This is a genomic window from Raineya orbicola, assembly GCF_002843425.1.
Lineage (GTDB): Bacteria > Bacteroidota > Bacteroidia > Cytophagales > Thermonemataceae > Raineya > Raineya orbicola.
The window spans coordinates 57,672-105,231 of record NZ_NKXO01000005.1; the positions used below are offsets into that span (position 1 = coordinate 57,672).

Genomic DNA, 47,560 nt, shown 5'->3' on the forward strand with positions numbered 1-47,560 from the left:
GCTATTTGAGCATTACGGATAGCGATTTGTCGGGCTAAATTTTCGGCAAGAGCTTTGAAGGCTTGGTAAGTAGGTGTTTCTTCTTCACCTTGTGCTATGATAGGTCTGCCGATGTCGCCTGCTTCTCTGATTCCTTGCACCAAAGGAATTTCGCCTAAAAAAGGCACATTATAGCGTTCGGCAAGTACTTTGCCTCCATCTCTGCCAAAGATGTAGTATTTGTTTTGAGGGAGTTCGGCGGGGGTAAAATAAGCCATATTTTCCACAATACCCAAAATAGGAATATTGATAGTGCCTTGTCGGAACATCATTAGTCCTTTTTGAGCATCGGCAAGAGCAACTTTTTGCGGAGTTGTAACTATCACAACCCCTGTAAGAGGCATAGCTTGTGCCATTGTGAGATGAATATCGCTGGTACCAGGGGGTAAATCAAGGAGTAAGTAGTCTAATTCGCCCCAATGTACATCGTTGAGAAATTGAAGCAGAGCTTTACTTGCCATAGGTCCTCGCCACACTACGGCACTTTCAGCAGGCGAAAGGAAACCCATAGAAATCAATTTTACTCCGTATTGTTCCACAGGCAAAATATATTGCTTACCTTCAATTTCTTGTAGCATTGGTTTTTCGTATTCTACCCCAAACATCACAGGCATTGAAGGACCAAAAATATCAGCATCAATAACACCCACTTTCGCCCCTGTTTGAGCAAGTGCTACCGCCAAATTGGCTGTAACCGTAGATTTACCCACGCCCCCCTTACCCGAAGCAATGGCTACAATATTTTTAATATTGGGCAAAAAGTTAGCTTTGAGTACCGAAGTTACTTCGGCTTGCATATCAATAATGATTTGGGCTTGCGGAAAGACGTTCAGGATAGCTTCCTCGCAATCTTGACGTATTTTTTCTTTCAATGGACAAGCAGGAGTAGTGAGTATCACTTTGAAACTCACCTTATTGCCATTTACTTCTAAATCTCGTATCATATTCAAGGAAACCAAATCCTTTTTAAGGTCTGGTTCCTGCACTTGCGAAAGGGCTTGTAGAATACTATCTCTATTCATAGCGATTTTTTTTCAGTAACACGCAAAAAAGCGTTTAGGTTTTGGAGAGAATTTATTTTTTACTCGGATTTTTTAGGCTCAGTCTCTTTACTAAGTAGCGTACAAAAACTTTTTTCAATTTCTTGATAAGAAAGCGGTTCTTTGGCAATATAGATAATAGCAAGGTATTGCATCTGAAAAAGTTTTTCTGCAAAGCTCGCTTTGTTTTTCCGATACACTTCTTTGAGCCTACGACGAAGCAAGTTGCGAAGCACCGCCTTTTTGAACTTTTTTTTAGGTACAACAAACAAAACTTGTGGAAAAGTATTACTTTCAGAATTTCCTGCCTTGCCAGAAATCCAGCGAATTTGCAAAGGGTACAAATACAAAAAAGAACTACTCGCTTGGAATAGTTCTTGAATAATTTTTTTGCTTCGCAAAATTTCCGACTTAGGTAGTTTCTGACTCATCAGAATAACATTAGCTACTCCCCTACCGATGCGTTATTATCCTTTGTGCTTTCTCTCGTCAGAAACGGTAAGTTTCTTTCTGCCTCTGGCACGGCGAGCCGCAAGAACTCTTCTACCGCCGGGCGTACTCATTCTCTCACGAAACCCGTGTTTGTTGCGGCGTTTTCTGTTGGAAGGTTGATAGGTTCTTTTCATAAAATTTATGATTTGGTGATTCAATCTCTTTTTGAGCCTGCAAATATAGAGGAATACTTTTGAGTTTGCAAGTAAATATCTTGAAAAATTTCATAAAGCACCATAGATTTTTTGAAAACGTAACAAATTTTTAACATTAGTTATGAATAAGTTATCAAACAATGCCTTAATTTTGCACCGAAAAATTAAACTAAAACGTATGAAACAATTTAGTTACCTCAAATTCCTTTGTATCATAGGACTTTTGTTTTTTTCGTACAAAGGTTTCTCACAAGGAGTTACCACAGCCAGTATGAGTGGAAGAATCCTTGATGCTAAAAAGACAGGTGTGCCGGGTGCAACCGTGATAGTTATTCACACTCCTTCGGGAACAAGGTATGGCACTGCCACCCAAGATGATGGTAGCTTCAATTTGCCTAACTTGCGTATTGGTGGTCCTTACACCGTAGAAATCACAGCAGTTGGGTATGCTACTATCAAAGACGAAATACCCGCTTTGAGTCTCGGGCAAAATGCTGTCCTCAACTATACGATGAAAGAGGAAAGCGATGAAATCGCCGCTATTCAGGTAGTTGGGCAAAAAGACGCTATTTTCAATGCTGACCGCACAGGTGCCGCTACCAATATCAATAGCACTGCTCTCCAAACAATGCCGAGTATCAACCGTAGTTTCACAGATATGACTCGCATTGTGCCTCAAAGCTCAGGTACAAATTTCGGAGGTAGAAACAATCTTTTCAATAATCTTTCCATCGACGGCTCTATTTTCAACAACTCTTTTGGTTTGGCTTCTTTGCCCGGTGGGCAAACTAATTCCCAACCTATTAGTTTAGACGCTTTGGAAGAAATTCAAGTGAATATCGCTCCTTTTGATGTTCGTCAGGGTGGTTTTACAGGTGCGGGAATCAATGCCGTAACACGTAGCGGTACCAACAATGTGAAAGGTTCTGCTTATTACTTTTTCCGCAATAATAATATGGTAGGAACAAAAGTCGGTGAAACCGATTTAAGCAACCAACTGCTTAACTTCAATTACTATCAAGCAGGCTTGCGTGTAGGAGGTCCTATCATTAAAAACAAATTGTTCTTCTTTTTGAGTGGTGAGCTTGAAAAACGTACCGACCCCGTAGGACAATTCGTTGCCGACCGCGGACAAGGTGGAAACGTTTCTCGTATCACAGGACAGCAGGCTGATGAACTTCGCCAATTCCTTATCAGTACCTACAACTACGACCCAGGTCCTATTGATAGCTACGATATGCTCACCGAAAGCCAAAAAATCTTGGCTCGTTTGGATTGGAACGTAACCAACAACACCCGTGCCACACTCCGCTATACTTATCTCAAATCTTACAGAGACGTACAAATGAGTAACTCCGGTGCTCAAGGCGGCAGACAAAACGGACCCAATTCACTTCCTTTCCAAAATGGTAACTATAACATCAACAACAACTACAATTCTATAATCGCAGAAGTAAATAGCACCATTGGTAATAAATATGCTAATAACTTTATTGCAGGTTGGACAGGTTTCCGTGATTTCCGTGGCTCGCCCGGTCGTATTTTCCCTTTTGTGGATATTGAAAATGGTAGTAACCAAAACCTAACTTCTTTCGGCTATGAGCCTTTTTCTGCCAACAACCTGTTGGACTCAGACGTTTTCCAACTTTCTGATAATTTCAGCATTTACAAAGGAAAACACACTATCACCATTGGAACCGCGAATGAATACTACAAGTTCCGTAATGGTTTTATGGCAGATTTTTATAGCCGTTATCGTTTTGCTACACTTGCAGACTTCTACAATAGTGCTCCCGCAGGTACGCCTACGCCCATCGGACCCAGTACAGGTTTAGGCAGACCTACACTCTTTTCTTATCGTTATTCTGCTACTACTGATGAAGTTCCTTTTGCTTTCTTTGAAGCCGCCCAAGTTGGCTTCTACGTACAAGATGAATGGAAACCTAATGATAAAGTGAAAGTTACTTTGGGTGTAAGAGCTGATGTACCTTTCTTCCCTAAAAGCCCCATTGATAACCCTGCTGTAAGAGAATTGCGTTTTGCCAACCAAGAAGTGCTTGATGTAGGCAAATTCCCCGATGCTCATATCTTGTGGTCGCCAAGAATTGGCTTCAATTGGGACGTATATGGCGATAGAAGTTTGCAAGTACGTGGTGGTACAGGCGTATTTACAGGACGTATTCCTTTTGTATGGATGAGTAACCAAGCCAGCAATACGGGGGCATTATTTGGTTCTATTTTTGAAACAGGTTCTGCCGCCGCAGGTCGTCCTTTCAATCCTGACCCATTTGCTTACAGACCTGCTAACGCCGTAGGACAAATTCCTGCTTCTTATGAAATCAATGTTACTTCACCTAACTTCCGTTTCCCTCAGGTTTGGAGAAGCAATTTGGGTGGCGATATATTACTTGGCGAAGGACTTTCTGCTTCTTTGGATTTATCTTTCACCAAAGATATCAACGCTGTTTATGTTCGTAATGCCAATCTTTCTGCTCCTGTGGGTATCATTCCCGGTGATGGCAGATTGCGTTATGTAGGTGGTAATGCTACTCGTATCAACTCTAACATTACCAACGCTTTCGTATTGGATAACTCTAATCAGGGTTGGTCAGGAGCAGTTACCTTGCAATTACAAAAACAATTTGCAGGAGGTTTCTTTGCCTCACTTGCCTATAACTACGGACCTTCTTGGGATATCAATTCGGGTCTTGCCGCTACTGCAAGTAGTTTCTTCAACGGAAATCCTGTAGTGGGCGACCCCAATGCTCCTCAACTTTCTTTCTCTGCCAACCAACAACTACACCGCTTCATTGCTTCGGCTTCTTGGAAAAAAGAATACGCCAAATATTTTGCAACAGGTATTTCTTTATTTGCTGAAGCTCGTTCAGGCGGTAACTTCTCTTACACCGTAGGCGGTGATTTGAACGGCGATAACGTACAAGGTAACGATTTGATGTATATTCCTCGCTCCAAAGATGAGATTATCTTGGCTCCTGCTTTGAGTGTGGGTGATACCCGCAGCCCCGACCAAATTTGGGAAGAGTTAGACGCTTACATTCGTCAGGATAAATATTTGAGCAAAAATAGAGGACGCTATGCAGAACGCAACGGTGCCGAGGCTCCTTGGGTGTTTAAATCAGATGTACGCATTTGGCAAGATTTCAAATTTGGTAAAAATACCTTACAATTCACCGTGGATATTATCAACTTTACCAATATGATTTCACCAAATTGGGGCGTTGTGAAATCTCCTATTCGCTCTCAATTGTTGAACTTTGTAGGCTACGAATCTCCTAGTGGCAGACCAGTATTTGAATACAGAGAACTTGTAAATACCCAAACAGGTGAGCGAAACGTAAGTTTCCAAAACAACTTGAATAACTTTGCTTCACAATGGCAAATTCAACTTGGAGCTCGTTACATTTTTGAATAAAAAGGTATCAATGAGGGAGAACGAATCTCCCTCTTTACAAACCCATAAAATTGAAAAGATATGAAAAACTTCAAACTACTCGGATTGATGACTATGGCAGGTATAGGAATCTTTGCTTGCCGTCCGAATTATCCTGTACCACAGGTAAATCAGGCTACTGTTGCCCCTTTGGCTCGTACCAATGCTAATAATGCTCGTATTATGGTATTCAATGCTTTGGTAGATTTGAGCCCTGACCCTGATAATAGCCCTAATGCTTTTTTCACTATCAATGTAGACGGACAAGAAATCCCCAATCTTAACGGAACAAGAGGCTTGATTTACAGCCAGAATTTCCGTTTAGAAGGTTCTACCGTAGTACCTCTCAATCGTAAATACCCTGCTTCGGCAACTTTTGCAGGCATTCCAGGTGCTCCCGAACAATCCAGTTCTTATGCAGGCATTGCCTTCACGGGTACGCCTCCTACGGGGTTCTCTACTGCTACTCCTTTTACTAACTTTGCTCAAGCAGTACCTGCTAGTATACTCAACGGCGTAGAAGTTACTCCTGCTCAACAAGAAGTAGGTATTTTTATACCCGGCGGCAGAAGAGATATTACTTTCAATAATGCTTTCGCCGCTCCTGCCTCGCCCTCGTTGCGTGTAAATACCAATTTGAATGCAGGTTCTCTCACAACTATCATTTTGAGGGGAGTTTTGGGCACAACATCAGGGGCTACTGCCGAAGGAGCTACCGTAATTACAGAAACCTTACCCACGAACCCTGCAACAGGTAGTACAGCTATTCGTTTCCTAAACTTTGCCTCTGATTTGGGTGATGTACATTTGCTTACTGCTAGTAACTCAGGACCCGCTCCTATGAACGTAGATAGAAGACCTATGCTTGTGTTCCCTAACCCACCATCAGGTACTCGTTTTATCGCTGACCAAGGAGCTTCACCTGCTAAATTAGATACTTTAAGAGCAAGAAGAGATTCTTTGGCTTCACGTTCTCGCTATATTCCTGCTCCTACTACTACCAATCCCTATGGATTTTTTACTCGAAGCTACACTGCTAACAATACAAGTTTGAGCTTTATTGATATAGAAAGAAACACAGATGGTGAGGATATTCCTAACTACACTTTCTCTGCTCCTGTAACTAGTTATTCTACTCGCCCTGCGGGTACATATACTTTTAACTTTTATTTTCCTAATCGCAGACATACCACACCTGTTCTTGCCAAAAATGTTACTTTCAATTTTGTATCCGGTGGAATTTATACCATTATTCTACACGGCAACGCTACCAAAGGGTATAAATGCGATATCATTCGTATGAACTAATTACTATTCAACCTCTTACAACCTCATAGATTGTCATAATCTATGAGGTTTTTTCTTTATTTTTTGTATAATTCCAAAAAAAAAGCAAATTTGTGCAAAACAAATTAAGCACGTAAATATGGAACTCAATATCAAAAAAGAAGGCGATTTTACATATATTGACGAAGGACAAGGAGAAATTTTGCTCCTTTTACACGGACTTTTTGGGGCTTTGAGCAACTGGAAAGATGTGGTTGCCGAGTTTTCAAAAGACTATCGGGTAGTTATTCCTATGATGCCTATTTATGACTTACCTCTCACAAGCACTGGCATTGAGGGGCTTACCGATTTTATTGAAAAATTTGTCAATCAGAAAAAGCTTACTGACCTCACTTTGCTTGGAAACTCATTAGGAGGGCATATTGCCTTAACCTATACTTTGCGAAAGCAAGCGAATGTAAAGCGTCTGGTGCTTACAGGCAGTTCGGGGCTTTTTGAAAACACTATGGGCGGCTCTTATCCCAAACGAGGCAGTTACGAATACATTAAGGACCGCGTAGAATACACTTTCTATGACCCCAAAACAGCCACCGAAGAACTTGTTTTAGAAGTTTTTGAAATTACCAAGAGCATACCCAAGTGTATGAAAATTGTAGCCATTGCCAAATCGGCTCAAAGGCATAATATGGCAAAAGATATTCCTAATATTTACGTTCCTACGCTTTTGGTATGGGGCTTGAATGATACCATTACTCCGCCACTTGTTGCCTACGAATTTGATGCACTGATGCCTAATACAGAACTTCGTTTCATTGATAAGTGCGGACACGCCCCAATGATGGAACACCCCGATAAGTTTAATAAAATTCTTAGGAATTTCTTACAAAGAAATCCTATCGCAAGCAAACAAGTTGCATAGATTTTGTTGTTTTTTATACAGAATTTTTGCATATTAGCGTTGGTACTCTAAAACTCACGAAAACTATGGCAGTGCAAGATATCCTAAATCCTTATATCCGACCTATCAGGGAAGGGGAAAACACCGAAAAAGCCCTGCAAATGATGGAAAATTTGCACTGCCCATTTTTACCCTGTATTGATGAAGACGGCTTCTATAAAGGTCTGCTTTCTGAAAATACATTATTAGATATTTTTGATGAAAACATCAATCTTGAACAGCTCCCTTTACAATTTAGCAACACTTTTGTTTATGATAATCAACACTGGTTAGAAACTATTTCTTATTTTAATGAACAAAGCAATTTGGTAGTAGTAATTGATAGAGAAGGGAAGTATCAAGGAGTTATCACATCACAAGATGTTGTAAAACAAATTGGGCAAAGCTATGCTTTTCAAGAAATCGGCAGTATTCTAATTTTAGCAGTTAATCAGTGGGATTATTCACTTACCGAAATAGCCCGCTTGGTAGAATGTAACAACGCTAAAATTTTGTATCTCACCACTCAAACAATTTCTAATGAACCTCTGCGTTTGTACGTACTAATGAAAATCAATCAAACCGACCTTACACGTATTGTAGCTACTTTTGAACGTTTTGAATACGAAATAGTTGCCAAATTTCATCAAGAACCTATCTTTGCCGATACCGACCAAGAGCGTTTGGGCTTGCTTTGGAAATATTTAAGTTTTTAGCAAAAATAAAAATTATTTTTCCATAAGTAAGTTTTTTAATTAAATTGCAACAAAGCAATAACAAAAACTTTTCTACATTTGCGTTTGTTTCTTTTGCAAAAGTTTTGCATATTTGTAAATCTTGTAAAAAATGACTTCATCAAAGCCTTTTAGCGATATGTTAGACCTTGTAATGTTGGTAGATGATAACGATACCGACAATTTCATCAGCAAACGGATTATTGAGCTTTCCAAGTTTGCCAATCGTGTAGAAGTCAAAAATTCGGGTAAAAGTGCCTTGCAATATTTGGAGGAAAACCAAAATAATCCAGAAAATCTGCCTGATTTGATTTTTTTGGACATCAATATGCCTATTGTAGATGGCTTTGTATTTCTTTTTGAGTTTGAAATGTTCCCCGAAAGCGTAAAAAATAAGTGCAAAATAGCCATTCTATCTAGTTCAGATAACAAGCGAGATATTGAAAAAATTGTTGATAACGACTATGTTATTAAGTTCATCACCAAACCTCTTACCAACGAGGCTCTGACAGAAGTCAAAAATTTATTGCAGTCGCTTAATGCATAAAACCTTTCAGGTTTAGGGCTTAGCTATAAGTCTTAAGCCTTTTTTGCCAATTTTTTTTCTAAAAACTTATCGTTTTTTGTGTCAAGATTAGAGCTTTTGCACAAATTTGCCCAAGAAGAGCCTCAAAACCCTTTTAACTGGTATGCACTTGCTACCGAATATCGCAAATATAGCCTTTTGGAAGCTCTACCTTATTACGAAAAAGTATGGCAAGAATTCCCTGATTATGCCCCCAACTATTACCATTTAGCACACGCATATTGGGAACTACAAGCCATAGAAAAAGCCAAGAAAGTATTTGAGCAAGGTATTCAGATACTTGCCAAACAGAAAGAAAGCAAAATGCTCCAAGAATTGCAAAATGCCTACCAAAATTTTCTCTTTGAAAATGACTTGCTTTAATGCACTAAAAAACTTTACTTTGCTTTTCAATTTACATAGCCATTTATGACTGCCCAACTTGTAGGAGAGCGACTTTTGAATTACGAGATTAAATCCTTTTTGCGTAGCGAATCTTTTTATGATTTCTACCTTGCCGAGCATTTACTTTTTGATAGAAAAGTGCTTATCAAAACGCTCAATTCAGCTTTTCTACAAAATACCGAAGCAAAAGAAAATTTACGCAGGGAAGCCCAAAACCTGCGTTTTGCTCACCCACAAGGAACTTTGCTATATGATTTTATTGAAACGCCTGAAAACATCTATCTGATAAAGGAATACCTTGAAAATAAGCTCACTTTGGAGCAATACATTATCCAAAACGGCACACTGACCGAAGAGAAAATGCTTCGCATTTTTAGGCAAATTTTAGATATTTTGGCTTCGGCTCATCATATTGGCATTATTCACCCTGCTCTCAATCCCAAAAATATCATTTTGGAAGGAAACCAAGTGAAAATAATTGGTTTTGAAAGTTCTGCCTTGCAAGAGAAAAATTTTCAAAGCCCCGAAGAAATACAAAAAGGAAATTTAAGCGTAGAAAGCAATATTTTTTCTCTTGGGAAGATAGCCTGTTTTATGCTTTTTGGCACTACTGAACTACCCAAAAAACATACGAATAGTCTTAAAATTTACGAAGCCATTGCAATAGCTACTGAAAAAAATCCCAAAGAAAGATTTCATTCCTGTACAGAATTTGCCACTGCCCTCAGCGAAGAGGTTTCCATAGAAGAAGTAGAAGTAAAACACGCTTATAAGCACCTTCCTTTAATGGTTTTAGGCGTTTTACTCGCTCTGTTAGCTTTTATGCTTTACGATATCGCCGATGAAACTGATGAACAAAATCGCTTGGTCTATAATCTCTATGACAAAGCTCGCATCAAAAAAATACGTGACTCGGTGCGTAATGTGAGAAAACAAGAATTTATCCGTGATAGCATTCGTATAGCCCAGAATAAAGCAGAAAATTTGCAAAAAATTCATATCCACAAAGTGAAGCAGGGAGAAACTTTGAAAGAAATAGCAGAGAAATACAATATGTCTGTTTCTCACCTCAAACAATTGAATGGTTTTACAGATAAAACCACTCTGAAAGTTGATGCAGGTTTGCGTGTAGTAATACGTGATTATCATAAAGTTTTAGATAAAGAAGAACTTTGGCAAATTGCACAAAAATACGGCATCAGCAAGTTTGATATTATCCGTGCCAATGATATTGAAGATGAACTCAAAGACGTTTATCCAGGGGCAGATTTAATTATTCCTATCAAAAAATGACTTTACGCAAACGCATAGCTATTTTAGGCTCAACAGGCTCTATCGGTACGCAAGCCTTGGAGGTTATTCGGGCAAATACGCAATTTTTTGAAGTTGAAGTGCTAACGGCTCAAAATAATTCTGATTTGCTCATCAAGCAAGCTATTGAATTTCAGCCTAATGCAGTAGTAATTGCGAACGAAAACCATTATCATAAAGTTTCAGAAGCCTTGCAGAAGTACCCCATCAAGGTATATGCAGGAGCAAAGAGCTTGGCTTCGGTAGTACAAATGGAAGGCATTGATACAGTGCTAACGGCATTAGTAGGTTTCGCAGGACTTACCCCCACTATTGAGGCAATTAAAGCTCGCAAACCCATTGCCCTTGCGAATAAAGAAACTTTGGTAGTTGCAGGAGAACTTATTACTGAACTTGCTGAAAAATATCAAGTTCCTATTATTCCCGTAGATTCTGAACATTCTGCTATTTTTCAGTGCTTGGTGGGGGAATTTCACAATAAAATTGAAAAAATTATTCTCACGGCTTCGGGAGGACCTTTTCGAGGCAAAAAGCGTGAAGAGTTAAAAAATATCACCCCTGCACAGGCTCTCAAACACCCCAACTGGTCTATGGGAGCAAAAATTACCATAGATTCGGCAACGCTAATGAATAAAGGTTTAGAAGTAATTGAAGCAAAATGGCTTTTTGGCTTGGAAAGCCACCAAATTGAGGTTATTGTTCATCCGCAGTCTATTATACATTCTTTGGTGCAGTTTGAAGATGGCTCCATCAAAGCTCAAATGGGCTTGCCTGATATGAAATTGCCTATTCAGTATGCTTTGGCGTTTCCCAATCGTATTAGCTCTAATTTCCCACGTTTTGATTTTGCCAAATACCCTCATCTTACCTTTGAGCAACCCGATACACACACTTTTCGTAATCTTACACTTGCCTATGAGGCTTTGGCAATGGGCGGCAATGCTCCTTGCATACTCAACGCCGCTAACGAAATTGCCGTTGCCGATTTTTTAGCCGAAAAAATCAGTTTCTTAGAAATTACCGACTATATTGAAAAAAGCCTTCAAAACGTGGATTTTATCGCCAAACCCACACTTGAAGACCTTCTGGAAACTGACAAACTAACGCGAAAAAGGCTAGAAAGGTAATAAATTGGCTAAAAGAAAGATTTGTTAAAAAAGTAGGGAAGCCCGTTCCAAATTGATAGTATAATCGGGTTTGTTAGTTTCTTTTCTACGAATAAAGTGCTGTTTTTCCAATTTATTGATGATGTTACGAATTTTTCTTTTGAAATTTTCATATGCCTTAATATCAGGTTGATAAGAACTATGCTGTTTGTAAAACAAATATTCCCCAATAAAGCTTGCACTAATATTGTTGGCTCTTCCATAATGATTTTGATGATAAATCGCATCAAGTACCCATTTGGCATCATTAGAAAGATCATCGTAAGCCTTTCCGAAAATAGCTCGCAACTCATTAATGAAATTTTCTTTTTTCAGCGTTTCATCTAACCGATATAGTTTTATCTCCAACGAACTTTCAGGTATTTCCCAAAGTAAGCCCCATTTCAGCAAATCACTAATTACTTCAAAGTGGTTGTTATCAGGAGATAAATTGATAGTGTAGCGTTCCCTATCATTCAGTTTTTCAGATTTGAAAAAATAAGCCAATACTGTCTTATGAATAGAGCTTAATTCTAATCCGTTTGTTTTTTGTAGAATGTATTTATGAAAGCTATTGAGCCAGTGTATTGTTTTGCTATCCAAAACTTTTCCTGGTACTAAGAAAAGACTTAGTTGTCTATCTGGGTGTATCAGATAATAAGGAACATCTATTTGATTTTCAAGGGCATAATTACAAAGTGTAGCCATACCAATACCTCTACCTTCATAGCGATTGTAATCTTTGAGCACATCGGCAAGATTAGGGTTCTGACGATTAGGGAAAGGAATAATACGTCTTAGTTTAATAGGTTTTTCAAGAGTTACCAGTTGATTAGACTTAAAAGTACCCGGATTCTTTATTTCAAGAAACTCTTTATTCTTAACCCGAATAATACAAAAGTTATCAGATTTATAATCTCTGTGAGCCAAAGCATTATTGATAGTTTCACGAATAACATCTTCGGGATATTCATAAATAGGTTTCCCCCCTTGCTCTGTAGTTATGCCTACGGATATTTTACTAAAAACAAAGTTCCAAGCATTTTCCATTAGGTTGATGATATTGTTTTTGTAAATTTTTTTATCATCTGCTAAATGATTGCCCGTTTCGTAGTAAGCATCTATTTCACATTTTCCAGCAAGAAAATCCTCAATATGCTTTCCACATACCAACATACCCAAAAGAGTAGGTTTTTGGTCGCGTATAAACTTTTTACGCGTAAGAAAAGGTATAGCACTTTCTATATCTGCTTTCAGCGTTTCTACCTTTATAGTAGAGTTTAGTTTGAGAATATACTCATTGAGCTTATCTATATCTAAATCTTGCAGAGAAGTATTAGGTACAATATCTAACTCAATAGCATTTTTTAGAATAGTTTTTAGTTCGTTTTGTTTAAGTATTTTTTCTTTAGGTATTTTATGATCGCCTGTCCCTTGTCTTTCATAGGCATTTCCTTCCCAGAAAACAAATTTTTGCTCATCGGGCAGTTTTTCTATAAAAAGAAGCACGATTTGCCCATTTAAGAAGGGTTTAATTTCTATTAAATCGGGGCGTATGTAGTCGATAAGATTTAATTTTTCGTTATTTTCATTGGTAAAGACTTTGGGTAGCTCTTTTAGCTTGCTTTCATTGTTTGAATTGAACCCCGTGAATTTTAGTTTTTTTTCAGAAGCAATTTCTTTAATGCCTATTACAATAATACCTCCTTTTGTATTCAGAAAGGCACAAGTAGTTTTGTAGAGTTCTTTCCAATCATCTCCTTGCGATAAATCTTTGAGCTCAAGTTTATCTGTTTCAAAAGATTGAAACTGATTGTTTTCCAAGCAATTTTCAATTTGCAAAAGTATTCGGTCAATTTCTCGCATACATCAAATTAAGATTGATTTGCAAAATTATGAAAATTGCTCAATTCCAAAGAAAAAAGTAAAACCTATCACCTTTTCGTTACTTTTTTTCTGATAAGCCCTTGCGAGGTATGTATTTCAGCAACATACACACCCACAGGAAGGTGAGTAAGCGATAATTTATTTTCCTTTGTTTTCAGCACTACATTTTGACCCAAAGCATTAAAAACACTAATACTTTCAATTTGCAAGCTATTATCCAAACTACTTACAAATACTTCATCGCTTGTAGGATTGGGATAAAGCAGAATTTTTTTCTCAATATCACTATGCAATGCGTTGATATAACCAAAATTGTAAATACGCATTACTTGCACGGTATCGCTGGGAGGTATGGGATTTTGTCCTTCGCTAAACGCCAAAATATCGGTAAATTCATCGGCGTTGTTGTAGGTGATTACCAATTTATTTCCGTTGAGAATCTGAGCCACATTCGTATTGGTGGAAATAAATTTAGTAGGCAAATTGTAGTTGGTTTGAGCAGAAAGCAACATAGAACCATCAGGCAGAACGCTTTTTGTGAAACTGCTCAGTACAACCGTATGAGCAGCTGTCTGTCCGAAAATGGTATAGGTTTCTCCTGCTGCAAAATTTAAGGGTGTAGCAGTGTAAATGCCTGAGCTAAAAGTAGTAGTAATGCCTGTATCCTCCCAAGTAGAGCCATTCAATCTATACACTTTGGAAGCAAAACCTACTGCCCCTGAGTTTACAAAACTTACAGTTGCACCGTTCATTCCTTGCAGTAGCCACATACCTGCGGCTAAATCTGTATTGGAAGGTGGTGGCGTAGGAGTAATGCCAGATACAAAAACTGCTCTCGCCAAACCAGCTGCAATTGGGGTGATTGTAATATGCCTAATGACAGAAGCATCACCAATAGGAAATACATAGGCAGTACCTGCTACGAGATTTTGGCGGGTAAGGTTACCTGTGCCGTTGGTTTCTATGTAGGAAGTAGAAGTATTGGTAAAAGTTTGCGTAATTTGGTCGGTAGCGGGGGTGGCTCGCAGTGTAAATATAGAATTGCCTATTTGCAAGCGTCCTTGCGTGAGTGTAATACGATTAGCGGAATTATCAGCACCGCTCAAAGCTACGTGAGCAGGGTTAGCAATTTCTAAAATATCAAAATCTGTGCGTTGAAAGATAGTTTGTGGGGCAGTTCCGTCAAAAATCACTCTGCCATTGAGTACTTGCAGAAATCCTGATGTTTTACCTGTCCAGTTACCTCTTACTCTTAAAGTATTTCCTTGTAAATCAAGATTGCCTGTGGAGTTATCAGCTGTTAAATCGTTCATTACAATTGTATTGGGGTAAAATAATTTTGCAGGAGCACCTGTAAGAGTTAAATTGTGGTAAGTAGTTTCTTTTATGTGAGTAGTAGAAGCAACATTTTGATATGTTATAGTATTCCCTATGGCATCGGCGAGAAGTTGTCCTGTTACCATAGGCTTGGTACCATTATTATATGCAAGCAAAGTATTCGCATTTTGTTGCCAAGTACTGCTTGAGTTTGTGCCATTCAGAACACCGTGTATTAGTACTCCATTAGTGCTATTGTTGGTTACTGTTACGTTATTGATAGTTATATTACCCGTGGTATTGAAAGCAATAGAATTAGCACCACTCAGAATTGTATTTGTATTGAAATTAACAGGGGCGTTAGAGTTCGCCGCACCAAATCCCATCCAATTATTTGCAGTTATTTCAATGCTACCTGTGTTAAAAGAGAAACTACAATTACACTCCAAAAGAAAATTCCCATTGTTGATAATATTTCTCTCAAAAATAAAGGAAGAGTTATTACTCAATCCACCGCTGGCAGAAAAACCCCCTCCTGCATTGATAGTAATATTTCCTGAAAATGTTGAACTACCTGAATTACCCCCGTCAATAAAACTTCCACCATTTTCAATAACGGTATTACCTCCCACTGATAAATTAGCATCATTAACATTAAGTGTGGCATTGTTTTTTATAGTTAAGTTTTCCTGAATAGTTACAGCAGGCGTTGCCGAAAAACTCTTTGCTCCTGTTCCTGAAATGATAAGGTTTTTGTAGAGATTTCCACCAAAATTGTTGGGAATAGTACCTACACTATTACTTGCAAACTCTATGATAGTACCATTGGTAGTGGCAAAGGAATTTGTGCCTGATATAGTAGGCAAGCTATTGAGATTCATCTTTAAGGTAGCCCCTGATACACCATACAAATTCTGAGCTGTGAAAGGTATATCAGAAGTAAGTGTTACAGGTTGTTGAATATCTATGGTAGTAGTTGGGGTAACCACAGAAGTTGGGGCTCCTATGGGTATGGAGGCATTATGCCGAATACGTACATTGGCATTAGCTACTCCGTTAGGGCTGCAATTGCAAGGAGTGGTACCATCATTAGACCATAAGTTGCTATTGGTATTCCAAGCGGCACCATCGCCGAGTGTGTAGAAATCAGTGACAGGTGCAGAAGCAAAAACAGCATAATATCTTGTATCGTTAGTAAAACTGGTGGGGTTGAACTGCGTACTTAAAGCATCGGAAGTTCCTGTAGCTTCGAGTATCCAACTAGTGCCATTATGATAGTAGGCTTGTCCGCTTGTAAAACCTCCTACCGTAGAGCCTGCATAAAATACAGAAATACTAGAAGATGTATTAGGAGCTGTAAATACGGGCAATTGCACTCGCCAAACGGCATCTACTCTGCTAGGAGCAGTGATATTTGGATAAGGAGTTGCACCTGGTGCTTTTACCTGAATAGAAATTTCACTACCGTCATTAAGATTATTGAAAGGGAATGTTATACCTGCATACTTGTTAGGTTGTGTATATCCCATAGGAATAGGTAGAGAAGAACTTACCAAAGTAATTCCACTTTCGTTACGAATTTTTATTTCACCCGGTCCATCAGTTACGATATACTTATTTATTCCACCGTTGATAGAAGGCATAGAACTTGGTGTGTAAACGGCAAAAAGAGTACCTGCTCCTATAGATAAATACTTATCGTTATCAATGCTTAACTGCCCTATGAAACGTACTTGCGTTCCTGCATCAAAAAGAGAGGTATTGTTATTGATATTGAAATTGTAAAATTCTACAATCCCCCTTATAGTTTGGGGACTTGTACCTGCAAAGGTTACAGTATTGTTATTATGCTTAAATTTACCTGCTTCGTCCCAAAAAGTTCCTTTTAGCGTAAGATTCGCAAATAAATTTATATCGTGAGAAGTACTGTTGATACGAATGCTTCCATAAGTACCTGTGGTGGGAATAAAAATATTTTGCGGAATACTTGTATTAAACGTAACCGTTGAATTATCGGGTGCATTGAGATTTCCGCTGAAAGTGTTGTTGTAAGAGGGGTTCTTATTATCCAATAACAAGTTAGCATTAGCCCCCATTGTGAGTGTACCACTACCCTGTATAACGCTTGTATTTAGCGTAGTATTAGCAGGAATTTCTGCCGTGCCACTTTGTATATCCAGAATAGAAACGGGTGTGCCGCTGGCTGCTGGCCAGCTTACAAAATTGCTTGGATTTGTAAAAGTTACTTTTGCCCCTCCACTTTTATTTACTTCTACTTTCCATACAGCAATATTGTAAAAAGTGAATGAGGCATCAAAATCAAAGGTAGTATTAGTAGAGCCTTGCATAATAATACGACTGGTACCAATTCCACCCAAAACACCCGTGATATTACCACTTTTGATAGTAAGATCTCCTGTAACAGCCAAAGTTCCTGTGCGGTTAGTAACGCTACCTGCGTAAGGATAAAAAGCCGCCCTATTGGGGGTAAGATTATCCATTACGAAATGTTGGGTAGTAACAGTATAATCTTGCGTATTGCTATCAGAAATAGCTATTCCTAATGGCGAAGAACCATCATGGCTATTCAGTACTCTAAAAGTTCCTTGAATATTAAAATTTGCATTAAAAGCACAATAAATATTCTGGTTAGAGCAGTTCCAAATGAGGTTACCAAAATTTTGACTCTCAAAACCCGTGGGCATAGTAGTAGTTACCCCTGTTATTTCGCAAGTAGAATTAAGTTGCCACGTAGCCAATGGGATTGTGCCACCATCGCGGGCGTGTATGTAGGTAGAACCATTGTTGAAATTAAGATTACTTAATGGTGTTGTAACATTCAAATTGCCCCCTTCAAGACGGAGAGTACCATTAACCGTAAAGTTTGATATAATATTTGTTGGCGTATTACCATTTTGCAGTACAAGCGTACCACCGCTATTGATAGTTATGTTTAGATTTGCCGCTAAATCAAGGCTAGTGGTAGAAGTTACCGTGTGTCCATTACCTATGATAACATTTGCTAATGCAGCTGGGGCAGTTGGAGCAGGCGTACCTGTGTGGCTTATCAATGACCAAGTATTGTTATCATTCCAGTTACCGCTTTGGCGAGAGTAGTAGGTTTGAGAAAATGAATTACATAAAGAAACAATAAATAGCAAAAGTACAAGTAAAATTTTTGTTTTCATAGTTTTTTCAATTTTTATCATAAATACCTTACACAAGACAAAGGTAAATAAAAATTTTTAAAAAACCTATATTTAGATTAGAGAATTAGCAAAATAAAAAGGAAGTGCCACTAAATCCTAAAAATCTTGAAAATCAGGCACTAAATTCCGCAATCACTGCTCTATATGTTTGCTGCGTTTTCTGTTCTAAAATCAACTCAAATTTGGGTAAAATGCTTTGTAGCATTTTTTCGTTGTAGTACAATATAGTAAGCAATTGCACATTGCGAGTTTGCGAAATAGCAAATTCCTCGCTCAAAAAATCTATGATTTTAATAACTTTATGTTCCTGAAAATCGGTAGCTATCCATAGCGAAACCGCCGAACTTTGTAAAAGATGAATTTTTGCATTGGTTTGTGTAAAAGTATGCAAAATTTTACTCAAATTTTCCTCTGTAATAAAAGCCAAATCCTTAATAGCGAATTTGAGAAGTACTTGATTGGGCTTAAAAATAATGGTAGGTGTATTTTGTGGGCTTGTAATGCCATCTATGCACGTTCCTGCTTTATGAGGTTCTAGAAAAGAGCGAACGTACAAAGGAATATTCTTATTGGCAAGAGGCTTTATAGTTTTAGGGTGAATAACATTTGCTCCGTAAAAAGTCATTTCAGCGGCTTCGGTATAGGAAAGGGTTTCGTACAACTGGGTATTAGGAACTTTTTTGGGGTCAGCGTTCAAAATGCCGGGCACATCTTTCCAAATAGTAACTTTTTGAGCCTCTAACGAATACGCAAGAATAGACGCCGTATAGTCTGACCCTTCTCGCCCTAAGGTAGTGGTTTTATTTCCCAAAGTACCTCCCAAAAATCCCTGTGTAACCACAATTTTTTCTTGTAAAATAGGCAAAATTTCCCTTTTGAGCAGTTGCTCTGTCCAAGCAAAATCTACTTTGCCTTCTCGCCAAGTGGTATCGGTTTTGATAAAATTACGAATATCTATCCATTCGTTTTCTATGCCTTGTTCTTGCAAAAATTGGCTTACTATATGTGTAGCGATAATTTCTCCAAAACAAATCACTTGGTCGTAGCTTTCGTCATATTTCTCAGGCTGTGTTTTGTGCAAAAGCGTTTCTTTGAGCTGTAAAAAAAGATAGTCCAAAGCAGTGAAAATCAAATGCTTTTCGGGGAAAAGTTGCTCTGAAATTTCAAAATGATACTGCTGAATATTTTGCAATTCTGTTTGCCAATCAGCTTTGGCAAAATATGTATTGAGTAATTTTTCCAAAGCGTTGGTAGTTTTTCCCATTGCCGAAACTACCACTACCAAATGCGTAGGGGTACCGAAATTTTGAATGATATGAGCAACATTCCGAACGGCTTCGGCGTTTTTTACCGAAGCTCCACCAAATTTGAATACTTGCATAGCTGATTAGATTTTACGAAAATGTTTAGCGTCTTTGACAAGGTTTTCTACCGTCCATTCGGGGCTTTTTACATAGGCTAATTTTCTTACAGGACACCCCTGATAGCTACAAGCCTCGCAATTTTCAGGGGGCAGGCAGGGGTCTGCGTGAATAAAAATTTCTACTTCTTTGCCTGTATAAGCCACAATGAACTCACGAAAACGTTCGACTTCGTCGTGGGTCTGACGCAAATCCAAATAATAAGGCAGTGTAAGGTGGCAATCAATATGCCAATTTGCTCCATAATGTTGCACTCGCAAATTATGAACATCTATCCAGTTGGGTTGTCTGTTTTTTACAAGAATTTCCAGTACTTCCTGAATAGAATGCGGGTTTAGCTCGTCCATCAGCCCCGCTACTGACCTCCTGACCAAATGATACCCCTCTTTGAGCAAAAGAAAAGCAAAAACGAAAGAAATCACGCTATCCAGCCATAACTGCTTAGTAAAAATAATAACGCCCACCCCTACTATCAGAAGCAAACTGCTCACCGCATCACTGAAAAGATGCTTGCCGTCGGCTATCAGAGTAAGCGAGTCGTATTTCTTGCCATACTTTTGTAAAACTAAACCCACGGCACCGTTCACTATTGTACTAAAAGCCACCAAATACAGCCCTATATCCAATTTTTCAAGCGGTTTGGGATATAAAAAGCCCATAATAGCTTGCCAGACAATCACCAAACCTGCTGTGATAATGAGCGATCCTTCAAATCCTGCGGAAAAAAATTCTATTTTGCCGTGTCCGTAAGGGTGTTCAAAATCACGAGGCAAAGAAGCCAAATATACGCTGTAAAATGCAAAACCCGAAGCCACTACATTGATAATGCTTTCCAAAGCATCTGTGAGAATAGCGGTAGAATTCGTAAGAAAATAAGCCGTGAATTTGATAAACATCAGCAAGATGCTTACCACAAAAGAAAGCAAAATAAGACGCTGTTTCATTGATGGAAATTTGCGTAAAGATAATGCACCTATTGCGAATTGTCAAAAAATTTAGCCTTTCAAACCCTTCCGAGCTATTGGTTTTTCCAGATTTCTAACAATTCTTTACTTGCTTGAAAAGGCTCTTTTTGGTTGGCTAAAATGCTTTTTTCTAAGGCTTGCAACTTTGCTTTGAAAACAGAATTCTGATAAAACAGGTTCAAGATACCTTCCCGCAGATGTTCGTGAAACCATTGTAATTGCTGATTTTGGCGTTTTTGTTCAAAAGTATGATTTTGCTTTGCCTCTTGCAAAAACTTCTGAATATTTTGCCAAATTTCAACCAAACCCTCATTCTGCAAAGCAGAACAAGTAAGCACAGGTATTTCTTGGGAAGGGTTAAGCAAATGCAAGGCACTCTGATACTCTTTTTGTGCTACAAGAGCTTTGTGTTTGTTTTCTCCATCGGCTTTGGTAATTACGAGCATATCAGCCATTTCCATTATACCTCTTTTGATGCCCTGCAACTCATCGCCTGCCCCAGCGAGCATAAGCAAAAGGAAAAAATCGGTCATACTTTTTACGGCAGTTTCTGATTGCCCTACGCCTACGGTTTCAATAAAAATCACCTCAAAGCCTGCCGCCTCGCAAAGTAGCATCGCTTCACGAGTTTTGCGAGCTACTCCTCCCAGAGAATTGCCCGCAGGTGAAGGACGAATAAACACTTGCGGGTGCATAGCCAAATTTTCCATTCGGGTTTTATCGCCTAAAATGCTTCCCCCACTTTTCTGACTGCTCGGGTCTATGGCTAAAACGGCTAATTTTTTTTCTGTGTTTCTTACAATTTCTAATCCAAAACTTTCAATAAAAGTACTTTTGCCTACTCCGGGCACGCCTGTAATGCCAATGCGGATACTCCTGCCCGTATGGGGTAAAATAGCCTCTAAAACCTCACCTGAAAGGTTTTGGTCTTGTGGTAGGGTGCTTTCAATCAGTGTAATAGCTTGTGCCAAAATTATCCTATCGCCTGCTAATATGCCTTTGACGTAAGTTTCCGCTGAATATCTTTTTCGCATTGGCAAAAAAATATTTGATTTTTTTACAAAAATTACTTACCTTTGAATATTCAAAAGTATTAAACAAAAAATGGCTTCCCAAATTTATGAAAGGTTTTTTGAGATATTTTTTCAGTAAAGATGTTTTCTTGATACTATTGCTCACGGGGCTTATTTCTGTTTTGGTTGCCAACATTAATTTAAATTTAGATACTCTCAACCCTTTGGAAAAAATGTTTGGCGACTTTGATTTAACGGATATTTATTTCTCGCAAGTAAGAGGCAAGAAAAATAAAGAACAAAAAGCCTCTATCAGTGATGAAGAAAGCCAAACTTCCCAAAAGCTCAAAGAGATAGCTAATACAATCACCATTGTTAATATCGGAGGTGCCGAAGGAGGTAGAAAACGACTTACCGAACTGCTAAAAATCATCAACGAATTTAAGCCTCGCTGTGTAGGAATAGATGCCTTTTACAAAAGCTATAAAACCGATAGCATTATGAAGCCTATCAACGATGAACTGGCAGAAGTTCTTTCACAAACCAAAAATTTAGTAATGGCGGCTGAAATTTCCTTCAAAGCCGCTACCCGCGAAAAAATTATTAACACTAATGATGATGACTACAAGCCTGCTTTTGATACACTCATAACCTCGCACCCTAATTTTATGAAAAATGCTCAACCCGCTTTGGTGAATCTGATTACCGAAGCCACCCGCGATGCAATCCAAAGGCAGGATTTGGCAGGGGGGTTAGCTACTTGTAGAACCTTCCCCGCTCGCGAAGTGCTTAACGGAAAAGAGTATTTAGCTTTTGGGGTAAAGTTAGCTCAAATATATGCCCCCGAAAAAGCGTCAAAATTTTTAGAAAGAAAAAAAGAAGTAGAATATATCAATTATATCGGTAATTATGATAAATTTTCCTATGTAAATTTTGGAGAACTTTTTGAAATGTACGATGCCTACCAAAGTGGCGATAGCAGTCTTGCCTCAAATTTTAATCTCTTATTCAAAGATAAAATTGTACTTTTAGGATTTACAGGAATTGAGGACATCAATAAGGTTACCTCCGATGAAGACCGCTTTTACACGCCACTTAATCCGAATTATGTAGGAAAAGCCGAAAGAGATATGTATGGAATTATTATTCACGCCAATATTATTGCTATGATTTTATTAGAGGATTATATTGATGTAGCTCCTGACTGGTTAGATTATTTTATATCCGCCTTTATAGCTTATTTGGTTACGGCATTTTTTGTGTTTTTGCACGCAAAATTAGATTTTTGGTATGATGGAATTTCAATTTTGGTACAGTTTTTGTTAAGTTTTTTATTAGTTCTAATAATCATAGAAGTCTTCGATTTATTAAAGTTACGCGTAGATTGGAGTTTAGGATTTTTGGCGATAGTGTTTATACCCAACTTTGTAGAAGTGTATTATGGAGTAGTTGCAAAAATATACGATTACAGGCAAAATTTAAGGAGAAATCGTAGAAAACAAGTAGCTACTTTAGGCGTAGATGAATGAAAAAACAAAATTTAACTAAAACCTTGCATTTTCAAAACAAATTCTAAAATTTATGAAAAATTTAGCTCAAATGTTGAAAAAAACTACTTTGATGCTTGCCTTTTCTGCAATGGTATGTGTAGCTTATGGGCAAGATGAAGTTTTCAAGGTACTCGCCTCCAAGGGTGATGTGAAGCTCAAAGCCACTCAAAAGAAACTTTGGGGTGGTAGTTCGCTTAAAAGCACTGATGTAATTGTAGTAGGCACTGATAGTTATATCGGTCTTATGCATAGTAGCGGTAGAACCGTAGAAATCAAACAAGCAGGAAGCTACAAAGTGAGTGATCTTGCGGGTAAAGCCGCCGGTGCTGGTAGTAGTACCACTGCTAAATACGTAAATTATGTAGCGGGTGAGATAAGCAAAGCTGATAGACGTGATATCAATCAAAATCATCGCAAGTATATGGCAATGACAGGAGCCGTAGAAAGAGCCAATCCTTCCCCCAATTTGATTTTGTTTGCTCACAAACCCAATGCTGAAACCCAAGAGGTCAAAGTTTTTGGTGATAAAATTATTTTTCACCTCTACAAAAACCCTATTTCACAGTTTTCAGAAAAATCTAAAACTTATGTTGTACGTGTTCTGGATATGAAAAATAGACCTGTTTTAGAAAAACAAGCCACTGCAGATGAAAAAGGAGAAGCCATTATTGAACTTGATTTTTCCAGCATTGCTAAACACGATAGTAGTTTTGTAGTTCAACCCTCTGTAAAAGAATTGCAATCCAAAGATAGAAAACTTTACACCCTTAACTTTGTAAGAGAAGGAGAAGAATACGAAAGAGTGAAAAAGGCTATCGCTGAATTGCAAGATAATACTGCTTTGAGTAAAATTGTAGAAGCTGGTATCTTTGAGCAAGAAGGTTTCCTCCTTGATGCACTTACCAGTTATGAAAAAGCTATTGCAATGGAACCTAGTGTAGATGCTTTCAAAGTAGCATACGAAGATTTTCTCATTCGCAACCGAATGAAACTTTACAAAGATAAAGATGAATATGGAAAACCTACTTTGCGTCCTTATCAAATCAATCCTGATGTAAAAGATGAAGATTTGATGAAACCCGAAGCCAAAGTTGAAGAAAACACTAATACCCAACAACCTGCTAATAACGATAAAAAAGATACTAAAAAGAACTCGAAATAACCTAACGTTCATTGAACAAAAAACAGCAAAGAGACGTTTCTTGTAAAAGAGCGTCTCTCTTTTTTACAATTTTTGTTTTTCAAGATTTATAGAGAAAATTTAATGAAAAAACTCTACGCAATATGGTTACTTTTATGTTTGAGTTTTTCCTCCTGTCTTATCAAAGATAGTGAAGTGCAAGGCATTTACGTAACTGGCGACTATACCGTAGTTTTAAGACATTGGCTCAATCCTTCTAACCGAGATGCTTTTTTTATTGCCAACTATCCCGATAGCTCTGCAATTGCTTATCCTGCTTTTCTTTTAGAACTCCGCAAAAACAAGCAATATGCCGTTTTTCATATACAGGAAAAGGAAGGCAGTAGAAAAATTTTTTACTATTCTTTACAGCCCAATTTTTTAGAAGATAGTCGTAAAATTGAAGTCAAAGACCTAAAAATGATTTCGGCAAAATCCATTGTAGCAGGTGTAGAACTCATAGATCCCGATGAAACCAAATCCGTTATCCTGAACGGCACACTCAATAAATAAAAATCTTTGCTACCTTTGCCTTTCAAAATGCTTTTCAATGAAAATTATTATCAGCCGTACCGATAATTTGGGAGATGTAGTTTTAACCCTCCCTCTTGCGGGCTTTTTCAAAGGGCAAAACCCTGATAACCAAGTTGTTTTTATAGGTAAAAATTATACCCAAGCCATCATAGAAAGTTCTGTGTATGTAGATAAATTCCTTGCCAAAGAAGCGATTTTAGCCAATCCGAATTTGCTTGCCCAAGAAAATGCAGATGCTATTTTGTTTGTTTTCCCTGATGTAGAAATTGCCCAAATTGCTAAAAAGACGAAAATACCCACACGCATAGGAACAAGCCATAGGTGGTGGCATTGGTTGTATTGCAATAAGAAAGTAAGTTTTTCTCGGAAAAATTCTAACCTTCACGAGGCACAGCTCAATTTCAAACTTTTAGAAGGTTTAGATTTGTTTTTAGAACCTAATTTCGGGCTTATTCAGGATTGGTATGGCTTGAAAACTCCTCAATTGCCCGAAAATTTGCAAAACCTGCTTTCGCAGGAAAAAGTGAATATTATTTTACATCCTAAATCCAAGGGTTCGGCAAGAGAGTGGCATTTAGATAATTATTATGCCCTTGCCAAACAAAATTCCGATAAGCAGTTTTTTATTACAGGTACACAAGCAGAAGGAGAGTTGGTTTTAGCCCAAAAACCTCAAATTTTTGAACTACCCAACGTAAAAAATCTCACAGGAAAACTCTTATTACAAGAACTAATCGCTTTTATTGGAGCGGTAGAAGGAATTGTAGCTTGCAGTACAGGACCGCTCCATATTGCGGCGGCTTTGGGAAAATATGCTTTGGGAATTTACCCGCCCATACGCCCTATGCATCCTGGGCGTTGGCAACCCATTGGTAAAAAGGCAAAAGTTTTAGTGCTTTCCAAAGAATGCTCCGCCTGCCGAAAAAGCAATTTCTGTGCCTGTATCAATGCTATTAGCGTGACAGAAGTGAGCCAAGAAATTGCCAAATGGCAGAAAGAGGCGTAAGTTCTTGCACTCTTTCTGTCATTTTTTCTTGGAAAGGCTTTTGAAAAGAGATTTCTTGGTGTGTCTTCCAAAAACTTTCACCCAATTTCCAAAGAAAAATACTGATAAGAATAACTGCAAAAAACTTGAAAAATATTAAGTTTTGACTTTGCTCTTGATTAAGACGCTTCATAGTTGTAATGGTTTGCCATATAAAAAGCATTTTTTGTGCCAAACCCCCAAAACCCTTCTATTTTACTAAAAAATGAATTTTATCTTGAAAAAAGGGCAAAGAGTGTCCGCAATCGGACAAAAATTGTTCATTTCCCAACAAAATGATTCTCATATAAAAATAGCTTATCCCCTTGCACATCTTGAACTTTCTTAGCCGAAAAAGGTAATTTGGGGGCTGAAATACCTTCCTCAAATCTTACTTGCGAAACAAATACCCTTGCCTCGTCCCAAAGATTTTTTTCAATAAAACTCTGAAGCAATTTCGCTCCCCCTTCTACCAAAACCGATTGAACTTTTCGTTCAAATAAGTCTTGCAAAAGATTTTCTAAGAAAAAATCTTTATCCAAACGAATAAAATGTAAATTGGCTGAAGTTTCACTTTTTTGCAAATTATAGCAAAAAGTAGGCTGTGAGCCATCAAAAATATGGTGCGTAAGCGGAAGGTTCAGGTTTTTATCAATCAAAATACGAATAGGGTTTCTGCCTATCCATTCTCTTACATTTAATTGCGGATTGTCGTAATAAGCGGTATTTGTACCAATCATTATGGCTTGCTCCTCCGAACGCCACTTATGCACCAATGTTCGGCTGTGAATATTGCTAATCCACTTGGAACTAAAATCTTTGCGAGCTATAAAACCATCGGCAGTTTCAGCCCATTTGAGTATGATATACGGACGTTTTTTTTCCATAAAAGTAAAAAAACGCCTGTTCAAATAACGAGCTTCCTGTTCTAAAACCCCTACTTTTACTTCAATACCTGCATTTTTTAAGATTTGTACACCTCTGCCCGCTACCAATGGATTGCTATCCAGATTAGCAATGACCACACGTGGAATTTTCTTTTCAACAATTAAATTAGCACAAGGAGGGGTTTTACCAAAATGCGAACAAGGCTCTAAATTAACGTACAAAGTACTATCCGCAAGTAATTCAAGATGAGTTACAGAAGCAATTGCATTCACTTCGGCGTGAGATTTTCCATATTCTTTGTGCCAACCTTCTCCGATAATTCTATCCTGATAAACAATTACACACCCAACCAAAGGATTAGGAGCAACCGAACCCGTACCAAGTGTTGCTAATTGCAAAACCCTTTGCATTAGGTCGGTATCACTCATCAGATAGCAGTAGTTAAATTAACCGCCTCAATCGCCTTAATTTCAGGCACTTCCTGACGAATAGTAGCCTCAATACCCGCCTTGAAAGTCATTTCCGACATAGGGCAATTTCCACACGAACCTACAAATTCCAACTTCAAAATACCATTGTCTGTGATTTCCAAAATACGGACATTGCCTCCATCTGCCTCTAAATAAGGACGAATCTGATTGAGAGCTTTTTCTACTTTTTCAAGCAAATCCATATCTAAAAAGGAATTTCTACAAAAATAATAACAATTTACGGCTTGACAAAGTTTTCAGTCTAAGAGTTTAAGAGCTTTTTGGGCATCTTTATCATCGGGGTAGTATTGCAAAAAAAACTCTAAATCTTTGCGAGCTTGAGTTTTGTTTTTCTTTGCCCAATGAGCCATTCCCCTGAAATAATAAACCTGCACTGCATCAGGCTCTATTTCAAGCACCCGCTCACATTCTTTGAGCAAATCATCGTAACGTTCTTCTTCGTGTAAAAAATTGATTTTATCCAAACGATAATCTACTTCTTTGGGGGCAAGAACAATTGCCTTATCAATACATTTGAAAGCCCCCTCTGTATCGCCTATTTCAAAAAGCAAATGGGCTTTTTCGGCATAATAGTTGGCTTGTAAAGGGCTGTGGCTGATGGCTTTATCCAAATAAAAAACGGCTTGTCCTATGTTTTGAGCTTCGGCAGCGGCAAGTCCTCTCATCAGGTACAAATACCCCAAATCTCGCTCTTTGGGCAGTTTCTCAGCTTTTTCAAAATCACGATTGGCATCTTGAAATTTCCCCATTAAGGCGTAGGTTATCCCCCGAATTGTGTAAGATTTGGAGTTGAGGCTATCTATCGCCAAAGCCTTTTCAATATCTTTGAGGGCTTCGTTGGTTTTATCATTTTCCAAAACATTCAAACTTCGCTCTTGGTACGCTGTAACTAAAACGCTATCCAAAAATTTTTGAGAAAATTCTCTCTGAAAAATAGAATTAGCATTCATTAAAACTTCTACTTTTTCGTCTTTATCATTGCGTAACAAATAAATTTCAGGCATCAGGACAAGAGCTTTGAGATAATTTTCCCTCGCTGATTGAGCTTTCTTAGCGTAATGAGCCATAATTGCCTTATCGTAATAAAACTCAGCAGGAAAGCTATCGTCCAATTTTTCGGCATTTTGCATTGCTTCCCAAGCCTCTGTATATTTTTTCTGCTGAAAAAGACACAAGGCTTGTACATAATAAAGCTCTGAATTTTGAATTTCCTTGATGCTTTGAATGATAGAAAGTGCCTGTTTATAGCTTTTCGTTTTATAGAGAGCCATTGACCAATAATAAAAATCTTCTTCGGTAAAAGCATTCGGATTTTTTTTCAAAATCTGCTCATAAGTGCGAATGACATCTTTGTAACTACCTCTTTCATAAGCAATTAATGCTTTTATTTTTTGAGCTTCTATGTTTTCAGGCTCTTTTTTTAGCACTTTTTGCAAGATGTTTTCTGCTTGGCTAAATTCTTTGTAGGTTTGGTAGGTCAAGGCTTTTAGTAGTAAGAATTGTATGTTTTCAGGAGCATAGGTAAGCCCTTTATCCAAATATGCTTGTACCATTTTAGGGTTATCTGCCTTAAAATGTGTAAAAGCCATCTGATAAATAGCTCCTAAATGAGTGCTATCCATTTTTAGTGCTTTTTCCAAATCTTTGAAAGCCTGTGGAAATCTTTGCTGGTTAGCTCTGGCTTCTGCCCTGCCCAGAAAACCATCTATATCCGTGGGGTAGTAACGAATAATTTTAGAAAAACTACGTTCCGCTTCTTGATTTTTGCCTTCTTGAAGCTGATAAAAAGCTCGGGCATACAGAGCCTTGTGCCAGAGCGAATCTTGCTTCAAACACTCATCAAGTAATTTATAGCCCTGCTGATAATCATTTTTATCAAAACTTTTGAGAGCATCATTGTAGATTTTTTCAAGAGAGGCTTCATCTTTTTGAGCAAAAAGAGTAGCCCCCCAAAAAATAAGGAAAAAAGTAAAAAAAGAAATTCTGAAACTCTTTCTCATAAAATTAGAATTTTTTTCAACACCCGGAAATAAGTAAGAATGTTTCCTTTTTCTTGTTTCTTGCCTCTAAGCACAATTACCTAAAACTCCTGTAACGTCTGAAGCCTTTACGTAATTCCTTAATACTCACCTTGATAATGGTATAAGTAGGAATTGCCACAATCATACCCACTGCTCCTGCAAGACTTGCCCCCGAAAAAATCACAATAAAAATCTCCAAAGGGTGAGCCTTTACACTTTTAGAAAAAATAAAAGGTTGTAAAAAAATATCGTCTATCAAACGAACTGCAAAAAACAGCGAAATAAATTTAATAAGTTTGAGCGAAAGTGGAAAATCAGGAACAGAAAAACTATTTGTTACTATTACCAAGATACCAAAAGCAAATCCCGAAAAGGGTCCTAAATAAGGAATGAAATTGATAGAAGCCGCTAGTGCCGCAATCGTGAGAGCGTAAGGAATATTGAGTAAAATCCCTCCTACTGCATAGATAGTGAAAACCGCCAAAGTTTCTATCAGAATACCACGCAAGTAGTTGGAAAGTAAATGTTCTATTTTGTAAAAAGCCGTAATGAGTACCTCAAAATAACGATTAGGAATAGCAGAAATTACCATTTTACGAAAAAGCCCTTTTTCATAAAGCAAAAGGAAAGTCATAAAAGTAATAGCAAGCAAATACACAAACACCGAACCTGCCACCCCAACCAAACTATTTAACATACCTGCAATATCAAACTTTTCAAGAAATGTTTTTAGAATCGTATTCAACTCTTCTAAAATAAATCCTTTTTGAGCATTTACTTTAAGCTCTTCTATGAGAAAATTCTCTAAATTTTCAATTGGTTCCGTAATTTGCAAGCTCAAAACATTAGGCTCAATAGAGCGTAAGAGCCGAAGTTGGTCAGAAATAAGCGGAAAAAACAATCGTACAAAAAGCGTAACAAAAGCTACCATCGCCACCATTGCTACCAACACGGCAAGCACACGAGGAATTTTTACTCTAAAAACATAAATTTCAGAGATGTAATCTACCAAAGGACGTAAAATAGTGGCTATGACGAGTGAAATAAGCAAATATCGCCAAACATCAAAGAGCAACCAACCCAAAAAAATCAAGAGCAATAGCCCCAAACCAATCTGTAAGGCTGTTTTCCATTTATTATTTGGCGAAAAAGAAAGTGTTGCAAGCATTTCTGATATAAACTTTTAGACCTACAAGAAACAAACAAAGTTCTTGTAGGTCTTTTTTTAGGCAAATTTCAATCTTATTACTGCACCAAAATATTATACGAGGCGAGCAGTTCCTTGTATTCAGGGCTATTACGGCGTCTTAAAGATTCATTTTTTGCAAGTTCCTGTAACTGCATAATACCTTCTAAAATTTGCTCGGGGCGAGGCGGGCACCCAGGCACATACACATCAACAGGTATGACCCTATCAATACCCTGTAAAACGCTATAAGTATCAAAAATGCCTCCACTGGAAGCACAAGCCCCCACTGAAAGCACCCAACGAGGTTCTGCCATTTGCTGATACACCTGCTTTAAGATAGGTGCCATTTTTTTAGCTATTGTACCTGCTACTATGAGCATATCGGCTTGCCTTGGTGAAAAACTGGGACGCTCCGAACCAAACCGAGCCAAATCGTATGTAGAAGCCATTGTACTCATAAACTCAATGCCACAGCAAGAAGTAGCAAAAGGTAGGGGCCAAAGCGAGTTAGCACGAGCTAAACCAATAATTTTATCAAATTGTGTGGCAAAGAAGCCTTGTCCTTCGTAACCTTCGGGTTTATCTACAATTTTAACCATAGTTTTCTAAATTTGAATTTCAAGCAAAAAAAATGAATTTATTCCCACTTCAAAACATCACGTTTGATGATATAATAAAAGCCAACCAAAAGCAAGCCCACGAATGTAAGCATTTCCCAAAAACCAAACCAACCCAAATCCAAGAAATTCACCGCCCAAGGATACATAAAAATAATTTCTACGTCAAAAAGCACAAACAAGATAGCCACTAAAAAGTACTTGATAGAAATTGGCGTACGAGCATCTCCTACGGATTCAATGCCACACTCAAAGGCTATATCCTTATTTTTACCTTTGCGTCTGGGACCTAAAAAATGAGTAGCAGCCATTGTAACTACTACAAAACCCAAAGCTAAACCCAATTGTATCAGGATAGGCAAATAATCAGAAGGGGTATATATTTTTTCCATACTACTAATTTTTGAGCGAAAGTAGCAAGCATTTTCTCAAAAAACAAGTAAAAAATCAAGTTTGTTCAAAAAAAATCGTTCAAGAGATGTAAAACGAATTTCCAAAATTTTGGATTTTAAGGTTTTTTGTATATTTTCGCTCAAAAAACAATTACTACACCACATTTTTTTATGAATTATATTGAACGCCTTTCCCCTGTTTGCTTTGATTTACTTGTTATAGCTTCGCTAATGGGAGATAGGTTCAATGCGGCTATGCTTGCCGAGCTTTATACCAAAAAAGAAAATTTAGATGCCCTTGCTGAGGCTATCCGTGAAGGCGTTGTAGAACAATTTACTGAAAAAGATGAGCAGTTTTTCCGTTTCAAGGATAATAGCGTAAAAACCTATTTTAGCCAAAATGTAGCTAATATTCACGACGATAGCGTACTACGAACCATTGTGAAATGGCAAGTAGAGCAATTTAATCAAGCTGAAAAGCGTATCCAACGCTTCACCCAAAAGCACGAAGAGGGTATAAAAATTCTCAAATATCTGCTCAATCACCCAATTATTGTAGAAGGTTTGTGGAATGAAGCTTTGCCACTGATTACCGAAAATTTACATCAACTTATTGGTGCAGATTTGATTAGTATCTGGGCATATGACGAGAACCAAGGCATAGTACAATGCATAGAGATGTACGACTATAAAGCCCAAAAACACATCAGCATCAAAGATATTAAGGCTAATACCTTGTATATGAAGGACTTTCCCACTTACTTTGAGATTCTCAAAAATGAAAATATTATTGTCGCCAACGATGCTTTCAATAATCCCGCTACTTATGAACTTACCGAAATTTATCTTAAACCTATGGGGGTTAAATCCCTGTTAGATGTACCTTTCTTTATGGGTGGCAAATTGGCAGGTATCATCTGCTTTGAGCAATATAATATGCGAATTTGGCTTCCTGATGAGATTTTTTTTGGAGTAAGTATTGGTACTTTTCTCTCGCTTACCTATCAAGCCTTACAACGCAAACGCTCCGAAAAGCTCTTGCAAGAAGCTAATGAGTATTTAGTAAAATTGAATAATGAGATTATCCAACAGAATGAGGAAATTAGATCACAAGCAGAAATCATACGTGAGCAAAATCAGGAATTGCAGGCTCAATATGCTTCTATACAATATCTTAATCAAGGTTTGGAGGATTTGGTCAAGCAAAGAACTGAAAATCTTAACCAAACCACTGCCAAACTTATTTCTATCAACGAAGAGTTAGATACTTTTTTTTATCATTCGGCTCACGACTTACGCCGCCCACTCACTAATATTTTAGGACTTTTAGAGCTTGCTAAGATGCAAAACCCGTCCCAAGAAATGCAAGAAATATTAGGGTACATCAATGATACTGTGCTGGGAATGGACGCAATGCTTCGTAAACTTATTAGCATCAGTGCCATTCACAATCAAATTAACGAAAAAAAATTCATTGATTTTGAGGAAATTCTTAGCGAAGTATTGCTTTTACTTCAAAGGTTGATAGCACAGAAAAAGGTAGAAATCATTAAACAAATAGAGCCTCGTTTAGATTTTTATGCCGAAAAAGAAGCCATAAAAGCCATTTTGCACAATTTCATTGAAAATGCCCTTATTTTTGCTCGCCCCGAAGGTGCTTGGGTAAAAATAGAAGTATTCAGACAAGAAAATCAACTTTGCATACGCATAACTGATAATGGTATTGGTATCCCCGAACAGTATCATCAGAAAATTTTTCAGATGTTTTTTCGTGCCAGCACCTATTCGCAAGGCAATGGGTTGGGGCTGTATATTGTTCGTAAAGCCGTAGAGCAGTTGCAAGGCACTATTACCCTTCAAAGCGAACCTGAAAAAGGCAGTGCTTTTTGTGTAAAATTGCCTTACTGAGTGTTTTTCGCTACTCTGCCTATCTTTTTTCAACAACAAAATCCTTGCTTTCTCGTTAATATTCCATAGTTTTGCGGAAATTTTAACTCAACCAAGCAATGATTACTGCTATTATCGTTATTTTTTGTATTGGCTATTTACTGATAGCCTTGGAGCATAATATTCGCCTCAATAAAACTGCCCCTGCTTTGCTGGCGGGTATTATCTGTTGGGCTATTTATATCGTAGCTGCTGATAACAAACAACTTGTTCAGGAACAATTATACCATCATTTGGCAGAAATTTCACAAATTTTATTTTTTCTTTTAGGAGCTATGACCATCGTAGAACTCATAGATGCTCACGATGGCTTTGATATTGTTAAAAATCAAATCAATACCAAAAATAATAAGCGTTTGCTTTGGGTAATGAGCCTGATTTCGTTTTTTTTAGCGGCAATCATAGATAACCTTACTACCGCAATTGTAATGGTTTCTATTTTGCGAAAGGTTGTCAAAGACAAAGAACAAAGGCTTTTATTTGCAGGTGTAATGGTGATTTGTGCCAATGCGGGGGGGGTATGGTCGCCGATAGGTGCTGTAACTACTACAATGCTTTGGATAAAAGGGCAAGTTTCGGCAGGAGCAGTAATTACCGAAATATTTTTACCAAGTTTGGCTTGTGCCCTTACGCCTCTTATCTATTATCAGTTCAAACTTCCCAAACAAGAAATTCAACAATTTAGCGAAAAAAACGAAGAAGCCAACCCTGACGGGAAAACTATGCTGACACTGGGGGTGGGAATATTGATAATGGTACCTATTTTCAAGACACTCACAGGATTACCTCCTTTTATGGGTATGCTTTTGGGGCTGGGTTTGGTTTGGGTTATTTCCGAAGTTATCCATAGCAATAAAGATGATGAACGCCGCCGTCCCCTTTCTGTGGCTCACGCCCTTTCACGCATTGATACTTCCAGTATCCTGTTTTTCTTGGGGATACTACTTGCCGTAGGGGCTTTGGAATCTACCCACATTCTCACTAATTTTTCTGAAATAGTAACGAATGCCGTCAAGGATTTTAACCTCATTTCTCTTATTATTGGGGCTTCTTCTTCGGTAGTGGATAATGTGCCTTTGCTTGCGGCGGTTCAGAATATGTATTCTATGGAGCAGTTTCCTATGGATAGTAAATTTTGGCTACTCACAGCTTATTCCACAGGTACAGGCGGAAGCATACTCATTATTGGCTCGGCGGCAGGCGTTGCCGCTATGGGTATGGAAGATATTACCTTTACGTGGTATCTGAAACGTATGTCGCTGATTGCTATTGCAGGATTTTTGGTAGGTGCAGGTGTGTTTTTCCTTTTGCACGGTTGGTAAAGTTTAGTAATGTCTAAATATCTTGATTTCTGATTATTGTTTTCTACACAATTACAAGTAGAACCCAACTGCTATGTCTTGGCTTTGTATTTCTTGCGAAACCGTTAATTACAGCGATAGCCAAAAGTGCATTGTTTGCGGTCTTGAAAGATTTTATTCTTTCAAAGAAGTGCAAAATCTTTTGGATAATCACCCTGAATACAAAACCTTACAAGAACAAAACAAAAAGCTCAACCAACAAAACAAATGGCTACAAACTCGTAACCGCAACCTAACGCAAGAAAATAAACAACTCAAAGAAATACTCGCAGAGCTTGAAAGAAAAGTTTCAGAAAACTCTCAAAATAGCTATCAACAAGAAAATAATGAGGAACTTTCCTTGCAAAAGGGAAAAATAGTAAAATCTCAAAACTCTAAAAACCAAAGTTCTTTTAATGTTTTACAAGAAAAAATCTTTTGGGGTGAAATAACTGCTTTTTTAAGTGCTTTTTGGGCTATTTTTTGGAGTATTCGCTAAAAAAATCGCAAATATCTTCTGCAAAAGGAGTAATATGCAAGGTCTGCAAACCAACTTTTTTAGCCCCTTCCAAATTACGCAAGCTATCATCAATAAAAAGCGTTTTTTCGGGATTGAGTTTGTTTTCTTTGAGTACTATTTCATAAATGGCAGTTTCAGGTTTGGCTTTACCTACCTCAAACGAATAGTAAGGCTTTTTCACTAAGTTTTTCAAAGTCTGTGCATCGGTTTGTCTTCGCAAAATATTTTCAACCTCCTCCAAATGCGTAGGATTGGTGTTGCTCAAAATAAAAGTAGGTAACTCTTTCTGCAACTTTCTGAGCAGATCTACCCTTTTTTGTGGGATATCCAAAAGTAAGGCATTCCACGCCTGTTCAAGCTCTATTAAAGTGGCATTTAAGCCAAAAATTTTCCGAATTTCTGTAAAAAAGGTAATTTCTCCTATTTTACCCGTTTCAAATTCATAGAAAATGGGGTGTTTGGTCAAGTACTCACCTTCGCCAAATTGATGAGTAGTGTAATTTTCTAATTCTTTGATGGTTAGGTTGAAGTCAATATCAATAATAACCCCGCCTAAATCAAAAATAATAGCTTCAAGACCATTTTGAAGCAAATTTTGCACCCAAACTTTCTTTTCTTGCATAGCTGAAATTTTGCACTAAATTAGAAATTTTATGCGTATCTTTGTAACAAAACAGCAATTTTAGCCGTTTTTTGCAAAAAGCAAGCTATGAAAAATCTATTTATCGCATTCAGCGTATTATTTTTTTTCGCTTCCCCTCTTTTCGCACAAAATAAATTCACCATTAGCGGGTATGTACGCGATGCCGCCACAGGCGAAGACCTCATCGGGGCATCGGTTTGGGAAGCCAAAAGCAAAGTAGGTATTCTTACCAATGCTTATGGCTACTATGCTCTGGAAATTCCTATCAGTAACGACACCATTATTCTGAAAGCGAACTTTGTAGGCTATGCCGAATACACACAAAAAATTTTTCTATCCAAAAACCTCACACTCAATATTCTTTTGCAAACCGACCAAGCCCAAGAGCAAATTGAAGCGATTGAGGTTGTTGGTGAAGATAAGTTCAAAGATGCCGTAGAAAAAACGCAAATGAGTGTGGAAAAGTTAGATTACAAGGAAATCAAAACTGTGCCTGTGGTTTTTGGTGAAACAGACCTTATCAAAGTTTTGCAACTCAAACCGGGTGTAAAATCAGGTTCGGAGGCTTCGGCGGGTTTGTATGTTCGCGGCGGCGGACCCGACCAAAACTTAATACTCTTGGACGAAGGACTTATCTACAACGCCGCTCATCTGTTTGGCTTTTTTAGCATTTTCAATTCTGATGCTATCAAAAATGTAGAACTCTACAAAGGCGATTTCCCTGCTCAATATGGGGGTAGGCTCTCTTCCGTGCTGGATATTAAAATGCGTGAAGGCAACAAAAACCGCTTTTCAGGTACAGGCGGCGTAGGACTGATTTCATCAAGGCTCACGCTGGAAGGTCCTATTCAAAAGGGTAAATCTTCGTTTATAGTTTCGGGCAGAAGGACGTATTTTGATATTATTACTCGCCAAATCAACAAAGCCAACGAAGGCAAACCCAACTACAACCCTATTCCTGACTATTATTTTTATGATTTGAACCTCAAAGCCAATTACGAAATTAGCCAAAAAGATAGGATTTTTGTGAGCGGTTATTTCGGCAGAGATGTTTTTAAGTTTGCTGGCAATCAGGGTAATTTTAACTTTGATTTTGATTGGGGTAATAGCTCTGCTACGGTGCGTTGGAATCATATTTTTAGCCCTAAACTATTCCTGAATACTACCGCAATTTATTCTGACTATCAGTACAAAATTCGCAACCGCTTTGCTTCTTTTATTTTCAATATTGGCTCCAACATCAAAGACTACAACTTCAAAACTGATTTTGACTATCTGCATAGCGAAAAACATCATATTCGCTTCGGAGCTCAAGCCATACATCATCAGTTTGGCGTGGCTCGCATACGCTTTGCCAGTGATGATAACCGAGTGAATTTCAATTCGGGCAATACTTTTGAAGCCACCGAAATGGGCATTTATTTCAACGACGACATAAAACTGAATGAAAAATGGCGACTAAATGCAGGTGTAAGGGGGTCAGGATTCGTGCAAAATCAAACTTTTTATGCAGGTCTTGAACCTCGTACAGCCTTTCGTTACAAACTAAATGAAAAAACGTCCTTAAAAGCCAGCTTTGCCCAAATGTATCAATATGTGCATTTGCTTTCTAATTCGGGGGCTACTTTACCCACAGATATTTGGTATCCTTCTAATGAAGTAGTCAGACCGCAACTTTCAAGACAAGTAACAGCAGGGGTAAGCCATTTGTTCAAAAATGATGAACTACTATTCACCGCCGAAGCCTATTACAAACAAATGAAAAACCAAATTGATTTTCGCGATGGGGCTAATCTTTTCCTTAACGATAACCTCAATGGCGAATTTGTATTCGGCAAAGGTTGGAGCTATGGATTAGAGTTTTACATAGAAAAAAAAGCAGGGAAGTTCACAGGCTGGCTCGGTTATACGCTTTCTTGGACGAAACGTCAGTTTGCCGATTCTTCCAACAATAATGCCCCTATCAACTTTGGAAAAGCCTTTTATCCTCGTTATGATAGACGCCACGATATTGCCCTTGTGCTTATGTACAAACTCAATGAAAAATGGACTTTTGCTTTTAATTGGGTTTTTGGTAATAATAATTGGGTAACTATCCCACAGGGCAGATTTGGCGTACAGGGGGTAAATGGAGCAAATTTTCTTTTGGGAAATGACTTCGGCGAAAGAAACAATTATCAAATGCCTGCCTATCACCGAGCCGATTTGAACATTATACGCAAATTCAAACCCAAATGGGGCGAATCTGACCTTACTTTTAGCATTTACAACCTCTATAACCGCCGCAATGCCTTTGTGATTTACTACGAACCTACCGAAGAAAATGCCCAAATCAACTTTTTCACGCAGTTCAGAGCCCGACAGCTCGCTCTTTTCCCCATTATTCCTACTCTCACTTACAATTTCAGGTTTTGAGATTTAGCAAAAAATTGCTAACTTTACAACATTCCAACGCAATCAGATTTTTTGGCTTATGAATGAACGCAGTAGCATTTTTGATATGATAGGACCTATAATGATTGGTCCTTCCAGCTCGCATACAGCAGGCGTAGTACGTATTGGCAGGGTAGCTCATAAAATTTTAGGCAGAACTCCCCAAAAAGCGATTATCACTTTTTACAATTCTTTTGCCCAAACCTATGAAGGACACGGGAGCGATAGAGCAATTATTGCAGGACTAATGGACTTTGCCACTGACGATACACGCATCAAAAACTCTTTTGATTTTGCCAAAGAAGCAGGTTTTGAATATACCTTCAAAGCCGTAGGCAATGCCTCTTTATATCACCCTAATACCGTGAAACTGGAATTAGAAGCCGAAGGCAGACAAATTGAAGTAATTGGCGAAAGCCGAGGCGGGGGAATTATCAATATTGCTTCCTACAATGGCTTTCGGGCTGATATTTCAGCTTCAATGCATACGCTTATTGTTCTTGCCGAAGACACCAAAGGCAAACTTGCTTTCATAGCCAATATTTTAGCCCAAGATGAGTGCAATATCGCTACTGCTTCGGTTTCAAGGAAAGGGAAAAATGATTTGGCTTGCCACTTTTACGAAATGGATAGCCCTATTCGCCCTCTCACGCTTGAATACCTCCGAAGTCTTAAATGGATTCACGAAATTACTGCTATTGATTGCACGCAAATCTGAACTCTATTCCTCTTGGGGCTTTGCTTTTTTCTTTTTTTTAGAAGGCTTTTCAGGGTACTGAAAGCCATATTTTTTTGTAACTTCTTTGCGTTTCATTACTTTGATAGAGGCTTTCATTCGTATATCTTTCAGGGGTCGGTCGCGAGAGTCAGTAGGTTCGGCAATGATTTTCTCTAAAACCTCAAAACCCTCTAACATCTCTCCAAAAACCGTGTAGTTTTGGTCTAAATGAGGTGTGCCTTTTTTAGTTTTGTAAAACTCGCGATGCTCCACGGGGAATTTGACCTGTATTTTTGCAGAAAGAGCATCTAACTCTTCATCGGTAAAGGTTCTACCCTGCACAATATAAAACTGACAGCTACTAGAAGCCTTTTGTGGATTATTGTCGCGTGCCGCTGCCAATGCCCCTCTTTTATGGAAAAGTTCTGGACGAAGTTCAGCATCAATACGATAATTCAAGCCACCCATACCGAGCATTTCACCGGGTTTGGCGTTTTTAGAATTCGGGTCGCCTCCTTGTATCATAAAATCCTTAATAACCCGATGAAAAAGCAAACCATCATAAAATTTTTCACGAACAAGTTTCAAAAAATTTGCTCGGTGCTTGGGTGTTTGCTGGTAAAGTAAAAAAAGCATATCGCCGTAATCGGTTTGTATAAGCACCAAACTATCTTTTTTTTGGGCAAAAATACTATGAGCCAAAATAAGCAGGCTGAAGGCAAAAATTTTTCGCATAATTGTAAATATTTACGTTCAAAATCAAGGGTTTGAAGGTTCAAAAATTTATGGTTTGAGTGAGATTAAGGCGTTCCTTCTGCCTAAATCCAATTAAATTCTTGTTTCCTGCTTCTTATTTCCCGTTTCTATTTTACGCCCAGGCTTTTAGGAAGTTTTGGTTTCTAACATTTCTTGCAATTCTTTGAGCTGTTTTTCAAGTTCTTCAATCCGTTTTTTGTCTTGTTTTTGTTTTTCAAAAAGAGTAGCCATAATTCTTTGGTTTTCGGCTTCGGCGAGTTTGGCTTCGGTAATATCTTTGGCAAAAACAGAAATACCTATTACCTCCCCTTTTTCATTGAAAATTGGGTTAAAAGAGTGTTCGCGATACTGAATTTTTTTATTGCCCAAATCTCTCTTAATAACTTTTTCAAAACGCTCACCTGATAAGGCTCTATCGTAATATTTTTTCCATTCCTCGTGCAAATGTTCGGGTATGGTGGTAAAAATATTATCACCTTCCTTGAAGTTGTATTCTTTACGCCTTTTTCTGAAAACTTCATTAAAAACTAACAAGTTATAGTTTTTATCAATCGCCATAATGGAATCTTCGGTATTGTTGATGAGCGATTGTAAATTTGCCTCTTTCATTTTAAGCTCTATTTCGGCGGTGCGTTGTTGGGTAACATCAGTAACAAATACCGAAGCCCCCACTACCCTTTGTCTTTCATTGTAAATAGGATTGTAAAGAATATCGTAATAATACGTAACGCCACGAATAGTAACCGTAGCACTAGTTTTGAAACGCTCTCCCGACAAGGCTCTCTTGATTTCCTCCATCATTTGCTCATAGGTTTTGCCCGGAAAGGCATCATCAATAATTCTACCTGTATCCAGATACACACCCACCGACTCGTAAAGATTCTTCATAGCCTTATTGATAACCGTGATTTGCCTTTTATGGTTGAATGCCATAATAGCATCGGAAGCATTATCCAGCAATGCACGCATATTACCTTCTTTTTCAGAAAGTTCTCTTTGGTTGCGTTGCATTTCTTCTTGGGTAGCCTGTAATTCCTCAATATTCTGGCGTAATTCTTCTTCTTTTTCTCTCATTAGAGTAGTTATTCTTTGCGACTCTTCCAAAAGTTGCTGGGTTCGGCGGTTTACTTTGGTACTTGAAAAAGTAGAAGCTACACTATCGGCTATCTGTTTAATAAATTCTTGCTGATAATCCTCAAATTCGTGAAAAGATGCCAACTCCATCACCCCTTCTACTTGCTCATTGATTTTGAGTGGTACAATAAATATAAACTTCGGATTTGCCCCACCTAAACCTGTTCTTATTTCAATGTAATCATTGGGTACTTCACTCAAATAAATCGGCAAACCTTCTATCCACGCTCTACCTACTAAACCTTGCCCTTTCAGGATTTTCTTCTCAATGAATTTCTTTTTATTGTATGCATAAGCGGCGGCAAGCTCTAAAAAGTGTTCGTTGGGATTGGTGTCATTTACAATAAAAATTCCTCCCTGATTAGCTCCTACATATTTTACAAGTTCGCCGATAAGCTCTTCTGAAAGCCTTTCCAAGTTATTACTTTCACGGCGTAAGATTTCACTAAATTTGGCAATACCTGCGTTCCGCCAAGTACGAATACGCTCCTCTTCCGATACCTTCAAAAGTCCTTCTCGCATCTGAGCAATTGCCTCCCCAAAAGTTCCCTTACCCTCAAAAACATTCAACTCCGCATCATATCTTCCTTCTTTTACGCTAATAGCATATTTTCGCAAATTTTGGAGGTTTTTGGTCAGAATGTTCAGATTGCGAGTGATAGGTTCTAGCTCGCTTACTTGGGTGTGCAAAGTTTCGGGTAAGCCCCCTTCGGCAAGTTCTTCGGTAAAAATATCCACCCGTTCCAGATTTTTTCCGATATGGCTATTGAGCAAGAAAATAAGAGCTACCAAAGCCACCGCCGTAATGAGAAAAACAATTACCTGAAAAAGTGTAAAAAACTGATTTTCTTGCCCTATATCTACGTAAAGTTTTTCGGTGGCTTTATCATTAAAGCCGATAAGTTGCGAAAAATATACGTCTAACTCCTTTTGCAAGCGGGTAATTTCATTAGCAAGCAAAAAGGCAAGAGCATCATCATAAAAAGTAACCGCCTTATTAGCTTTGATAGCCGTAGTATCAGAAATATCTACTCTATCAGAATAATAAACAGGGCTTCTTTGCCCTTTCTTGTTGATAGCAATTGCTTCTTTGACAAGTTTATCCATTTTAGCAAGCCTATCAGCAATTGCCTCGTAGGTTACAGCTAATTCGGGCTCATTGCTACGTTTTGCCACTATTCTTTGCAAAGAATCGTTGAATGCCAAAGCCTTTTTTTCCCACAAATCTAAAATTTCTTCATTGGTACGAGAGCTAATGCGTTGTTCAGCAGCATAAACACTATTTTGCAAAATAGAAATCATCTGATTGACCGCCTGAAAGCAGGCAAATGCATACACCTTTACAGGCTGATAAGTAGAAGCTATTGCTTCGTTGCGTTTGGTAACCTGCACCATTCGCCCAATAAGTAAATAAGCAAACACTATCATCAGAATACCCGCAACAGCAATGCTCAACACGATACGCCCCTGAAAAGATTGCGTATTGAACCTAAAAAGGCGTAAAAGACGACTGATAAAGGTTTTCATCTTGTTTCAAGCAGATTTTCTTTCAAAAGAGTTTTCCAAATTTATGCAAATTTGCAATTTCCTCAAAATTTTCAAATAAAACTGCAAGAAACTTTTATCGTAAATGCCAAAGCGAATTAACCCCTATCATTCGGCTGGTAGTAAAGCCTTCGCCATAAATAGCTCCAATCTGATGTCCAAACTCTTTGGCACGAGCTTCAATAAAATCAAAAAATTCAGGAGTTGAAATATAGGTTTGTGGCTCACTATCCCCTTTGGGAGCATTGAATTGCGTAGTATAAGCTAAAATAGCTTGCTTTTTGATTTCCCAGAAATCCGTAATATCCACTACAAAAGTAGGCTGAATATAGCGGTCTTGAATGAAATGATACACAAAATCAGGACGATGAGCCTCTTGAAAAGTTTCAATTTTTCGTAATCCCGCAAGAAAACAGGCATCACGCACCAGTTCGGCGGCACGGGCGTGGTCGGGGTGGCGGTCGGTGATAGCATTGGTAAGCACAATTTTAGGTTTGTACTGCCGTATTTTATGAATAATAGCCAACTGATGCTCTTTATCATTCCTGAAAAACCCATCGGCAAAACCTAAATTTTCTCGCAAATGCAAACCTAATATTTGAGAGGCTTTTTCTGCTTCTTTCTGCCGTGTCTGAATATTTCCTCGCGTACCTAATTCTCCTTGTGTTAGGTCAATGATACCCACTTTACTACCTTGTGCAATATGCAGAGCTAATGTACCTGAACAAGAAAGTTCCGCATCATCAGGATGAGCGGCAAAAACTAAAATGTCTAATTTCATTTTTGCGTGTTGTAACATTTAATTAGCCCGCAATATACAAATAAATTGTACAAAATACGTCATTTGACGTATGGGAAAAATCACTTTTTCAAACTTATTTTGAAAAAAAGAAATCATTATGAAAAAGACCTTCATTTTTTTATTGGCACAAGTGTTTCCTTTTGTCATTTTTGCCCAAACCGAAATTTTTGAGGCTATTCGCGATGGCAACCAAGAACGCTTTATGCAACTTGTGCAAGACCCTAAAAATGTAAATGCCAGTATAAAATGGCAGGAAAAAACTTGGCTTTACGAAAACTTCACGCCTTTGATGCAGGCTGTTTCGTACCAGAGAGAAGAAATGGTATTGGAACTGCTCAAACGCAAAGCCAAAGCAAATGCCAAATGCAAAGTAATAGAGGGCTATGAAATAGATAAATGCGATGCCAAGGTTACAGGTTATACTGCTTTGCATATGGCGGCGGCAAAAGGCAACGAAAACATCATCAAACTATTGATTAGAGCAGGTGCCGATACTCGTGCCGAAGTAAAAATTAAATTCCGACATAAGGAATGTTACAAAACCAAAGATGGCTGGTTTGTAGAGGAGTTTGTACTGGGTCCGCAGGGCTATGCCGAAACTTTTGGGCAAAATGATGCCGCCCGTATTATTCGTACCGCCAAAGGCTCTAAATGGATAAAAGAGCCGATAAAATAATTCATTAACCTATTTAATCAATTTAATATGCTCAAAACATCATTCTTGGGCTTATTTTTAGCCTTTAGCTTACAAACCTTTGCCCAAACCCTACCCGAGCTTATTCCCTACCGAAAAGGCAATATGTGGGGCTTTTGCTCGCCTGATAAAACCATTAAGATTGCGTGCAAATATGAAGAGGTTAGCGAATTTAGAGAAAATCTGGCGGCTGTACGAATCAACAAAAAATGGGGTTTTATTGATAAATCAGGGAAGGAGGTTGTTGCTTGCAGATACGAATCTGTTGGCGATTTTACAGAAGGTTTGGCAAAAGTAAAACTGAATAAGCAATGGGGCTTTATTGACCCCACAGGCAAAGAAGTGATATCCTTGCAATATGAAGAGGTGGGCGATTTTTGCGAGAACTTAAAAAAGAATTGTAGTGGCTTAGCACGCGTAAAACGCAACAAGAAATGGGGTTTTATTGATAAATCGGGCAAAGAGGTGATTGCTTGCCAATACGAATATGCAGGGTGTATGTGTGAAAATCTGGCAGCTGTGCAAATTAACAAAAAATGGGGATTTATCGATAATACAGGAAAAGTTGTTATTCCAGCTCAATTCGAGAGTTCTCTTTCCTTCAATGAGGGCTTTGCTGCTGTAATGAAAAATAAAAAATGGGGTTTTATTGATAAAAAAGGAAAAGAAATAATTGCTTGCCAATTTGATGATGCAAGATGGTTTTTTGAAGGATTAGCCGCCGTAAAAATTGATAAAAACAAATACGTATTCATTGATACTGCTGGCAAGGTTGTGCTTCCCGCTTCTTATGAAAAAAACTCTGTCATTTACGAACAAGCCCCTTATGAAGACGCTACAATTTTCAGCGAAGGGTTAGCTCCTATACAAAATTTTGGTAGATGGGGGTTTATTGACAAACAAGGAAAAGAGGTAATTGCCTGCAAATATGGTTTTGCTTCCATTTTTAACAATGGTATCGCCAGAGTTTTAAAAAACAGCGATAATTTCTACATAGACCGAAACGGCACAGAATTTTATGAACCTTAATTATCTCACCTTTCAAAAAACAAAAATCAAAATATATGAAATCCATTTATTTTTTTCTACTCTGTTGGTTTTTGGCAAAAAATGTTGCCATTGCCCAAAATGAATCTGCTGTTAGAATGATAGAAGCAGAAACTATCAGTAGCACTGAAAAGGTGATTGAAAAGGCTTCACATTCTCCTGTTGTACAAACTATTAAAGCCATTTCGGCTAAACAGGTTGAACCTTTGCAAACAAATGAATTAGTAAAACCTGCCCCTATATCAGGTAGGTTTGCCAAGCAAATTAAAAAGAACCTAAAACCTCAAAAAAATACTCAGGAAAATAATCCTAACAGAGAAGGTAAATTTTGGGCTGGTTTATTTGGTTTAATTTCTTCATTAGCCTTTGTGCTACTTTTTGGCGAAGCAGTATGGGGGATTTTCTTAGTTTCTATTGGGGCTCTTATCATATCTTTCATTATCAACGCCCGAGTAGGGAGCGTTTTTGCCGTTATCAATCTAATCGTTTCTTTGATACTGGTTATTGTAGGTATTTCCAGCTCCAATGGAATGGCTCTGCTCTTGGGATTGTTAATGCTAGCTTTTACACTTGGCTTAATGGGTGTTGGTTCTGCAAGTAGCAGTAGCACAGTTATTTTCTCACGATAAAATTCATAGTTTATGAAAAAATATGCCACTGTTATTTTCTTACTTTTGAGCCTTTGCGTAAAAGCTCAAAAAAGCATTCCTTCTGCCCCTAATACTACTGACGCACAAGGACACAGACAAGGAAAGTGGGTAATTACTTTTAGCAAAGACTGGTCGCCTTCCAAAAATGATATTGCTTTCTACAGAGTGCTTGAATACAAAAACGGGAAACCCGTAGGCAAAGTAAGAGATTATTTTGCTCATAATCATCAAGTACAATTTGAAGGAGAAATGATTGATGACACCCCTACCAAAGAAAAAATGAAAGGAACTTGTATTTGGTATTATGAAAATGGGCAAAAACAACAAGAAGCACGTTTTGATAATAATGGAAATCTTTTGGAAAGGAAAGTTTTTGATGAAAAAGGCAGGCAAATCCCCGCCGAACAGCTTAAAGCCCAAGAAGATTTAGAAAAAGGCTACCAACTCAACCAAGAAGGAAAATACCAAGAGGCTTTGCAATACTTAGAAAGTGCTAAAAAAGTCTTAAACAAAGAAAATTTTGGCAATTACTATCATTTTTTGCTTGGTAGCTTGGTGGTTTCTACACAAAACCTCAAAATGTGGGGAAAAGCCTCGCAATACGCTGATGAATATCTTGCTGTTCTGAAAGAGAAATTTGGCGAAAACGATAAAAACTATGTTGAGGCAGTAATGGATATAGCTTTCATTTACGAAATGGCAAACGAATTTCAGAAAGCCGAACAATGCTACCTTTTTATGCTCCGCTATGTAGAAAAAACGCAAGGCAAGCAATCCAAGGCATACGTTGCACAACTCAACAACCTTGCCTCTACCTATTTTCTAAAAAATGATTTCAAAACAGCACTCAAATACCTGCAAGAAAACAAGGATATTTCTGCCAAAGTCAATGGAAATAAAAGCACAGACCACGCTCTAATTCTTGAAAATATCGGGCAATGTTATCGGTATATGAAAGACTGCAAAAACGCCAAACCCTATTTGCAAGAAGCAATGGAAATATTCAGAGAGCAAAAAGGAACAAGTAGCAAAGAATTTCAGCGTTGCCAAAAAGCAATGAACGATTGTCAGTAAATCAAAAACTTACAATTTTTAGTTTAGATTATTGTTGGAAAGGCTTTTTCAAAGTGCTTTTATAGTATTAAAAAGACTTCCGAATTTGTGGTTCAGAATTAAAATATTTTTTTATTATGCTTAATAAACCACCCCTTAATCCCCTCCTTAAAAAGGAGGGGAGTTTGGATGTTCCTAAAATTTTGATTTTTAGGAGTTAACTTTCCCCTCCACAATGAGGAGGGGTTGGGGGTGGTGTTCTTAAAATTACATCTATCCAATATATCAAGATGTAATTCACATTTTTTAGTCATTATTTATTCCCAATTATGCTAAGAATTTTAAACTTCAATCAAATAACATTCAACTATGAAAATAATCTGCTTTTTCGGGCTTTATTTTTGGACTGTGTGCAATCTTTCAGCCCAAGATTGGCAAACACAATTCAAGCAAGGTGTGAGTGCCTATCAGGCAAAAAATTACAAAGAAGCCATTAGCCAATTTGGGTACGCCAAACAAGGAGCTATTGACTACGTAGGCAAAAATAATATCAACTATTATTACATTGTAACGCTTTTAGGCAGAGCCTACGAAGATAATTTGCAGTACAAAGAAGCAGAAAAAGAGTTTCGGGAAGCCTATGAGATAGCGAAAACTATCTTTCCTCAAAATCAGGAAGGATTTTTGGAAATGGCGGCTCACAATCTTGGAAAAAACTATTATTTGCAAGAAAATTACGCCGAAGCCGAAAAGTACACCCAAGAAGCCTATCAGCTCAACAAGTCTGCCCCTGAAATAGACCTTTCCATTTACAACACCTTGGGGGCAATCTGCAAAGAACAAGGAAAATTTGAGGAAGCTGAAAAGTATTTTAGAGAAATAATGAAAAGAGTTTAGTCCTCCGACAAAAGTTGAATAGTTTTTACAAGTTGTGGATATTGGGTATCATTTAAGAGGCAATATTGCAAAAACAGGAAACCATACCTAAAAAAAGAGAACTCTCTACGCCCGTTAGGACA

At 38.0% G+C, this 47,560-nt stretch carries 41 protein-coding genes (1 of these 41 running past the window's edge); 22 read left to right on the plus strand and 19 right to left on the minus strand.

Annotation, left to right across the window (positions count from 1 at the left end; all coding sequences use genetic code 11):
• The 3 genes in view from Rain11_RS02285 to rpmH are tightly spaced (at most 53 nt apart) and all read right to left on the minus strand, a layout consistent with a single transcriptional unit that may run on beyond the window.
• A protein-coding gene (locus tag Rain11_RS02285; protein ID WP_101357712.1) for an Mrp/NBP35 family ATP-binding protein crosses the window boundary here: on the minus strand, positions 1–1,067 show its 5' portion. It extends 25 nt beyond the left edge of the window; 1,067 of the gene's 1,092 nt are visible here — the first part of the coding sequence; the start codon lies at positions 1,065–1,067; its stop codon lies off the left edge, out of view.
• Between the two features lie 53 nt (positions 1,068–1,120).
• Positions 1,121–1,510 (minus strand): ribonuclease P protein component, encoded by a 390-nt coding sequence (rnpA, locus tag Rain11_RS02290; protein ID WP_101357713.1) that lies wholly within the window; start codon positions 1,508–1,510, stop codon positions 1,121–1,123.
• A 36-nt stretch (positions 1,511–1,546) separates the two neighbouring features.
• Positions 1,547–1,705, minus strand: coding sequence for a 50S ribosomal protein L34 (gene rpmH, locus Rain11_RS02295; protein ID WP_101357752.1), 159 nt, complete (start codon positions 1,703–1,705; stop codon positions 1,547–1,549).
• 199 nt (positions 1,706–1,904) lie between these two features.
• On the opposite strand from rpmH, the gene Rain11_RS02300 reads away from it, so the two are divergent.
• The 8 genes from Rain11_RS02300 (at position 1,905) to Rain11_RS02335 (ending at position 11,543) form a co-directional block, all read left to right on the plus strand.
• On the plus strand, positions 1,905–5,159 hold the full coding sequence (locus Rain11_RS02300; protein WP_207764409.1) for a TonB-dependent receptor: 3,255 nt from the start codon (positions 1,905–1,907) through the stop codon (positions 5,157–5,159).
• A gap of 60 nt (positions 5,160–5,219) precedes the next feature.
• Positions 5,220–6,485 (plus strand): DUF4397 domain-containing protein, encoded by a 1,266-nt coding sequence (locus Rain11_RS02305; RefSeq protein WP_133121471.1) that lies wholly within the window; start codon positions 5,220–5,222, stop codon positions 6,483–6,485.
• 118 nt (positions 6,486–6,603) lie between these two features.
• Positions 6,604–7,383: an alpha/beta fold hydrolase gene (locus tag Rain11_RS02310; RefSeq protein ID WP_101357716.1), complete on the plus strand. Its 780-nt coding sequence runs from the start codon at positions 6,604–6,606 to the stop codon at positions 7,381–7,383.
• 65 nt (positions 7,384–7,448) lie between these two features.
• Positions 7,449–8,117 (plus strand): CBS domain-containing protein, encoded by a 669-nt coding sequence (locus tag Rain11_RS02315; RefSeq protein ID WP_101357717.1) that lies wholly within the window; start codon positions 7,449–7,451, stop codon positions 8,115–8,117.
• A gap of 130 nt (positions 8,118–8,247) precedes the next feature.
• Positions 8,248–8,682 carry a response regulator gene (locus Rain11_RS02320; protein ID WP_243390527.1) on the plus strand — a complete coding sequence of 145 codons (435 nt, stop codon included), beginning with the start codon at positions 8,248–8,250 and terminating at the stop codon, positions 8,680–8,682.
• Between the two features lie 78 nt (positions 8,683–8,760).
• Positions 8,761–9,084 (plus strand): tetratricopeptide repeat protein, encoded by a 324-nt coding sequence (locus Rain11_RS02325; RefSeq protein ID WP_101357718.1) that lies wholly within the window; start codon positions 8,761–8,763, stop codon positions 9,082–9,084.
• 45 nt (positions 9,085–9,129) lie between these two features.
• A complete protein-coding gene (locus Rain11_RS02330; protein WP_101357719.1) occupies positions 9,130–10,398 on the plus strand; it encodes a protein kinase domain-containing protein in 1,269 nt (422 codons plus the stop codon).
• Positions 10,395–11,543 (plus strand): 1-deoxy-D-xylulose-5-phosphate reductoisomerase, encoded by a 1,149-nt coding sequence (locus tag Rain11_RS02335; protein WP_101357720.1) that lies wholly within the window; start codon positions 10,395–10,397, stop codon positions 11,541–11,543. The genes Rain11_RS02330 and Rain11_RS02335 overlap by 4 nt, the downstream gene beginning before the upstream one ends.
• Before the next feature lie 24 nt (positions 11,544–11,567).
• Here the strand turns inward: Rain11_RS02335 and Rain11_RS02340 are convergent, their stop codons facing one another.
• The 5 genes from Rain11_RS02340 to meaB form a co-directional block, all read right to left on the minus strand.
• Complete coding sequence (locus tag Rain11_RS02340) at positions 11,568–13,427, minus strand: ATP-binding protein (protein ID WP_101357721.1); 1,860 nt, start codon at positions 13,425–13,427, stop codon at positions 11,568–11,570.
• A 68-nt stretch (positions 13,428–13,495) separates the two neighbouring features.
• Positions 13,496–17,953, minus strand: coding sequence for a T9SS type A sorting domain-containing protein (locus Rain11_RS02345; protein WP_165778056.1), 4,458 nt, complete (start codon positions 17,951–17,953; stop codon positions 13,496–13,498).
• A gap of 133 nt (positions 17,954–18,086) precedes the next feature.
• Positions 18,087–19,355 carry an aspartate kinase gene (locus Rain11_RS02350; RefSeq protein ID WP_101357723.1) on the minus strand — a complete coding sequence of 423 codons (1,269 nt, stop codon included), beginning with the start codon at positions 19,353–19,355 and terminating at the stop codon, positions 18,087–18,089.
• 6 nt (positions 19,356–19,361) lie between these two features.
• Positions 19,362–20,339: a cation diffusion facilitator family transporter gene (locus tag Rain11_RS02355; RefSeq protein ID WP_101357724.1), complete on the minus strand. Its 978-nt coding sequence runs from the start codon at positions 20,337–20,339 to the stop codon at positions 19,362–19,364.
• Positions 20,340–20,413: 74 nt separating this feature from the next.
• Complete coding sequence (gene meaB / locus Rain11_RS02360; protein WP_101357725.1) at positions 20,414–21,394, minus strand: methylmalonyl Co-A mutase-associated GTPase MeaB; 981 nt, start codon at positions 21,392–21,394, stop codon at positions 20,414–20,416.
• 86 nt (positions 21,395–21,480) lie between these two features.
• On the opposite strand from meaB, the gene Rain11_RS02365 reads away from it, so the two are divergent.
• The 4 genes from Rain11_RS02365 to Rain11_RS02380 all read left to right on the plus strand — a co-directional run bounded on the left by Rain11_RS02365 (position 21,481) and on the right by Rain11_RS02380 (position 25,643).
• Positions 21,481–22,902, plus strand: coding sequence for a CHASE2 domain-containing protein (locus Rain11_RS02365; protein ID WP_133121472.1), 1,422 nt, complete (start codon positions 21,481–21,483; stop codon positions 22,900–22,902).
• 52 nt (positions 22,903–22,954) lie between these two features.
• A complete protein-coding gene (locus tag Rain11_RS02370) occupies positions 22,955–24,085 on the plus strand; it encodes a hypothetical protein (protein WP_101357727.1) in 1,131 nt (376 codons plus the stop codon).
• 102 nt (positions 24,086–24,187) lie between these two features.
• Positions 24,188–24,616 (plus strand): hypothetical protein, encoded by a 429-nt coding sequence (locus tag Rain11_RS02375; RefSeq protein WP_133121473.1) that lies wholly within the window; start codon positions 24,188–24,190, stop codon positions 24,614–24,616.
• A gap of 37 nt (positions 24,617–24,653) precedes the next feature.
• Positions 24,654–25,643, plus strand: coding sequence for a glycosyltransferase family 9 protein (locus Rain11_RS02380; protein WP_101357729.1), 990 nt, complete (start codon positions 24,654–24,656; stop codon positions 25,641–25,643).
• Here Rain11_RS02380 and Rain11_RS02385 read toward each other — a convergent pair.
• From Rain11_RS02385 to Rain11_RS02415, 7 genes are all read right to left on the minus strand, one after another.
• Positions 25,591–25,845, minus strand: coding sequence for a hypothetical protein (locus Rain11_RS02385; protein WP_133121474.1), 255 nt, complete (start codon positions 25,843–25,845; stop codon positions 25,591–25,593). The two genes, Rain11_RS02380 and Rain11_RS02385, sit on opposite strands and share 53 nt — an antisense overlap.
• 97 nt (positions 25,846–25,942) lie before the next feature.
• Positions 25,943–26,977 (minus strand): bifunctional diaminohydroxyphosphoribosylaminopyrimidine deaminase/5-amino-6-(5-phosphoribosylamino)uracil reductase RibD, encoded by a 1,035-nt coding sequence (ribD, locus tag Rain11_RS02390; protein WP_243390528.1) that lies wholly within the window; start codon positions 26,975–26,977, stop codon positions 25,943–25,945.
• The gene (locus Rain11_RS02395) at positions 26,977–27,222 is read right to left on the minus strand and encodes a NifU family protein (protein ID WP_101357731.1); all 246 of its coding nucleotides are present in this window, start codon (positions 27,220–27,222) and stop codon (positions 26,977–26,979) included. Before Rain11_RS02395 ends, ribD begins: the two co-directional genes overlap by 1 nt.
• Positions 27,223–27,276: 54 nt before the next feature.
• Entirely contained in the window at positions 27,277–29,040 is a 1,764-nt protein-coding gene (locus Rain11_RS02400; protein WP_101357732.1) for a tetratricopeptide repeat protein, read from the minus strand.
• A gap of 76 nt (positions 29,041–29,116) precedes the next feature.
• Positions 29,117–30,229, minus strand: a complete 1,113-nt coding sequence (locus Rain11_RS02405) for an AI-2E family transporter (protein ID WP_101357733.1) — start codon at positions 30,227–30,229, stop codon at positions 29,117–29,119.
• Between the two features lie 77 nt (positions 30,230–30,306).
• Positions 30,307–30,849: an NADH-quinone oxidoreductase subunit B gene (locus tag Rain11_RS02410; protein WP_101357734.1), complete on the minus strand. Its 543-nt coding sequence runs from the start codon at positions 30,847–30,849 to the stop codon at positions 30,307–30,309.
• Between the two features lie 38 nt (positions 30,850–30,887).
• Complete coding sequence (locus Rain11_RS02415) at positions 30,888–31,259, minus strand: NADH-quinone oxidoreductase subunit A (protein WP_101357735.1); 372 nt, start codon at positions 31,257–31,259, stop codon at positions 30,888–30,890.
• A 171-nt stretch (positions 31,260–31,430) separates the two neighbouring features.
• Here Rain11_RS02415 and Rain11_RS02420 point away from each other — a divergent pair, with 171 nt between their 5' ends.
• The 3 genes from Rain11_RS02420 to Rain11_RS02430 all read left to right on the plus strand — a co-directional run bounded on the left by Rain11_RS02420 (position 31,431) and on the right by Rain11_RS02430 (position 35,045).
• On the plus strand, positions 31,431–33,167 hold the full coding sequence (locus Rain11_RS02420; protein WP_101357736.1) for a GAF domain-containing sensor histidine kinase: 1,737 nt from the start codon (positions 31,431–31,433) through the stop codon (positions 33,165–33,167).
• 98 nt (positions 33,168–33,265) lie between these two features.
• Entirely contained in the window at positions 33,266–34,528 is a 1,263-nt protein-coding gene (gene nhaD / locus Rain11_RS02425; protein WP_101357737.1) for a sodium:proton antiporter NhaD, read from the plus strand.
• Between the two features lie 73 nt (positions 34,529–34,601).
• Positions 34,602–35,045 carry a zinc finger protein gene (locus Rain11_RS02430; protein WP_101357738.1) on the plus strand — a complete coding sequence of 148 codons (444 nt, stop codon included), beginning with the start codon at positions 34,602–34,604 and terminating at the stop codon, positions 35,043–35,045.
• On the opposite strand, the gene Rain11_RS02435 is transcribed toward Rain11_RS02430, so the two are convergent.
• On the minus strand, positions 35,023–35,688 hold the full coding sequence (locus Rain11_RS02435) for an HAD family hydrolase (RefSeq protein WP_101357739.1): 666 nt from the start codon (positions 35,686–35,688) through the stop codon (positions 35,023–35,025). The genes Rain11_RS02430 and Rain11_RS02435 overlap by 23 nt on opposite strands.
• 87 nt (positions 35,689–35,775) lie before the next feature.
• Between Rain11_RS02435 and Rain11_RS02440 the strand changes: the two genes are divergently transcribed.
• Together Rain11_RS02440 and sdaAB are read left to right on the plus strand one after the other, a co-directional pair.
• Entirely contained in the window at positions 35,776–38,124 is a 2,349-nt protein-coding gene (locus Rain11_RS02440) for a TonB-dependent receptor (protein WP_101357740.1), read from the plus strand.
• Between the two features lie 58 nt (positions 38,125–38,182).
• A complete protein-coding gene (gene sdaAB, locus Rain11_RS02445) occupies positions 38,183–38,860 on the plus strand; it encodes an L-serine ammonia-lyase, iron-sulfur-dependent subunit beta (protein ID WP_101357741.1) in 678 nt (225 codons plus the stop codon).
• A gap of 3 nt (positions 38,861–38,863) precedes the next feature.
• On the opposite strand, the gene Rain11_RS02450 is transcribed toward sdaAB, so the two are convergent.
• The 3 genes from Rain11_RS02450 to bshB1 form a co-directional block, all read right to left on the minus strand.
• Positions 38,864–39,595 (minus strand): peptidylprolyl isomerase, encoded by a 732-nt coding sequence (locus Rain11_RS02450; protein ID WP_101357742.1) that lies wholly within the window; start codon positions 39,593–39,595, stop codon positions 38,864–38,866.
• 147 nt (positions 39,596–39,742) lie between these two features.
• Entirely contained in the window at positions 39,743–42,277 is a 2,535-nt protein-coding gene (locus Rain11_RS02455; protein ID WP_101357743.1) for a PAS domain-containing protein, read from the minus strand.
• Between the two features lie 94 nt (positions 42,278–42,371).
• Positions 42,372–43,076 (minus strand): bacillithiol biosynthesis deacetylase BshB1, encoded by a 705-nt coding sequence (bshB1, locus tag Rain11_RS02460; RefSeq protein ID WP_101357744.1) that lies wholly within the window; start codon positions 43,074–43,076, stop codon positions 42,372–42,374.
• Positions 43,077–43,194: 118 nt separating this feature from the next.
• On the opposite strand from bshB1, the gene Rain11_RS02465 reads away from it, so the two are divergent.
• The 5 genes from Rain11_RS02465 (at position 43,195) to Rain11_RS02485 (ending at position 47,438) form a co-directional block, all read left to right on the plus strand.
• Complete coding sequence (locus tag Rain11_RS02465; RefSeq protein ID WP_101357745.1) at positions 43,195–43,773, plus strand: ankyrin repeat domain-containing protein; 579 nt, start codon at positions 43,195–43,197, stop codon at positions 43,771–43,773.
• Between the two features lie 27 nt (positions 43,774–43,800).
• Positions 43,801–44,820 (plus strand): WG repeat-containing protein, encoded by a 1,020-nt coding sequence (locus tag Rain11_RS02470; RefSeq protein ID WP_101357746.1) that lies wholly within the window; start codon positions 43,801–43,803, stop codon positions 44,818–44,820.
• A 35-nt stretch (positions 44,821–44,855) separates the two neighbouring features.
• Positions 44,856–45,467, plus strand: coding sequence for a hypothetical protein (locus tag Rain11_RS02475; protein ID WP_101357747.1), 612 nt, complete (start codon positions 44,856–44,858; stop codon positions 45,465–45,467).
• Between the two features lie 12 nt (positions 45,468–45,479).
• A complete protein-coding gene (locus Rain11_RS02480; RefSeq protein ID WP_101357748.1) occupies positions 45,480–46,562 on the plus strand; it encodes a tetratricopeptide repeat protein in 1,083 nt (360 codons plus the stop codon).
• A 348-nt stretch (positions 46,563–46,910) separates the two neighbouring features.
• A complete protein-coding gene (locus tag Rain11_RS02485) occupies positions 46,911–47,438 on the plus strand; it encodes a tetratricopeptide repeat protein (RefSeq protein WP_101357749.1) in 528 nt (175 codons plus the stop codon).
• Positions 47,439–47,560 lie beyond the last annotated feature (122 nt).

Coding starts and splice junctions, on each gene's coding strand:
- Rain11_RS02375 (WP_133121473.1), top strand. CDS start 24,188: ATGAAAAAACTCTACGCAATATGGTTACTTTTATGTTTGAGTTTTTCC.
- Rain11_RS02385 (WP_133121474.1), bottom strand. CDS start 25,845: ATGCTTTTTATATGGCAAACCATTACAACTATGAAGCGTCTTAATCAA.
- Rain11_RS02455 (WP_101357743.1), bottom strand. CDS start 42,277: ATGAAAACCTTTATCAGTCGTCTTTTACGCCTTTTTAGGTTCAATACG.
- Rain11_RS02485 (WP_101357749.1), top strand. CDS start 46,911: ATGAAAATAATCTGCTTTTTCGGGCTTTATTTTTGGACTGTGTGCAAT.
- Rain11_RS02335 (WP_101357720.1), top strand. CDS start 10,395: ATGACTTTACGCAAACGCATAGCTATTTTAGGCTCAACAGGCTCTATC.
- Rain11_RS02475 (WP_101357747.1), top strand. CDS start 44,856: ATGAAATCCATTTATTTTTTTCTACTCTGTTGGTTTTTGGCAAAAAAT.
- Rain11_RS02430 (WP_101357738.1), top strand. CDS start 34,602: ATGTCTTGGCTTTGTATTTCTTGCGAAACCGTTAATTACAGCGATAGC.
- Rain11_RS02350 (WP_101357723.1), bottom strand. CDS start 19,355: ATGCAAGTATTCAAATTTGGTGGAGCTTCGGTAAAAAACGCCGAAGCC.
- Rain11_RS02310 (WP_101357716.1), top strand. CDS start 6,604: ATGGAACTCAATATCAAAAAAGAAGGCGATTTTACATATATTGACGAA.
- Rain11_RS02315 (WP_101357717.1), top strand. CDS start 7,449: ATGGCAGTGCAAGATATCCTAAATCCTTATATCCGACCTATCAGGGAA.
- Rain11_RS02365 (WP_133121472.1), top strand. CDS start 21,481: ATGAAAGGTTTTTTGAGATATTTTTTCAGTAAAGATGTTTTCTTGATA.
- Rain11_RS02415 (WP_101357735.1), bottom strand. CDS start 31,259: ATGGAAAAAATATATACCCCTTCTGATTATTTGCCTATCCTGATACAA.
- meaB (WP_101357725.1), bottom strand. CDS start 21,394: ATGCGAAAAAGATATTCAGCGGAAACTTACGTCAAAGGCATATTAGCA.
- Rain11_RS02370 (WP_101357727.1), top strand. CDS start 22,955: ATGAAAAATTTAGCTCAAATGTTGAAAAAAACTACTTTGATGCTTGCC.
- Rain11_RS02420 (WP_101357736.1), top strand. CDS start 31,431: ATGAATTATATTGAACGCCTTTCCCCTGTTTGCTTTGATTTACTTGTT.
- Rain11_RS02410 (WP_101357734.1), bottom strand. CDS start 30,849: ATGGTTAAAATTGTAGATAAACCCGAAGGTTACGAAGGACAAGGCTTC.
- nhaD (WP_101357737.1), top strand. CDS start 33,266: ATGATTACTGCTATTATCGTTATTTTTTGTATTGGCTATTTACTGATA.
- Rain11_RS02380 (WP_101357729.1), top strand. CDS start 24,654: ATGAAAATTATTATCAGCCGTACCGATAATTTGGGAGATGTAGTTTTA.
- sdaAB (WP_101357741.1), top strand. CDS start 38,183: ATGAATGAACGCAGTAGCATTTTTGATATGATAGGACCTATAATGATT.
- Rain11_RS02480 (WP_101357748.1), top strand. CDS start 45,480: ATGAAAAAATATGCCACTGTTATTTTCTTACTTTTGAGCCTTTGCGTA.
- Rain11_RS02305 (WP_133121471.1), top strand. CDS start 5,220: ATGAAAAACTTCAAACTACTCGGATTGATGACTATGGCAGGTATAGGA.
- Rain11_RS02345 (WP_165778056.1), bottom strand. CDS start 17,953: ATGAAAACAAAAATTTTACTTGTACTTTTGCTATTTATTGTTTCTTTA.
- Rain11_RS02400 (WP_101357732.1), bottom strand. CDS start 29,040: ATGAGAAAGAGTTTCAGAATTTCTTTTTTTACTTTTTTCCTTATTTTT.
- Rain11_RS02405 (WP_101357733.1), bottom strand. CDS start 30,229: ATGCTTGCAACACTTTCTTTTTCGCCAAATAATAAATGGAAAACAGCC.
- Rain11_RS02300 (WP_207764409.1), top strand. CDS start 1,905: ATGAAACAATTTAGTTACCTCAAATTCCTTTGTATCATAGGACTTTTG.
- Rain11_RS02440 (WP_101357740.1), top strand. CDS start 35,776: ATGAAAAATCTATTTATCGCATTCAGCGTATTATTTTTTTTCGCTTCC.
- Rain11_RS02355 (WP_101357724.1), bottom strand. CDS start 20,339: ATGAAACAGCGTCTTATTTTGCTTTCTTTTGTGGTAAGCATCTTGCTG.
- rpmH (WP_101357752.1), bottom strand. CDS start 1,705: ATGAAAAGAACCTATCAACCTTCCAACAGAAAACGCCGCAACAAACAC.
- Rain11_RS02340 (WP_101357721.1), bottom strand. CDS start 13,427: ATGCGAGAAATTGACCGAATACTTTTGCAAATTGAAAATTGCTTGGAA.
- Rain11_RS02470 (WP_101357746.1), top strand. CDS start 43,801: ATGCTCAAAACATCATTCTTGGGCTTATTTTTAGCCTTTAGCTTACAA.
- Rain11_RS02465 (WP_101357745.1), top strand. CDS start 43,195: ATGAAAAAGACCTTCATTTTTTTATTGGCACAAGTGTTTCCTTTTGTC.
- Rain11_RS02435 (WP_101357739.1), bottom strand. CDS start 35,688: ATGCAAGAAAAGAAAGTTTGGGTGCAAAATTTGCTTCAAAATGGTCTT.
- Rain11_RS02450 (WP_101357742.1), bottom strand. CDS start 39,595: ATGCGAAAAATTTTTGCCTTCAGCCTGCTTATTTTGGCTCATAGTATT.
- Rain11_RS02320 (WP_243390527.1), top strand. CDS start 8,248: ATGACTTCATCAAAGCCTTTTAGCGATATGTTAGACCTTGTAATGTTG.
- ribD (WP_243390528.1), bottom strand. CDS start 26,977: ATGAGTGATACCGACCTAATGCAAAGGGTTTTGCAATTAGCAACACTT.
- Rain11_RS02395 (WP_101357731.1), bottom strand. CDS start 27,222: ATGGATTTGCTTGAAAAAGTAGAAAAAGCTCTCAATCAGATTCGTCCT.
- bshB1 (WP_101357744.1), bottom strand. CDS start 43,076: ATGAAATTAGACATTTTAGTTTTTGCCGCTCATCCTGATGATGCGGAA.
- Rain11_RS02330 (WP_101357719.1), top strand. CDS start 9,130: ATGACTGCCCAACTTGTAGGAGAGCGACTTTTGAATTACGAGATTAAA.
- rnpA (WP_101357713.1), bottom strand. CDS start 1,510: ATGAGTCAGAAACTACCTAAGTCGGAAATTTTGCGAAGCAAAAAAATT.